Below are 57671 nucleotides of genomic sequence, written 5' to 3'. Positions count from 1 at the left end.
GATGTCTGTCTATTAACTGAACAGGTCATTTAGCGCGTTTAACTCTTCATCAGTAAGCAAAGAAGGCTTCTCTGTTTCAAGGTTGCCGTCGATCTCACCCTGAAGTGCTTTTAATTGTTGTGGGCTAAGAAGCTGTATTTGCTGCTTAAATGCTTCAAATTGCTGTGTATTCATATTGTGACCTTAGTTCAAATACATATGCTCTATTGAGCATAGCCTACTGATACAGGAAATCAAACAAGATTAAGTAAATATTAAATGAGGTTTGAAGTTTCCTGAAACTAAGACAACTATAAATTTCTGTGGTCGTTTTTTGTCCGAGAAATGTTAGGCAAAGTTAAGGCTTGGTCAATCAAAGTCAGAAAATTCCTACAATGTAAAAACGCCTGAAACCCTTGTGGCACAGGGGTAGGTAAGTAATTGCTCTACTCAATTAGGGGTATGGGTAAAGCAATATATAAATATTTGTGATGATCAAAAGATGAGCAATTGGCGTTATCTTTTTGTTTTTACAGTATTTTGTTTGTTGCTCAAGAAGCTTCCGTTTCAAACGGCTTGTCGATCTTAACCTTAACGGCAAACTTGGTCGCTAAGGTATGCAGTTCTGGAAGCATTCGATAGATCAAATGGAGCTGTTGTAGAACCATTTTGACAGAATTCTCATCTTCTTCCCGCCATTCACTCAAACGTTTATCCAACTCAGGGTCATAAGCGTTTTTCACTTCACAATGCTCTTTATGAGAATAGAGTTGATCATTTAGAGCGTCGAGATGCTGGTGGATTACTCTGTGCGCATCTAGCACCAGTTTGTGTGTCGCTTCATCATCAATACGCGTTCTGTGAGCACCCAGAGCCGAGATATAGCTAAGTAGAGCATGATTGAGTGTTAAGAATCGGAAGCTCTCATCTTCAGAGGTACGGTACTTACCCGGTTCAACCAACATGCTACTGATGGCGGCAGTCAGGTTTGCATCATTATTATGCGCACTACGTCGAGCGATACGATAGTTAAGGCTATCTTTCTTACCAACACGGTATTGGCCGATGATCTGAGCGAGATAGTTCTTATTGGAATCGAGCGCATCCGCCATCACTTTGTGCAGTCGCTTCGATTGCCAATCAGGCAACACATAAATGACAGCAAGCACGGCGAGGGCACAACCAATAAAGGTATCCGCTAACCTTGGCAATACTACCGCGTAGCCTTCACCTAATTGGTTAAAGCAGAAGAGCACAAGCAGAGTGATAAAGCCGGTCGCAAACCCATAGTTATTGATTCGAAACGCAAAGAACATCACGCCACTGATCACAATGAACACCAATTGGCTCTCTTGTGACGGGAAGAAGGTCAGTAACGGAACTCCGATCAATAAGCCTGCGACCGTGCCAATGACACGCGCCGTCAGTTTTTGACGTGTTGCACTGTAGTTCGGCTGACACACAAACAGTGTCGTCAGTAGAATCCAATAACCTCGTTCGATATCAAAACCTTGGATAATCCCGTAGCCTAGCGTCAAAGTGATCGCCATGCGAATCGCGTGGCGGAATAGCATTGAATCGGTGTGCAAGTTAGCTTTGATCTTGTGCCACATTGCCGTCAAAGTATGAGGATTGGTATCGTCCAATACACCTTCTTCAATCTTCTCTGCATCTGGGTTGCTGATATTCGAAAGCTGTTTTTCAACGGTTGCTAGGTTATTGAATAAGTAATCCAACTGGTTCAGCAGTGATTTCCACTCTGGGTTGTTCTGTTGGTGCAGATGATTAAGCGAAGACATCAGCTCATCGAGTGCCAGTACAGACTTGTCACCATGCTGGTATTCAGCGCCAACTTTCAATGAGCTCGCCACTTCTTTACAAGCTGTTGCCTGCGCTTCCAGTAGATACTTAAATCGAAACAACACGTCAGAGCGTTCAAAGTGTTTTGCTAGCTCTTGATAACGATAGTGGCTAGAGCTTACGCGTTCATGAATATCTTGTGCGATGAAGTAGGTGTTAAGAAATCGGTCACTAGGGCCGTCAATGTGTCCGCGCTTAGAGCGGTTGAGTAGTGTTGCTTTGCACATGTTGAGTGCGTTAACGGTACTCGCATTGAGTTTGGCTTCAATGATTCGGTGTGGTTGGGGAATCAAGTCTGAAACGGGGTAGAAGAGTTCCGCTTTTGAATCGATGTAATTACCGATTTGATCGAATACCGTGGCTAAGTTTTGCTGCACGGGTTGCATTGGCCACACTATCTGCCAAATCATCGACATGAAGTAGTACCAAGCGGCGCCAGTTAACAGTAGAAGCGGTTGAAACCAAAGGTTGGTGCTCTCGTGTGCACCAAGCATGGTATAGATGGCAACCAAGAGAGAACCAAACGCGATACTCGCGTATTTAGGGCCAATTGCCCCGAGAATGATAAAAGAGAAGGTTGAAACAAAAAGCCCGATCGCGAACAGCCAAGGCGTATCGAAGAGAAGTTCAATAGAGAAAGCCGCAACGGCGAAACAGATAAAGGTCAGCGTGAGTGCTTTCAAGCGTCCGGTAAAGCTGTCATCACTTTCCGCAAGAGCCGCAGCAATAACGCCTAAGATCAAAGGCGTGATCAGTGTGTTTTGTCCATAATACCAAGCAGGCACCACCACACCGAGCAGAGTGATGAGAATTAATATGCTGTAATTTATGGTTTTATTCGCCCAATAGAGGCGTAATTTGGCTGAGAAGTCCACAGTCGCTCACTTGACACACTAAAAACCATAATCCTAACAGAAATCAAGCACAAGAATTTGATACTTATCCATAATTGCCCGTAGGTGGTCATGAAAGCGTCGATAAGATATGAGATATTATTAATTCTCATTGCATCATGATATAAATTCAATATTCCCAATTAAGAGCACACTCCAATGCAGCTAAGCGCTAACAAGACTGCACAGTTTTTTATTCAAAATGAATATCATCAGGTTGAACTTGATGGTCCACGCTTGCTGTTATCTTCAGTAGGCAGTGAAGAGCGTATCCCATTTACTATTTGGAGTGGCAAGATCGCGATAAAGCGCGGATTGTTTTGGGGATCGCTACAATTTTTTGCTAATCAACAAGATGGAACACAGCGCAGTTGGTTAGTACAAGGCTTACCTTGGGAGCAATGTCGTCAATTTGCACGCGCCTCAGTTACCGCTTATCAGAAGTGGCACGACACTCAATGTGAACAATTGGCTGAACACGTACCTCAATGGGAAGCTGAATTAACACGTCTTGAGCAACTCCCTGCTTTTCTACCGCATTCTAAGGTCAATACTTGGGTTGATATGGTCAACACAGGCCTAGAGAGTATGACGATGACGCTAGAAGAGGCCGCGCAGCGCATGCCAAATCGCATCGCAAGAATGCAGCCATGGTTATCTGAAACGGAGATCAAGCAAGCTGAAAGAAACCAGCAATGGCTAGAAACCGAGCGAAAAAACTGGGAAGTGTTGTTTGCGCAATGTGAGTCGTCACCACTGAACTTATCGCAGCAATATGCGGTGTTGATGAATGATGATCACAACCTTATTTTAGCGGGTGCAGGCTCGGGTAAAACCAGCGTTCTAACGGCTCATGTCGCGTATTTACTGCAAAGCCATCAAGCTCAAGCTGAAGAGTTGTTATTGCTTGCCTTTGGTCGAGAAGCGGCGGAAGAGATGAAGCAACGTCTCGACAGCAAAATTGGTTTATCAGCAGAGAAGGTGCAAGTCAGCACTTTCCACCAGTTGGGTTTAAAGATACTGAATCAAGTTGAACCCGAACGTGTGGTTATTTCTCCTTTAGCGCTCGATGACAACCAACGCCAAGCATGGTGCATTGATTGGTTGAAGAAGCACTGGATGACACCGACCAACTTTAAACGTTGGCAAAAGCATTTGTCTAAATGGCCAATCGCTTATTTAACCGGTGACGATGAGCTTGGTAGCCATGTTTCAAACCTCAAATTGATCGGTTGGCTTGAAAAGCAGCTTGAACAGTTGAATGCGTCGGGTTTAACGAAAAAAGAAGTACAGCAACAGCTGATTGATCATCGAGACTATACGCGCCTCAACAGCGAACTGTCACTGTGTTGGCCATGTGTAACCGCGTGGCAAAAGGAATTGAAAGAACAAAATCATATCGACTTCTCAATCATGATCAGCCGAGCGACTCAGTATGTCGAGAAGGGCAAGTTTATCTCGCCTTGGAAGTTCATCATGATCGATGAGTATCAAGACATCTCGCCAGATCGTCTTGCTTTGGTTGAAGCACTTTGTAATCAGTCTAAAGCCGAGCATCAAGCCTCTATTTTTGCAGTAGGTGATGACTGGCAGTCGATTTACCAGTTTGCGGGTGCGGATGTGGATTTGACCACGGGCTTTAAGGATCGCTTTGAAAGCTCGACCATTCATCACCTAGATACGACTTACCGTTTTAACAATCAGTTAGGTGCGGTGGCTAATCGCTTTGTACAAGAAAACCCAATTCAGATTCCGAAAGAACTGAACAGCTTCAAGCAACAGAAGCAGAAGGCGGTGTACAGTGCGCCAAGCAAAGAAGTTGAGAAGATCCTCGACCAATTGAACCGCCAATCTAAAGGCAAAACCAATAAATCGGTGCTGCTACTTGGACGTAATCATTACCACAAGCCAGAGTTGTTGGAAGACTGGAAGAAGATCTTCAATTCCATTGATATCAAGTTCATGACTTGCCACGGAAGTAAAGGTAAAGAGGCGGACTTTGTCATTATTCTTTGTGTTGACGAAGGACAGTTCCCGACCAAGAAGAAACAGCTGCATATTGATGGCGCATTGACTGAATCATCAGACGCGTTCCCTTATGCAGAAGAGCGTCGTTTGTTCTATGTAGCAATGACGCGAGCAAAAGAGAAAGTATGGATCACGCACAGTGGTGACGGGTCTGGTTTTGTGCAAGAGCTGCATGGTTCTGATTACCCCGTTGTTCGTAAAAAGTGATGTTACTTGACGTGATTGTCTAAGATTAGATCTTCAAGCCCTGCCTTAATATCACAAGGCAGACGCATAAAGCATAAGGAGTTTGCTATGGAACACGGCTCTATTAACTACATTGAATTTGCTGCGAAAGACATCGCTGCAACTAAGGCGTTTTTCAGCCAAGTGTTTGGTTGGAGCTTTGAAGACTATGGCCCTGAGTATTCTGCTTTTGAAGGCAAAGGCTTAATGGGTGGCTTCTATTTGGCGGATCTGGCGTCGGATACGGATAACGGCGCGGCGCTGATGGTTTTTTATAGCCAAGATCTTGAGCAAACCGAGCGCGATGTAATTGATGCTGGTGGTCAGATAAACCGTGAGATCTTTAGCTTTCCCGGCGGCAGACGTTTCCATTTCAGAGAGCCAAGTGGCAACGAGATGGCAGTGTGGAGTGACAAGTAGAGAGACTCACTGCACTGTTTTAGGATTGAACTGTTTAACGCCTGAAAACTAGACATAAAAAAGCCTGCGATAAAATGCAGGCTTTTTAGTCTGTTCAGTAGAGAACACATATAACGTGCGATTACGTGCGCTCTGCTAGATACGCTTCGTAGTCTGGGATTTCGATGATTACTTCTTCTTCAAGCAGTGAAGAGTTAAACAGGAAGTTAGCGGTAGCGCGGTTAGTTGCCACAGGAATGTTCCAAACACTTGCGATACGAAGCAGTGCTTTTACGTCTGGGTCGTGTGGTACAGCATTAAGTGGATCCCAGAAGAAAATCAGCATATCGATTTTGCCTTCAGAGATAAGCGCGCCAAGTTGTTGGTCACCGCCCATTGGGCCGCTGATCATGCTCTTGATTGCTAGGCCTGTCTCTTTACTTAGTAGAGAACCAGTCGTGCCCGTTGCGTAAAGGAAGTGCTTTTGTAGTTTTTCTTTGTTCTCTTTGACCCATCTTAGTAGCTCAGGTTTGAAGTGGTCATGAGCGACCAAAGCGATATGCTTGTGTGTTGGCATAGTGCGCGTTGTTTTTTGCATGAATGTTCCCTAAATAGTTGTTTCGTTTTTATTGTTTTGAGTTCTTCAGCCAATATAGCACTAAGGATTCACACTGAATACCGGACGAAACTCAGAAGGTGACAATGAGTCGGCGATAATTTGATCTTTGAGTGTTGCTGGTGTCAGCGCTTCGATAATCGGTGCGCTGTGTTGCTCGTAAGGTTGACCGCGTAAGTAACTCGTGGCTTGTTTTACCGACAAGCGACCTTGCTCAACCATTTTATCTGTTGGCGCAAAAAGTACCTTGTTGCGAAGTAAACCACGGTAGGTTCCGTGACTTAGGTAACTTGAAATTAACCCAATCTCTTCGGTTTTATCGGCCGCTCGTAGCTCACTGATCGCTGCTTCAATCGCGACGGCACTTCCGACTATATATTGGATATCAGGTTCTTCTATCACCTGTTGTACTAGATTTCTTTGCAGTTCTTTATCGTTATCTGCCCAATAGCTGATCGCTATTTTGATATCACTCGACTTGATCGCATCATAAAACCCCAGTGCTACAGGCTTAGTGCCGCCACTCGCTTGCGGGCCAAGTAACAGGGCGATAGGTGTTTCGCCTGATCCTTTCGGGTGTCGTTTCGACAAAAACTCTCCGACTTGGTAGCCCATTTGATACCAGTCGACACCGACTGTGCCTTTCAGTACCTTCTGTTGTTCTTCATTGACGGTTAACTCATTCACCGTAGCAAATACAGGCGTCGAGCCAACCCAGTCGCTGAGATTGTCATGGTACGCATCGGGTGAAACGGTACCTAAAATAATCGCATCGGCTCCCCATTGTGTGCAAAGCACCAGTTGCGAGGCTTGTTTGGCTACGTTGGGGTAACCGCCAGCTTCCAAAACTCTTAGCTCCACTTGCTGCTTTTCTGCTTCAGAGATCATTCCATAGTTTACTGACAACCAATAAGAGTCTTTGAGGTGTGGATAAATGGCACAAATTTTCTCTTTTTGCGATGTGGCATCGGCGGGTTTTATTGGGCTCAAAGGCTCGCTAGCACCTGCGACAGTAGTCACTGAGGCCAGTAGTGAGAGAAGAATTATTGAAGCGAAAGGTCTAGATAGCATGAATTGCCGTTTTATTGGTTTTAGATAAGAAACACTGCAAAATATAGCGTATTCTGCATGGGTAAAGAAGAACGTTTTAAGGTTTAGAGTTTATGTTGTTAGCTTCAGCGAGTATTGGACGCAAGCTGCTGGCCTCATTCTTAGTGATGGCACTGTTGGTTCTATTGTCTGCATTGATTGGTGTTTCTGGTTTTAGCTTTGTAGCAAAAACGGAAAGAAACGTCGTTGATTCGGCGCTTCCTGCCATGATCGAAGCTCGTCAGGTTTCTGAGTTGAGTAACCGTATTATTTCGTCAGTACAAACGCTTTCTAATGCGAGAAACGAGGCCGAACGAAAAGAAGCTGGCACCGTACTGTTTGACCAACTTGAGTCGCTTCTTCAACATATCAAAGATCTTGGCGTCGACAGTTTCGATTCCCAGCTTCTCAATAAACTCGAAAACAATGTTCAAAGCGTTATTAACACACTGGCTGAGCTGGGTGTGTCGGTTGAGCGTAAGCTTTGGTTAAGCAAAGAGTTGTCGTCTCGTGTCGAAGAAATGCGCCTATTGGCCGAAGAGCTAGAACAGCTGACGCGAACCCAAGTTTTGAACACGGCTACCATTGCGGTTGCTAACGTCACGCATATCTATGACCTGCTAGAAACCAAAGAAACGGATAAAGCCTACCAAGCCCTAGATGCGCTTGTTGAGGTTGATCTTGATTTGTCTGAGCGCCTACACGAATTGCATTTGCTGGCGTTCAAAATGCTTAACCAAATTGAAGAAACGCAAACTGTTACCAACGTAGAGCGTATTCATCAAATCCAATCTGAATTTGAATCCAACCTAAGAATCATGGCGCGCCGCGTTAAAGCGGTCGAAGATCCTACTCGTTCAGCGCAGATGTCTCAGCTTCTAGAAGAGCTCAGAAAACGCCAAGTCGTGTTCGATATTTCATTAGAACAATATGAGAACACCAAAAAGTCAGAGTTTCTGATGCAAAATACGTTGGAGCTGTTCTCTCAGCTGAATACAACGGTTAACCAACTGGTTGATGATTCAAACCGAAGCACCAAAAAAGCGGTTGATGAGCTGACCAGCACGTTGAATTTGGCTCAATGGTCGCTGTCTGTGATTTCGGTTATTGGTTTGGTTATCGTCGCATTTATCGTGTGGCGAGTGGTGTATATCTCGGTCGTGAAACGTCTTACTGAATACTCATCGGCCTTGATGTCTATCGCACAAGGTCGCCTGAATATTGATATATCAGTAAAGGGTAATGATGAGCTGGCTCATATGGGCGAGGCGATCATCACTGCCAGAAACACCGCGCAGGCGCTACAAGTGGTCGCGGTGGGTGAAGCAAAGGCGAAACGCGAACTTGAAGAGCACAAGGAGCACTTAGAAGAGTTGGTCACAGACCGAACCTATCAGCTGCAAAAGACCAATGAAAAGCTGAACATCGAGGTAGGGAACCACGCTAAGGCTCGTAACGCCGCAGAACAGGCAAGCCGAGCGAAATCCGCTTTTCTTGCGACGATGAGTCATGAAATACGAACGCCGATGAACGGTGTGTTAGGTACCGCAAGATTGCTCAAAGATACCGGGCTAGACCCGCTGCAATCCGGCTATGCAGACATCATTAACCGCAGCGGTAAGAATCTACTCGCGATTTTGAATGACGTGTTGGATTACTCAAAGATTGAAGCGGGGCATCTGGAAATCCGCACAGCTTCGTTTGATCTTCATCAGATGGTTCAAGATACCTACCAATTGATGGAAGGGCGCGCCGCTGAGAAGAAGCTCAATTTTGATTTCCATATTGAAAGTGATGTGCAACGCTATTGGCGTGGTGACGTAACGCGAATCAGCCAAATCTTGAATAACTTGGTCGGCAACGCGATTAAGTTTACGGAAAGTGGCTCGGTCGATATCTTTATCAGTTTAGATATCGAAGATGAAAATCGAGTGATGTTTGAAGTGTCAGATACCGGTGTCGGCATTGACGCTAGCGAACAAGCTTGCCTGTTTGATGCCTTTACCCAAACCGATAGCGGTCGCAACAAAACCGGCGGCACAGGGCTTGGATTAGCGATCAGTAAAAGCATCATGTTGGCAATGAACGGGGACATTGGCGTTCATTCTGAAGAAGGCGAGGGTAGTCAGTTCTGGTTCTCACTGCCACTTGAAGCCGGTGAGAAGATTGAAACGAAAGTACCGGTCATTGAAGCGTGTATTCGAGCTAAAGTACTTCTGATTGAAGATAACCCCGTAAACTGCATCGTTGCTGAAGGCTTTTTGCATAACCTAGGACACGAGGTTGTGATCGCGACAACCGGACAAGAAGCGAGAGCCATATTCAGTGAGCAAGAGTTTGATATTGCGCTGGTGGACATTAACTTACCGGACTGCGATGGCGTCGAGTTAATTCAACAACTCAAAGACGATGCGCTTCAGTATGAAAGTGAAGAAGACGTAATTCGAAAAGTACCTCCAATGATCGCAGTATCGGCTCATGTGTTTAACGAAGAAGTGGAAAGCTACTTGTCGTCTGGCTTTGATGGCTTCTTACCTAAGCCGTTAGAGAAAGAGGCACTTGCTCAACTCATTGTGACCCAGCTTGATGGCAAGACTTTGCTACTGCCACAACCTGATCCTAACGATTCTATATGCAGTCAAAACAGCAAGCCTCAACGTAATAAAGGCAACGAGTTGTACTCATCTCAGATGGCGAGCGTCGTCTCTGAACTAGCCATCAAAGCTTCGCAAACTGAAGACGAAGGAGAGACTCCTGTGAAATTGATTGATTCCAATGTCATCAAAGGTGACTTGTCCATTCTTGGCTTAGAAAAGATGAAGCAGATTGTGGGACTATTTGAAGAGAGTAGCCGCGTCACTTTAAGCGAAATGGTCGAAGCGAGTGATTCGAACAATGGACGTGAGGTAAAATCTCTCGCTCATAAACTGAAAGGTTCCGCGGGCAGTTTAGGTTTGTTGCAACTTTTCAATGCTTGCCAAGTTATAGAGGCGAGCAGCGATCCATTAGGTGAATACCGAGGCAAAGATAGCGAGTTGTCGAAGTTGGTTCAAGAGTCACTTGAGGCGTTGCAAGAGGAGTTATAAAAACAAGCCTTAGGTTGCGACAGAAACGTATCGTGAGCTAGAAACCAAAAGTAACAACATAAAAAGCAGCCAATTTCTTCATTTTTTATGAAAAAATTGGCTGCTTTTTAGTTATAGGACTTGGTTAAATACAATTTTCGTTGATTCACTTTAAATCATCTTGATATGCCCTGCAGCTTTGATCTTAACGTGAACCATATTGCCCTGTAGGTAGCTTAATGGAACCTCGCTTCGTTCAATGATCGCGACATTATCGCTGCATGCGCCAGCTTCAATCGCCAGTTGCTTTGATTGCGCTTCCAAGCCCTTTAAGGTCTCTTCACGTGATGCTGGATCAATCGGTACGATCTTATCGAACTGGCCTGATATTTCTCCCAGCGCAACACCAATGGCATTCGCTACTTCAAAGTGCTCAGGGCGAACCACTTGGCTTACTCCTTCAAAATGATCTGGGAATAGGGCACTGCCGCCACCAACCATGATTACGGGCACACTCGCTGCAGAGGTCTTCATTTTATCGATGCCTTCTTCAACATCCGTGACCATTTGTTGATAAACCTTGCTTGCTTGTTCGGCTGAAACACCAATCTCATCACTCAGTTGATGTTCTGCCTGCCACTGCATTTGCCCTGTTTTGAGTGCAATATCGGTGAGCGTAAGTTCATCTCCACCAAAGCTACGCGCCGTTTGCGTTAAGGTATGACCAACACTTTCTGGACCTAGCTCTATACGCTGTTGTTCAAAGCGAACCTTGGTACCACCACCAATGGCTAACGCCAAAATATCAGGCATACGGAAGTTGGTTCTCACTTCGCCGATTTCTACGGCGAGGCTCGATTCTCTTGGGTAACCGTGAGTCAGCACACCGATATCAGACGTAGTACCGCCCACATCGACCACAATCGCGTCTTTTAACTTCGTTAAGTGACTCGCTCCACGAATTGAGTTCGTTGGCCCACAAGCCACGGTGAGAATCGGGTACATCAATGCGAATTGTTGCGACATCAGTGTGCCGTCGTTCTGACCGAAATAAGGTGTGGTGTGGATGTCATGATTGATGAGTGCATTACAAAAGCCGTCAACGAATCGTTTTGCTGTACCTTGCAGAGCCGCATTGAGGATGGTGGCGTTCTCACGCTCTAAAAGCCCTAAGCTGCCCACTTTATGGGATAACGATAGGTTCACGCCCGGAAGCTCTTGTTGAATCCATTCTGCTGCTTGAAGCTCCTGGTCGCCATTGACGGGAGAGAACACTCCGCAGATAGCTATCGAATCGACGTGACCTTTCATTTTCTGGCAAAGCTCGCGGATCTCAGACTCTTGAATATCGGCAATCAACTGGCCGTCATATTCATAGCCGCCGTGTGCTTGGTAGAAGTGCTCCCCAAGCAGAGTTTGCCAAGCTTTGCTCCAACCACAAAGGGGCGGAACACTATCACCACTTGGAAGCGCTAAGCGAATCATCCCGACTCTGTCTAAGCCTTTTCGTTCAACGATTGCGTTGGTGCATTGAGTCGTGCCAAGCATCGCGTGTTTCACTTGCTGACCATCAATGCTTGCTTGGTTTAATAGCGCAGAAATCGCGTTGTCGATCCCTGTTGAAATATCATGTGTGGTTGCGGTTTTTACTTTGGCAATCACATTCAAGTCTGCGTCGAGCAGCACACCGTCGGTATTGGTGCCACCTACGTCAATGCCAAGGCGGCAGTAATCAAGCGTAATGTTTGTCATGCGACTACCTCTTCAATGCAGACTTTAGTTGTTCAATGGTTTGATACTCGACTGTGTAGCCAAAGTAACCCGGACCCGCGACTTCGATGCCTTTGTCAGTCAGCCATTTTGGGTCGCAAGGGTAGGCGATAAGGTCAATGCGCTGCCCGTAACGAAGTTGTTCGGTTGTGATTGGCTTACCCGTTTCATGATCCAAGATCGAAATAAGATCCGGTGTTGATGCCAGTAAGTTATCTTGGCTCATGTCGGCGCGGCTTGTGCCTTTGTGCGCGAGAAGTAATTCGTTTTGGAACTGCACAAACACGTTATCGACGCCGGTATCCTCAAACTGAGCCAGCTTTTCAATTACGACACCACCTGTTGCAAAGCCACCATCGGTTTCACGTTGAATATCAACAATCTTGCCACTGATGATGGTATGGCCGCCGACAATGTCTAACACGGCCTGTGTGCCACTCTGATTGTTGTCGTTCGCCAGTCTAATCGCTTCACCAATCTTCATTGCTTGAGTTAGTGTTGCAGGCAGTGCGCTGCGTTTTAGGTTCTTACCGTTCATTGGGTAATCGCACATTGCTGCAGAGCCGCCCATCTGCTCGGTAATTGGCCTCGCAAACTTTTCAGACCAAATACCGTCAATTGGGTAAAGCGTGACGACATTGCCACGCTCATCGGCCAATGTGTTCGGTGCGGAAGGGAGACCATCAAGAAAGAAGGTCACCATCTGAGCTTCTGGGAACGCACGTCCCATCGCATCACAATCGATCACAGGGATGTTCTTTTGTGCTGCAACGAGAATTGGAATCAGCGAATTAAAACCGCCCACTTCGATAGGAAACGTTGCCGCCACTTCAGTGCCGAGCGCTTTTTCCATCGCTTCGAAAGCAATCAACATTTGATCTTTCGAATTAAGTTTCTCTACTGCGACGGTTGGTGCGCCAATCATTGAAGAGGGCACTGTCATCCAATCGTCTTGCACGTCTTCTAAAGGAATCATGCGTACAGGGTGCTTTGCCGTTGCAATGGCTACTTTCGCCATCAAGGCACCGCTGTATGGGTCACCGCCGCCGCCAGTACCTAATACCGTCGCACCAAGCGCGATATCATCAATCATTTGTTCAGTAATAATCACAATTACTATTCCTTATCACTTGAAGGAGAAAGCTTCATTAGGGCGAGGTAAATCACACCAGCGGCAAGAATGCCGTCTAACGCCGAGATGCTGGTGAACGAAAACAGGTTGAAAAACTCTGGTGCGGTACAAGCGCTGAATGCAGTACCAAATGCCCAAGAAGCCAAGCCTTTAAACATCCAAGCAGGAACTTGTTGGATGTTCTCAAAGCTCATTTTTGTCGAATCTAAAAAATAATATTGAACGATGTAGACACCCGCAGCAGGCGCAATGGTTACGCTAAGTAGCATTAAGAAGTCGGTAAACTTGTTCACCATGCCGAGTTGAGCAATGCCAATACCGACGATGGTCATGATCACAACCAGAACAGGGCGCGGAATCTTCGGTAGAACCATCGACATGCATAAGCCGCCAGAGGTCAGGTTGCTACTGTTGGTGGTCCATTGAGCAAACACCAGCACGATGATAGCTGCCATGCCTAAACCTAAGGTGAAGAAGACCTCAACTAGGTCGTCGGTGCCGGTCATTTTGGTTAGGATCAACGCGATAAGAATGATGGCACTGTTGCCGACTAGGAAACCGATACCCGCTCCTAGAATCGCATCACGACGTGTTTTGGCGTAGCGAGCAATATCAGGCGCGGCAACCGCAGCCAAAATCCAGATAGACATAACAAAAGAGATGGCTTGGCCAAGCGTCAAAGGATTTTCAATCGATGGCGCTGCGCCACCTTGATAATCAGCAGCCATAAACAAACCTATGGTAATCAGCGTCACCATTAATGGAACAGAATAGGTACTGAGTTTGCCTAAAGCACGAACGCCATAGATAGCCGTCATCATCATTAACACACTGCCGCCAATAAGAGCGGTGAGGTGAGAAATTATGATGTCGTATTTCGCCAGTGCATCGACCATGATGAAAGCGAAGAAATCAGCCTGGAATGCGAACCAGCCAACTAATGAGATGCCGTTGATGAAGCCAAGGATTTTACCGCCGTTACGACCAAATACCGCGCTGCTCACCAGCGGAGTAGAGACGCCGGCTTGAAAGCCAATGTTGGCACACAGCATAGCGATGATCGCCAATAAGCCTGAACCAATAAACGTGGCAAGCAGTGCGTCTTCAAAACCAATACCGCTGCTTAGAATCGAGCCGAGAAACAATCCCGAAATATCGATGCCGATAGCCAACCAAATAAGGCTGATAACCCACCAAGATCGTTTGGCCTTCTCGGGTACGGGTTCCAATTCGAAGTCATCTATCTTTTTGTGGCTGTGTGTTGCTTCGGGTTTATTCACGTAAGCTTCTGCCGCCATAGTGCCATCCATGCATTGTTATTCCATAAGTGTGAATAAAGCATACTGATGTATTTATTGTTAATAAATGAATATAATCAGATGTAAACATAACAAAAAACAAATGTGAGTGGCAAAGTGAATTCAAACAATAAGTTAGATAAAAGAGACCTGCGAAGATTAGAGCTTTTTTGTGAAATTGTTGAGCAAGGAGGCATCAATCAGGCGGTCGCAAGCACCGGGATTAGCCAACCTGTGCTCAGCAATCAGCTTATTGCCTTGGAAAAAAGCTTAGAATTAACATTATGCCAACGTGGAAGAAGGGGTTTTAAGCTGACTCACGAAGGTGAGCAAGTGTATAAATATGCGAACCAATTGAAATCAACCTTAACCGACTTCGCTTATAAGTTACGAGGTGTACAGACAGAACTCTCTGGGCATGTGCGAATTGGATGTTTGGATAACACCGTCACTTTGCCCTATAACCCACTTCCCAAAGCGATCGAGACGTTTTACCAACGCAGTAACAGTGTTGAGGTGAGTGTTGATGTTGGCGATTTCACCCAGTTGAATGAGAAGCTAGCAAAGAACCAGATTGATATGATGATAGTGGTTCTAGGGTCACATCAAAAATCAGCGTTTCAACATAAATACCCACTGTTTGAAGAGCACAGTTATCTGTATGCGCGTAAGGATCTGGCAGAGAAGATCATGGACAAGGATTTCTCATTGGATGGCTGTCGCATCAACATGGGCGGCTATGCTAAAGATGAGATGTTCCGATTGCTGAATATTGAGCAGTACGATTCCGTAAAGCCTTTTGATGGTTGGCATGTTGAGTCGGGTGTGATTCTAACCTTGGCGGGTACACACCTGAGTTTTTTGCCTTCTCACTTAATCGACCGTGGCCATTATGACCAAGCTTTGATTCCGCTTCAGCCCGAAAAGTGGAGTCTTAAAAGCCAGTTTTACGTGGTGCTTAAGCAGCCTGTGGATTCCCTTTCCCCCGCCGCGCGAGCGTTTTTTGATGAGCTACACCAACCGGAAGCATCGGATTCAATATAGAGAACTCGTCGCTTCTCAATAGCACTTAAGATACTTTCCCATATACAAAAAAATCCTCTGCCAAGACAGAGGATTTTTGCTTTTATGCTTTATGAGTGAAAACTAACGGTTCTCGAAGCGGTTGTAATCCAACAAGCCAAACTCGATCGGTTGGTCTTGTTGATACCAACGATGCACGCGATCACTGAATGGCCAGAATTCGCTAGAACTGCGTCGTACTGCAAACTTGTCTAGCAGCGCCACGTAGTCCTCTTCTGTGTTTAAGTTTTGCAGCGTTTTCACTAGCGCAGGAATTTCGTTCTCGGTTAATGATAGGTAAGCCGCAGGGTAGCTACCGACAACGCCTCTTACGAGGGTTAGGTCATCATTGGCGTAATCGCGGTTACCTTCTTCATTAAACAAGCTAGAAATGTTGCTGTGCGCGTTATTGTGAATCATGGTGAACAGCTGCTCTTCGCCGTTTTCGCCTTCAATCATGATCATCACTAATTGAGGTACATGACGCAGGCCTTCTCCCTTAATCAAATTCACTTGATTAAGCAGTGCTTCATTCTTTCTACCAAAACCTGTTTCAACAATCTCAAAACGATTATCGAGAACAGGTGCGAGCTTATCTTTGATCATATTAAGCAGTTCACGCTTCGGATCGGCCGTTTTGTAAACCACGCTGGTCGGCTGATCAAAAGGTGCTATGTTTCGCTGCAAGTAGTCACTCAGTTGTGCGCTTTGGTTCTGGTACCAGCTAGAGTGTTCAATGTGGCGGACGTCTTTAGGAAGAAGGGTTAAGAAGTTACTCTCACCTTCAAGACGCAAGAAGTCCATGAACATGCGTGTAATCAGCTGGTGGCCAAAGTTACCGTAAACATCGAAGCCTGCAACGAGAAGATAATGAATACGCTCTAGAAGAGCATAATCAAGAATCCACGCAGTCTTAGGTTGCGTGCCAACTAACCCTTGTACAACAGAGGCGCTATCGAAGTGCCTAAAGACGGTGAGAGCAGCATTCGGGTTGGTGCCATCGCCATCCCAAATGATGCCAGTGTCTAGGTTTACGCCACTCTCGAACCATTGGTTGGTGAAGTCTGATTTCGCGTTTAGGTATCGCGCTTGTTGCTTCGCGTATCTTACCCAGTTGGTCACAGGTACGGTGTTACTTTTTAGCTCGCTAGGCAGCTTTAAGTTTTTCTTTTGGCTCGCATAGAAGGCGTTAATTTCCGGAACATCGGCTTTCTCTGGGTCGATGAAGAAAACCCAAAAACGGTCGTTAATAACGTTCAAGGCAAGTTGACCACGACACACAGGTCCTTTGATATAGGCCATGATGGTGTTTTGCGCGTTATCCAACATGAAGTTGAAGCGCGAGTTTACTGGCAGCGCTTCAAATGATGTCATTGGGTTTGCAGAAACATCAATATCGTAACTAGGAAGTTGTTTTACGGTGTAATTAACGTCGACAAACCAGGTATTCCACTTTTGTAGACGCTCTTTATTAAGTGCGAAAGGCATGTGCGTTTTGTCGACGATGGTGCCTTGCTCTGGAATCAGACGGTAGTAAACACGGTCTACTTTTGGATCGTCATAAGGGCGACGAGTCGTGATGCGTTGTACCGCTTCACCTGGTGGTGTTGCAGAGCGAACAACAGTGAAGAAACGCGTTGGTTGCGCTAAATCAGAAAAATAGACGTGAGATAAAAACAGGTGCTCGTAGATGTAACGTGCTGAAAGTTGGCTCTTATTGTCACTCTTGTTTAAAAAGCTTTCGTAGACATTAACGAGCTCTTGTTCTGCATCATTCAGCGGAATGTGGTCGTTCATTAACGCGCCATTTTCCAACCAACTCATTAAAGTCGCATATTCGGTTTTATCTAAGTTCGGCATCCCATAAGGCATCCCCCAGGTTGGGTAATCTCTCTCGTATTGAGCATACTCTTCAATCGTTGGGCACTGTTGGTCGCGATCGATTGAAAAGTCGAAACCTTCAAGCTGGGTTTGATCGGGCAGAGGGTGATTTTCTTTCTGGATCAACATACGAGAAACAAGACCAGCATCGAGGTTAGCTGTTGAGTTCTGCATACGCTCATTGAGGACAGGATGAAAATCCGCATCGCGCCACTCTTGTGTGGTTAACGCATCTTCAAACAAGCGAGTAGGGGCTGATGCGGTTAAGCGGGTGCCTTGATAAACGAGTGCCTTGCTCGCGCCTCGGTCTATACCTTCCACTGAAGACATTTTGAGTTGGCAAGGGGCATCATAACAAGCGTGACAAACCACACATCGGTTATCAATGATGGGCTTTACTTCGTCAATGAAGTGCTGTGCTTGAGCCGAAAGAATAGGTGCTTGGCGATCGCGTACTTGTTGTTCACCAAACAGTTCGTCGAAGTTTAAACCCGCGTAGACGGCACAACCTGAGAAGACGCTAACAAAAGCTAAAATGAAGAGTTTTTTCAAATTCATACGTATTTAAATATTAGGCATTTTCTATAATTATATCGAAAATGATTGAAAATGCTCATGTTCTAACAATTTTGTAGACAAGATCTTGATGGGACGAGTAACTTGTCGATGCGCGTCACTCGCTCGTGATCAGAAATTGGAGTTTAGACCTAGCTAGATTTAAGCCCCAAGAGCTAAGATTCACTGATTGACGTAACAAACAGAGAAGGGGACAGACAATCGCTCGAACTCTTTGATCCAGCGCCACTGGTTGTCTTGCAGTTTATCGCCAGGGCCTTTGACTTCAATCCAGTGAAAATCATCGCCCTTGAATGCAATCAAATCCGGCATCCCAGTTCTAAATAGCTTTAAATCACTCAATATCACTTTGAAGAGATCGATAACTAAAGCATTTGGAATCGAAGCCAAGCTGTGTTCGATGAGTGCTTTAGGGAAATGATTCCAATGAACAAAGGGGTTCGCGATACCTTGCTTTTCATCGTAAGTATTGAGCAAATGGTTCAGCCCATGTTTGGATATCGTCTGAAACACGGCTTCAACCTGTTCGGCTCGCTTGTCTACGAAATCTGAATGGTACAGATCCAATGGTCGATGTTGGTATCGATTGATAAAGGCGCCTTCAACGTCTGCGAAAATGACATCCCAGAAAGCCAAACCAAACAAGCCACACAGAAAACTGTTTTCAGAAAAGTAGACATCCCAACCTTGGTTCTCATAATGCTGCTTCACCGCAAGCTCGACTCGTGTTTGGCTGAGGTCTAATTCCAGTTTTAACTCTTTGCAACTCGGCTTTATGGTTCGTGAAACTTTGTGCCCCTGTTTCCGCAGTAGCCGGTCTTCAAGCTTAATCGCGACTTCCAACTCTGACACATCCGATGTAGCAGCTTTCATTTGCGTGACAATGTCACACATTAAGTCTAGCGTACCTTGTTTATCATAGATGCGCGCAAGTCGCTCTCTGCTCGGAGGAAGTGTCGATTGCCTGAACCAAAAGATAGCTTGGTCGTTTAGGTTTAACCTTTCTAGATCGCGAGCAATATCATTGATCAAACGCGATCGTTTTCTGGCAATGCTTCTGTGTTCTGATTCTTCAGGAATCGAATTTAAAAGCAGTTCCAGAAACTCGCCATCTTTGCGGTCACCTTCTGAATACAAGCGTTGAATATCGCGCATCTGGAGTAATTGATTGAGTTGATCTCTAGAAGTGAAGAAGCGGCGCTGCTTGCTTAATGGGTAGTTCTCAAAGGTATTGAGCCCAAGGTCGCTTAACACGAACTGGCTTAAGTCTTGATACGTGTTAGCAAAGAACAGTAACAGCAATACATCGATAACTTGAGCTTCGACGACGTAAATACAGTCAAAAGTTAGGTTTTGAAATTGAGCAAAAGGTTGCTGATCAAGTCGTAACAACAGCTCGTCTTTCTTGGCAGTTCTGTGGCTCTTAAGGGCGGGGAATACATTCAACAGCTCTGGTTTGGTGAGCAAGTGCAACCCGAGCTCGACCTCACTAATGGCGAGGTCATGCTGTTCTTCGGGATGACTCAACCCAATGAAGCCTGAGGTGCTTAGCTCTTGTAGTGCGGTATTCAAATCATGGATTTCAATATAGTTGAGTTTATCGCTGCGAAACCAACGGCCTTTACGAGAAAGCAAACGAACCATTAAGCATTGGCTTGAAACAGAAAGACGTTTGTATGCGGACAACCAACGATATTCATCATCACTCAGAAGATCGGGGTAGAGCGTTTGAGCGTGTTCAACCAGTCGATTGAAGTTGTCGAGATAATAAATAGGGGAGAGCTGAAGAGTGGTTTCGGTCGTCAATGGAGAAGTCGCTTGATACAAAAAGAGCCTAACCCTAAGGTTAAGCTCTTCAGTAACAAATTCAATCTTTTCTGTTGATTAAGCTTGTGATGCTTTTAGTTCAGCAACTTTAGCTTCAGAGATTGGCTTAGTGATGATTGCAAGAACAATACACACTGCCATCATAACGGCAGATATTGTGTAAGCTAGGCCGTAACCTTCGCCGTTTGACATTGAGAAGCCAACAACTGCTGCACCGATAGCGCCGCCGATACCCCATGCCGTGTAAAGCACGCCGTAGTTAGTACCGTAGTTTTTCAGGCCGTAGAACTCAGCAGTTAGTGTTGGGAATACTGCTAGAAGCGTACCGTAACCAACAGCTGCGATAGCCGTACCAATGATTAGCGTGAATTCAGAGTTGAACGTAGCGAATAGAGCCATGTTCGCGCCTTGAAGGATGAACGCTAGAAGTAGAGTACGTACACCACCGATTTTATCTGCAAGCATACCCGCAGCAACACGGCCGCCTGAGTTGAATACTGCAAGGATAGACGCTAGGTAAACTGCGTTTGGCAGGTTAGCTTGAACGCTAGCAATCGTAGTGATGTTACCGATGATCATTAGACCAACAGATGCAGCGAATGCGTACATGATCCATAGAGAGTAGAACTGAGGAGTCTTCAGCATTACTTTCCAAGTTAGGTCTTCAGTCTTCTTAACCGCTTTAGGAGCTTGGCCTGCTTTTACTTTAGGCTCAGCTGGCGTGTAATCCGCTGGTGGGTTGTTGATTGTTGCTGCTAGAGGTACTGCGATTGCAAGTACACCAACACCAAGAATCATAAAGCTAGTTTGGATACCCATGCTGTCGATTAGCGCAGAAGTTACTGGTGCTAGGTAGATAGCCGCAAGACCGAAGCCTGCTGCAATAAGACCGTTAACCATACCTTTCTTAGAAGAATGGAACCATTTCATTGCTGATGGAGAAAGACATGCGTAACCGAAGCCGATACCAGCACCTGTCATAATACCGAACGTGATGTTCAGCATCATAGGCGTTGTAGCGAAACCAGAAGCAATCATGCCTAGACCTGTAAGCGCTGTACCTAGGATAAGGATCTTACGTGGACCCATACGGTCTTGTAGGATGCCCGCAACAAGAAGACAAACAGAGAATGTGATAGTTGCAATAGCGTAAGGAGAAGATGCTTCAGCAGCACTCCAACCAGCTTCAGTTACTAGCGCTTTGTTAAATACACTCCAAGCATACAGGATGCCAAGACAAAGGTTGATACAGAAGCCTGCTAGCAGGATACGTGTTGCTTTATCAATCTTGCTCATTTTTATTCTCAGTTTTGTCATCGGTTAGTGGAGAGCCACTTAACTAAAGACGGGTTATTGTGATTGTTTCTTCAAAATTAGTTTGCGTTTATCAACAGATAGCGCAAAAGAGCGCGGATTATAACCAATAAAAATGTGATTGGAATCTCTTTTTCCATTTTCGGTAAATTAAATTCAGTTTGTTAATGAGTTGTTTTTTATTGGTTTTTAAAATGTATTCAACACCTTTCTGTTTTGTTCTTTTTCGCTCTGTTTTCTTATTATTTCAGGGATTTTGAGGTGATGGTTTTTGAATAGACACGTATTCCGTGCGGATATCACAGAGTTACAAATAATTTTAATTAATTTCCAAGGTTAAATTTGTGTAACAAAATAAATCGAAATAGCGCTTTGTTCATATGAGACAAGGAGTAACGGAGTTTTATCAAAAACAGTATGTTACGCAATTGTTAAGGGTGCTTTTTGTTAGCACCTTTGCTTACATTTTGTTCGATTGGAGGGGTTGTGTTGTCCGTAAAAAGTGGGAAAATAGTACGCAAACTGAGATTCCAAATTTGAAAGGATGCGTTTCCAACTTATGGTGAGGCGAGTATTATGAAACTGTTTTTAATTTTATTGATGTCAATTTCTGGTGGTGTAGCGGCAGCTGACCATATTCACTCTTTCCTATTCGGCTTCTATGTTGCGGCTCTAGCAGTTGGTAGTTGCTACTGGCTTGCATTCCGCAGTACGCGTTTCCCACAGTTGGCATTAGTGCTATTGATGTGTGGCTTTTTTGCGAAAATTGCAGTGACTGTTATCGGTGTTTCTTGGGGTATCTCGAACGATATCATTCAATCGCCGTTCATTTTCTCATTGTCATACCTGTTCTTCTTAGTGGTTGTGTCTTACGTTTGGTTTGCATACCGCGATAAATTGACGCTAAAACAACGCGCTAAGAAGGTAGAAGAGTCTCGCAAACAAGCGGCAGCGTAATTCGATTTGATTCTTAAAAAGCCTTCTTCGGAAGGCTTTTTTGATCCTGCCTACCTGAACCCTATTAATTGGTTATGACGGCAGATAAAAGAACCCCCAGCATGGTGACATGCTGGGGGTTCTTGTTATTTATCTATTATCTAGCAGTTACCATCTACTAAAGGCAACTCTGAAGCTGTGTTACTTCTTCATCATCTTAGCGAGATCGGCGAACGGGTTGTGTGTCGCTGACTGATGATCATCTAAACTCGCTTTTGCATCCACACCATAACGCTCATGGTCAGTGTATTTTGAATGCTCATGATCGTGACAGTACAGGCACAGTAGCTCCCAGTTGCTCCCATCTTCAGGGTTGTTTGTATGGTCGTGATCCACGTGGTGAACGGTAAGCTCTCGGAGGTTTGAGTAAACAAATTCACGCGCACATTTACCACAAACCCAAGGGTACAGTTTTAGTGCTTTTTCGCGGTAGCCTTTCTCTTGGCGAGCATACGCTGCACTCGAACCTGTGAAATCAGAAGACATTGCCAAATCCTTATCAATTGTAATATCCCGATTTTATCACAGCTTTCTTGAAGCTGTCGGTATGTCGTTCGTAAAATCATTGCTAAATGATGCAGTGGACTTATCGATATTAGATTGAAGTTTGAATACAGACTTACCTTCTACACACCAACGCTTAAGCGGGTTATGTCTTTCTGGAATAAGCCATGCTTAACAGTTTGAAAATAAATCGTATTCAGGGGTTTTAACCGCTGGCATGTGACCTAATATCAGTTTGTGAGACCCTATATTAATAAGGAAATATCATGTCAGAACAATACACTCCGCCAAAAGTTTGGGTTAACGATACTGCTGGTGGTAACAAGTGGGCAAACATCAATAGTCCTGAATCTGGAGCTCGCTTTGATAAAGAGCTTCCTGTTGGTGACCATGCTTTTCAATTGTATTCTCTTGGCACACCTAACGGTCAAAAAGTCACTATTTTGCTGGAAGAGTTGTTAGCGGCGGGTGTCAAAGAAGCTGAATATGATGCGTACTTGATCAACATCGGTGAGGCTGATCAGTTCTCTTCTGGCTTTGTTGGAGTGAATCCAAACTCCAAAATACCAGCACTTGTCGACAAGTCTGGTGACGAAGACGTTAATGTTTTCGAATCGGCATCTATCTTGATGCACTTAGCTGAAAAATTTGGTCACTTCTTACCAAAAGAGGGGGCAGCAAGAACACAAACCATTAACTGGTTGTTCTGGGCACAAGGTTCTGCGCCATTCCTAGGTGGTGGTTTTGGTCATTTCTACGCTTACGCGGATGAAAAGCAAGAGTACCCAATTAACCGCTTTGCGATGGAAGCTAAGCGTCAGCTAGATGTGTTAGACAAACAGTTAGCAAATAATGAATTTGTGGCGGGTGAGGAGCTAAGCATCGCTGATATCGCGATTTGGCCGTGGTATGGCAACCTTGTGCTAGGCAAAATTTACGATGCAGCCGAGTTCCTACAAGTTGAGTCTTACACCAACGTTGTGCGCTGGGCGAAGCAACTAGAAGCGCGCGAAGGCTTCCAACGCGGCCGAGTGGTTAACCGTTCATTTGGCGAAGAGTGGGAGCAAGTACCAGAGCGCCATTCTGCAGAAGACATTGACCGAGTTTTAAAGCTTAAGCCTTAGAATATTCTTCTTAAATCATCTAATTCGAAACAAAAAATGCCATACTCAATTAAGTATGGCATTTTTTATTGATGTCATTTAACTGATTAGTTAATCCTGAAAACCAATGGAATTAACTTTCAAAGCATATTGAATAACCACGAAATTAGTATGTAGCATCTGAAGCTGCCATTGATTAATGTTAGTTGTGTTAATAATTAGCCCGATAATGTTGCGCAAAGTCACGTAGAATTTTATTTTTTTGCATTTTTTAAGATACAATTTGTCAGCTTAAAGTAAAAATAACACTATAAAATCAAGGCTTGGTTCAATTTTTAATTGAATTAATGGATGCATCAATTAGGGACTTGGAATTATGTCAGTTGCAGAAATGGAAGCGCCACGTACTGTCCGTGAACTTCAAATGATTTTTAAAAATGGCTATGAAAAGAAAGTTACTTCAGAAAATCGTATATCTGAATGTAATAAGGGGTTTAGAAAGATAAAAGATAACAGCAAGTCATCTGTTAACCATGTTCAGGCACTTCAATCTACCGCACTGCGCGATCAAATCAATGATATTGAAGGGGTTGCTCAACGTCCTCAAACTTTAGATGACCCCAAGTTGATTGAGCTTAAAGAGTCACTGAATACGTTATTTTATCAATACGATGACCTTGAATTAAGCTCGTTGAAAGTATCAAACTTAGAATCACTTCCTAAATACCCTAAAAACATTTTACTCAATGATGAGCAATTTTTGTCTTTGTCCAAGGAAGACGACCAAGTTGTAGAATACTTCAAAGAAACAGCAGGGCCATTAAAATCGGCACATAGACAACGAGTCATACTTGGCGAAGAAATCGAGAAAGAGACCTTAAGAGTTGTTAGAAAACGCCGATTTATTCGTAATTCATTTATTATGTTAATTGTTAGTGTGGGTGGTGGATTATTTGCACTACGAGAAAGTAATCCACAAATGTTTGAACATTACTTAAACCTTGTCAAAGGCTTGCTTAACTAACCTAGGTATACATAGAAAAACATGAATAAATTAATCCAAAAATTGACAAGAAATAAGATAAAGTACACTTTTGAGCAAGCTGAGCTGTACTCAAAAATCGAATTCAATATTAATGCGCACGCAAAAGTAAATGACCAACTGTTACAGCGCGCTGAATCGGTACTCTCTGACGAAGTGATGTTACAGCGTCAACAACTAGAAGATGCTAAAGCAACGATTAAACAAGCGGCTTCCTGGTTATCGCCGGTTGACCAACCAGATCTTACTAAACATCCGTGGCAAGCTTTCCCGTTTAATACACAATACATTCCTAATGAACTGGTTATTGGTTATCAAACGTTAGAAATTGATAACGAACAGGTTCAAGTTCCTGTAACTGTTCCTTTCATGTCCGGTGATGACGCCTATTATTTTGAATCTAAGACAGAGACTTTAGATAAAACACAAGCAGCATTGCATAACATTATTATGCGTCTGAGTGTTATGCTGCCTTATGGTGCTCAGTTTTGCTTGCTTGATCCTGCAAAGATGGGTGAAAACTTCCCATACATTAAACAATTGCCTTTTAAGCGCCCACTTAGTAACGATGTTGCTCGTACTTTGGAAGATGTGCTTGATGATATTAAACGTATCAAACAAAACTACTTGGACAACCGTACACGTAGGTTGATCGATGTTGATGTAGAAATCCGCGGCAGCGAGAAGTTTGAATTTGTAGTAGCGTCTAACTTCCCTAAAGGGTACGACCGTCGATCTATAGAGTTGTTAGCTCAAATTGCTAATACTGGTGCTGTTGCCGGTAAATACGTCATTCTCCAATGTAACAAGGATATCGAATTACCTAATGGAGCATCGATGGACTTGTTCGAGTCACTGAAAAACATTGAATTGAACGATCACCATATTAAAGCTATCCCGCATTTAAAAACACATATCGTGGGTTCTGACTCTATCAATGATGATGTTATCAATATAATTCTAGATGGTGTTGCAAAAGCTAAACCAAAAGAAAATAAGCTTGAATTTACCGATGTAACAGACATTGACCCGAGTCAATGGTGGCAAGGTGAAGCTGGGCATGAAATTAGAGTGGCTATTGGGGGCACGGGCGCGAAAAAAGATGACCTAGAGTTATGGTTTGGTGAAAGTAACGGTCGTCAGATTTGTGCTCATGGTATGTTAGGTGCAATGACGGGGGCTGGTAAATCTAATCTTTATCATGCATTCATTATGGGCTTGGCTTGTCGTTACAGCCCTGAAGAACTGCAACTGTACCTGATTGATGGTAAGCAAGGGGTTGAGTTCAAATGTTACCCTACTTTACCTCATGCGAAAGTTGTTTCTCTTAATACTTCTCCAGACCTTTCTCGCAGCGTTTTGAGTGAACTTGTTGATGAGATGGTGCGCCGAAATGAACTGTTTAAACGCTTAGGTTTTGAAAATCTACGAGATTATCGTCGTAGCAACTCACCTGAAGGAAAGTTACCAAGATTGCTTCTTGTTGTTGATGAGTACCAGACTCTTTTTGAAGACGACAGAGATGGCCTAGGTTCAGACCTCATGGAGAAACTTGCGACTCAAGGACGTAGTGCAGGCATTCATATGCTAGTCGGCTCCCAGCGTTTTGGTGCATCAGGCATGCAAAATCAACAAAGCATCTTCGGTAATATTCACCTTCGAATTGGTATGCAAATGAGTGAGGCCGATGTTACGGCATTGCAAGAATTCGGCCCTAACGGTAAGCGTTTGCTTAGAGCTTGTAAAGAAGCGGGACAAGTCGTTATTAACGACTCTGCAGCGAATGATGAGAAAAACCGTGCTGGTCGCGTAACCTATCTATCAGATGAATTACGAGTTCAGTTAATCGATCAGCTGTCTGAAAAGTGGCAAAACCAGAATGGCTTAGTTAATCCTCACCATGCCATCTTACTTGACGGTTCAGGTCAGCCAAGTTTAAGCGAAAACCCTCAATTTGAAACTCTGTTTAATGAATATCATCAACGTCCAACGGCTTCCGAGTGGGCTGAATTTGCTAATCGCCCAGAGTATATGCAAGGGATTGGTGAAAGTGAGTGGTATTCAGTAGAGAAACCTGCTTGTTTCTGGTTAGGGCGTGAAATGAACATTCACGGTCAGGCTAATATTATCATTCGTCGACGAACAAATGAGCATTTGCTGTTTGTAGGTGAATCAAACGAGGCTCGTTCCGGAATGTTGAGTTACTGGATGGGGCAGTTACCTATAAATCATTCAGAAAACGATTTTAAATTGTACCTGTTAGAGCGGGCTATCAAAGGGTCCCCTTGGCATGGAATTATGAACCGCGCTCTTGACGTTTGTGGTGAAGACAATGTCCACTACCGTGAAAACGTGCCAGATTTTGCAGTAGACCTTGAACAAATTAAAGCTGAATTTGAAGAACGTAAGTCGATGGATGAAGAGCAAATGCTTGCACAACCATCTATCTATATCGTCGTGAATGAGGCACAGCGTGCGACTGAGCTACAGAAGCAATCAGGTCGTTATGGTGTCAAAGAACATGGTGATTTAGGTGCAATCGTAGCGGAACTGCTTGAGCAGGGCTCGGAGTATGGCATCCATATTGTAATGAGTTTCGACAATGTACGCGCCGTAACAAAAGTATTCGATCGCCGTGATATAGCCTTATTCAAGCATAAGATTGCGTTGCAAATGTCAGAAGATGATAGCTTCGCCGTTATAAAATCACGTCATGCCGCATTGTTGCAACAGGCTTCGAAAGTGCCTGTTTACGCTTTGTACGCCAATGCATCTCAAAACTATCCAGTGAAATTCAAGCCGTATTGCTACCGCGACGTAGATGACCATGTAAGTGAGTTGTCATTGCTAAATAACTATCTGAATCAATGGAAGTAATCACGTGTCACTGAGCGATTTAGAACAGAATTTACAACAGTTTGTGATGCAATTGGACAACTTCTCAGAAACTGTCCGGAGATGTGGGCAAGAACTAGCTGATCCAATGGAAGAGGCAACGTCACAGTTGCCTCCGGATAAGGCTAATTCCTATCGTTCTCTATCTGCAGAGCTTGATGTTGTTACGAATAACCTCACTCATACGTTAATCCCAGGCCTGAAATCAGGTTTGGAGTATCGCATGCATGTATTGAGGACATACCTTCATGAATAGTCCGTCACTTGCAGTCCTAGAAACCTTAGATACGCGTTCTCAACGCAGCCTAAAAAACTTGGAGCAAGCTTATCATGAGCTGCGAACGAGCTGGACAGTGTTGCAAGAGAGTTATCAAGGCCAAGGTGCTGAAGAAGCTGATATGCAGTTTCAAATACTTGCAGGTCAAGTTTTAGAATACCAACAGGTATTGGAGAAATTGATGATGCAATGTTCGAGAGACACTTCTGAATTAAAAGAGAGAGGAGATGCGCATGCAACCTAAGTGGTTAATTGCACAGCTAGAAGAGTATGCGTTTCTATCCCAATCTCTCGGTTCGTTAACGGATGAAGTTCGTAAAGTTCTTATGATCACAGAGGCTTACGGTCTTGAACACAGTAATCGTTTGGACAATGACGTCCATCGTTTCGGAACGCTCTATGAACAACTGATGAATGATCATAGAGAACGTTGGGATGATCACCATCGCCGCTATCGTTCAACTCTATCTACGTTAGGTGAGCGAGAAGAAGAGCTAGCTCAAGCTGAAACGTCGCTAAGCCAATCTCAAACGCATCAATCTTATTGGCAGAATCAACTTGCTTTGGCTAACGCATGGGAAGACCGAGCTATATCACGCGTTAGGTCTGCCGAAGCAGAACTTCAAAATGCTGAACAAGAAGTCGCTTGGGCGGAGAGCGACTATTCATCGGCTAGATCAGCTTATGATATCGCTCGAGCACAGAGAATACGTGTTCACGTGGGCAGAGACTCTAAAGGCAATGATGTTTATGAATATCGTCAAAACCCAGCTCATGCCGAACGGGCGGCTATGGATAGAGCTTATAGCAGGTTGCAATCTGCTAGAGCTGCAGAAGCCAGTGCGAGGCGAGAACTACAAAGCGCGAGATTGGAATTACAGAAAGCTCAACGACAAGTTACAGGAAGTCAGCACGCTGTTTCTGACATGAATGTAGCCGTTCGACATTCTTTTTCTTCACTATCAAATGCTGAAGATTCCAAATCCAATACGCTCAATGCCAAATACGTACTTGAACGTGAGAGGCTGATATTGGAGCAAATGGATGAAGTACTTAAAGCTATCGAGGACTGTGTCTATAGTCAGTTAAGCTGTCAAAGAGAGTTACAGCAATGTAGCAATGTAGCCTTAATGACTCTGAGAAACAATGAGCAAGTTCAGGATGAGTTGGCTTATGAATTCTATAAGGTTCGATACGCGTTATATAACAAAATAAACCTGTTGACGGTGTTCGATGCACCAGTCTTTTTGGGATAACTATGCAGCCTACATTTGATACTGCGTTTTACCAACGCACACACATGGATTTAGAAGACGAATTGTTAAAGCTTGCTTTATCTGTCCAGTATTTTAACGAGCAAACACAAGAGCTTTCAGCAATATGGTCGGATGATGCGGGTCGTAGAATAAGGCAGATCCATATGCTACCAATGCTTGAACAGGCTAAACAATTTGAATGCATATCGACTCAGTACCTAGAAACAAGTGAAGAGAGGCTACGTCATTTCAATGAGATGAAAAAGCTCATTGGAGAATATGCTGGTTACCATTCTCGTTTGGAAGATAAGAGAGAGGAGTGCTTAGAGGATAAGGAAGAATATCAGAGGGTCACTTCTATTAGTGAACGCCAACGCGATAAGAGTTTGGAGTTTGCATCTAAGTGTAACAGCTCTCGCCGGAGAGCGGATAGCCATATATCACCATTGTAGTGGTTAATAGAATATGTCAAAAAGCTTATTAAACTCAGGTTGGAAGTTAGGAAAACTAAATGGATAAAAGGACAAAAACCCTAAGTTTAACAGTTTGCGTATCCATGGCTTTAGGGACTTCAGGCTGTGCAAGTACAACGAATACTGTTTTAGGGTGCGCTTGGGGAGCTGCGGTAGGTACTGTCGGTGGGCTTATCGCCGGAAAGGGCGATCTTAAATATGCAGCAGTCGGTGCCGCAGCTGGTTTGATCGTAGGTTGTGGCGTTGGTTACTACATGGATCAACGTGAGGAAGAGCTAGCTAAACAAGCGGAGGCAAACGGTTTTAAACCTGAGTTCGAGCGCCTGCAAATGAGTGACGGTAAGCCAACCTTTAGTGTTGATGCAGAAGAAGACGTGATTGCTTCACAAGTCGCGTTAACGACAGATAAGCCGATGTTTCGATCTGGAGCTTCACAAATCTCTGATCCGAAGATTCGCACGCAGCTTGATTCTTTCTTAGCGCAATATGTGAAGACGCTGGACCGTAAATCAAAAGTATACGTTGTAGGTCATACCGATAGCTCTGGCTCTGCATCGATGAACCAACGTTTGTCTGAAAAGCGAGCTTACTATATTGCCCAACGTTTGAATCAATTAGGGTTGGAGAAAAATCGTATTTTCTATGAAGGGGTGGGTGAAAACCAACCAATAGCACCCAACGAATCAGCAGAAGGTCGTTCGAAAAACCGTCGCTTTGAGCTCGTGGATGTATTTGTTGATGATGTAGCGAAAAGTGCTGCGTCTTTGGAGCAAGTTTTACAGGTTTCGAAAAGTAAAAAACAGCGTATTGAAAATGTAATGACGCCAGAAGCGCTTGCATATAAAGCTAAACAAAAAGAAATTGCTGTGGCTAAAGATAAGGCGGAAAAAGAGGGAACAAATGTCCCTAAGCCAAAGCCAGTAGTGGCTAATAAAACAAAACAAAGCATTGCAAAAGCACCGGTTAAAAAAACCAATGTTAAAGATCAAAATGCGTTGAACCTTTATGGGCAGCCTCTTGATGGAGGGGCTTCGGGTAGGCTGATTTCATCACGTCTCGGTAATTATATTGACGATTCTTTGAGCTTATTTCCTAAAGCTTATGCGGCTGATAATTCCATGATTCAGTCTTGTGGTTTTTCCGAACCTAAAGCGGAGTCTACGATAAAGTCGTTAGGTAATGTTAACTACCAACCTGCAATTGGAGAAGGTTTACCGACATTGTTTGGTAATTATTGGTATGGCAAAGCGACATCGCCGACTGGCGCCAATGAGACCATGGTGGTTCTTGGTCCGGTCTTTATTGCGAAAGAGACCTTTGAAGCGGCCAAGCACCCTGAAATTATGTTCACTAAGGACTATAAGTCTAGCTCTCAAAAGCCTAACTATAGCTACCAGAATACCGTAGAAACTTATCGAGGTGACGATACGGTGCTTTATCGTATCTATCCGACATCGAGTAAAGCGAAGTTTGAATGTGCTGACGTGATATTTAATTCGAAAGGCAGTTTAAATACCGAGCATGCAGAAATAATTTATAACTCGAAGGGAACAACATTCTCTCGTGTAATGGAACTCAAAACGATCATTTAGTGGATACAGAACAAATGGATATGACTCAGTTTTTCATGGCTAATTGGAAATTCCTACTCAGCTTAACAATCTCAACCTTTATGGTTGCACTAGTATGGAACAAATATAGATACGAAATAGGCTTATTTTGGATTGGGTTTCGTCAGCGCTTCCCACTTCTTGGTAAGGTTGCAAGGCTTTCAAAAAGCGATCGTATTGCTGACTCAGTTTGGTTTCATTCTGAAAAGCAAATTTGTCAAGATTGGAAAAGTATTTACTCAAAAAGCGATAAAAACAAAGGTTATTATCGTAAGTGTAAAGAGTACTTAGAGATGGTTGGAGAGTCAGATCGTAAGCCCTTAACAGTGTTTATGATGGTTCTTCTATTCAGTGTGTTGGTAATCGAAGCATTTGGTTTTGCTTATACGTTATCTGGTTTTCTAGATATGTCAGCGAGTGAAAATGTTCGTAAATATATGGCCTACGGTGTGTCAATTATGTTTGCGGTACTATTGGAACTGTTCACTCACCAAATGGGGCATCAGATTTACCGTAATAAGGTTATCGATAGTATTCGTCAACAGTGGCAAGATGATAAGCGCTCTAAGTCATTAGTTGTTCGTCGTGATGTGGGTGTAGGTTCAGTCGAAGATCCATCAGACTTAAAAGAGCCGGGTTATATCAAGCAATTAAATCGCCTTAAAATCGGCAAAGCACATAAACAGTACCATTGGGTGATTGCTACCGTTGCTTTGATCGCAATTATTGCTATGTCGATTTCTTATGTTCGTTATCAGTCTCAAATTGTTGCTACAACAGATTCTACTTTGTGCTCTCCGGCTGGCTCAGGTTCTGATATGCCACAGTTTGGTGCAAGCAATGTTGATGCGCTATACGACGATGTACCGCAAATTGTTACTCAAAAGAATACTGAAGCGGTTAATCAAGGTAAAAGTGAAATTTGTCAGGCAACTGAAGATGGCTCAATCATGACCATCTGGACGTTAGGCGTGATGTTCTGTGGCCTACAAGTATTCGCAACGTGGGCTGCAATTACGCGAGGTTTTGTTGGTGGGCATTCAGAAGATTGTTACCACGTTATTAAAGATTTCCAAACGGAAGATGATTACTTAGATTACCTTGCTTCAAAACGCGAAGCGGTGGATGTACAAGCACAAAAGTCACTTACTAAACTTCAGCAAATTATGGCACATCGTATGAATGAAATAAGTCATACCGATGAAGTGAACACATTGCTTGAAAATTCCGGTCAACGTACTTTCCTAGCGTATATTCAGCTTGAGTATTTAATAGAAAAGCGTAATGAGATCAACAAGGAACAGATAGATCGCGATGTGGAACTAGACCAAGCTAAATCTAATGCTGATCAAGAGAAGTTGTTGAGTGATGTAGAAGCTCTTAAACAAGAAAACGAATTGAGTGCTCAGATTAAGCAAACAGAAATTAAACAAAAGTCGAACCAAGCGATGTTAGATAGACTTGCGAAGTTTGACGCGCTGCGTGCTGCTGAGGCTGCACAGAGTGAGACGCCTGAAGAGTATGCAGAGCGCAAAATTAAAGAGCTTGAAGCTGAACATGGCTCTCAGTTTGATGATGCACAACGTCAGTTCCTTCGAGAGGATTACATGCAGGAGGCACTTGGCAATGCGTAAGCTCTTAAGGTTCCTAATCGTTATAATAAGCGTAAGTACTGTATGTAGTGCTATGGCGTACCAACGAAACGACATACCATCATGCTATGACTACGCGAAACTCACAGAATACAGTACGTCAGAGGTTGATAGAGAACTGTTTGTTATCGTCGATCAGACCGTGCATCTTGACACCAACATGAAGAAAAATGTTGCTTCGCAGTTGGCGAATTTCGGCCACCCAGGAGATAAAGTAACCATTGTGACTTTTAGTGCAATGGCGGTTGGTGAATATACAAACGTTCCCTTTACCGGTCGCTTTGAAAAACTCCCATTATCGAACGTTCAAGATGATATGAATGCGATGGGTTTGCGAAAGCTGAAACGATGCTTGAAAAGCCAAGCGGGTGCAATGGGTCAAGCTCAGCAAACACTTAAGAATTCATTCAATGACGGGGATCAAGGGTATCCAGCGACTGAGCTTGTAGGCACAGTCCTCACTATTGGTAATGATCTAATTTCGCGCTCTACCGCTGAACGAAAGATCGTGTTACTCGTTTCAGACATGCTTGAAAACTCAGCGACATTATCGTTCTATAGTGGGGGCAGAGTGAAAGTCCCGGATGCTAAGCTTTCTTACTCTAAGTACAAGATTCAAGGGTTTGCAGGCAATTTTGAACAAGCTGAGTTTCATGTTATTGGTGCTGGTTTTATCCATGGAGGAAAGAACTATAACTCAACCAAGTCTATGATTGAGCTAGAGAAGTTCTGGAAAATGGTGCTTAACGATGCAAATGTCGATTTAAAGCAATTTGGTAAGCCGAACCTATTGGGTAGTATCCACTAGCTTTTGAAATGAATTAAATAAAATTGAACGCCATATCTAATAAATATGTGGCGTTTTTTATTGGCTCATCGCGGCTTTCCTGGGAAAGTCGCTATTGTCTTCAAGAAGAAGTAGTCTGTATCTCGATGCCGATATCCCATTCGCTTGATTAGCTTTATCTTGTTGTTTATATCTTCCAATGTGCAGGTGTTTAGCGGATAACTTGCCGATGCGATAATGCCGTGAAGATAAGGAGGCAGTTTTCGTGCGAGTTCTTTCAATGGCTTAATTACACACTCTTGTACTTGCTCATACCATGTGACTCATAGCCCATTGCATGCTCTTCTGATTCGCAATACCAAGGTTCTTTGAGTTGTGCTTCGAGTATATAAGTGGTCTTTAAGTCCATATTAACGTTACAATATTAAGGGTCACAGGCGTTTGTTTTAACGGTCAACGTTAACTCAAACTCTATTTTCAGTGTCATCTAATCAACCTATTCTTTCCTTTTTATATCAGCCTTTCGATAAATACCGTTACGACTCTCCTTCACACTATCATTCGCATTGCTAATTATTATATTTTTTATACCGTTGATTGTTAAGGGTTTTTATTCTTCTTTCTGCCTTGCTACTAAAGTGACTTCATATTTTGTTACATCTCAAATATTAACTATTTATTGAAACGTTATAACGTAACAATAAGTTAATTGGTGATGTATCTTAGAAAGGAAAAAGTTGTGAATAAAAAATTGGTTTCTCTAGCGGTTGGTAGCATTCTCGTTTCCCCTGTTTTTGCCGACACGTTGTCAAACCCTCAAATTGGCGTTGTTCTTGATGGTTATTATCAAGACGGTCAACGTAATAACTCGGAGCGTGATGAAGGCTTTGGTCTTGGTCATACAGAGCTGAACATGTCTGCGAATATTGATGACAAGTTTTATGGCTCTTTGACTACGGTTATTGAAACTCACGATGATGAGACTGAATTACTGCTCGAAGAAGCTTTCATTGAAACACTGACGATGCCTTACGGTTTAAGCATTCGAGGTGGTCGTTTTCTATCAGACTTTGGTTACCTGAATAACCAACATATGCATACTGATAGCTTTGTTGAACGTCCTGCCGCTTACCGCACATTCTTAGGCTCTCATTATTACGATGATGGTGTTCGAGCAAACATCGTTCTTCCTACAGATCTGTATGTGAAGTTCGGCGTTGAAGCGTTAAGTGGTAGCAAGATGTCGTCTGTTGATGATGGCTCTGACGTTGGTGTTTACACTACAATTCTTAAGCTGGGTGACGACTTTTCAGAGTCATCAAGCTGGCAGTTTGGTTTGAGCTACTTACGAAATGAAAACGGTAAAGTTCGTGAGTTTGGAGACCATGATCACGGGCATGACCACGATCATAGCCACGGTGCGGCGGTTACGGGCTCAAACTTATACGATGCTGATTTTTGTATGGAAGTGGGCTCCGAACGGTAACTACAAATACCAAAACTTCACGCTTGCAGCTGAGTACATGCTGTTAGATGGCATCTTCGCCTGCGATGGCGTTGAATATTTTCGTTTGTGAGCCTGAATGGCAAGCTCTTGTTCATAGTCACGCTCCTGATGCCAACATCTATTCGGCGACTACGGCTAAGCAAGACCCGCACTATGTTCAAGCAAGACCATCACTTATTGCCAAAATGCGTCAAGCAGATATGGCAATGTGTTCAGGGTCTGAATTAGAAGTAGGCTGGTTACCAATGCTGCAAGTACGCAGTGGTAATCCTGCGGTTCAAGATAGCGCGCCCACCATGTTATACGCGAGTGATATGGTAGGTATGCTTGATACCCATGATCATGTCGATCGAAGCATGGGAGACATCCATGCTCACGGAAACCCACATGTTCAGTTTGCTGCTGAATATATGATTCCTATATCGAGAGAAGTCACCAAGCGTTTACAACTGCTTGATCCTGACAATGCACATATCTACATGCGAAATGGCATGAAGTTTCGTGCCAACTGGCGTAATAAATTGGCAGAGTGGGAAACAAAAGCAAAGCCGTTACAAGGTAAAAAAGTAGTCGGGTGTCATGCTACATATCGTTACCTCTTTGACTGGTTAGATATGGCGCAAATTGCTGATTTAGAACCTAAGCCAGGGATATCACCGACTACGTCACATTTACAATCATTGACCAAGTTGGATCCTGCTTCGTTTGATGCGATTGTATATTCATCACACCAAGACCAGCGTCCTGCTAATTGGCTTAACCAGCAAATCAACAAGCCTACGATACAGCTACCATTGACGGTTGAAGAAGGTCAGAGCCTTGATCAAATGTACGATCAAGTCATTGATGAGTTGCTGAGAACGCTCGTTAACCCAGACACATCAACGAGATCGTAATGTTGAATGAGTATGGCTGGCACCTGCAGTATTGTGTGGATTAATAGCATTAGTTGGCAACATCGTGCTTGGGGAGCAGGTCCTCAAGCGCCAGATCATCTTTATTGATCTCGCTGTCGCGCAAGTGGCAGCCCTTGGCGCCGCTTTGAGCCAGTATTGGCTGAGCCGATATGCACTGTTTAGCGGATCTTGGTTTGCAGAGATGATTGGCCCGTGGGTCATGTCATTGTTGCTGTGCGGATTAATTGCGTTAATGGAAAAGCGTTACAAACAACACTTAGAACCAATGATAGGAAGTTTGTTTGTGGTATCGGCTTCACTAGCGATTCTATTGGTCAGCAAAGATCCTCATGGCGCCGATTTTATTCAAGGCATTCTCAACGGGCAGCTGTTGTGGTCTACCTGGGATGACGTTTGGCCATTGGCAATAATCACAACCGCGATGTTGGTGTTGATTAGCGTAAAGCCTGAATTTATGCAGGGTAGTGGTTTTTATCTTATCTTCGCTATATTGATGCCGATCACCGTAAAGCTGACTGGGATATATTTGGAGTTTGCGTTACTGGTGATACCTGCGTTATGTGCAGCTGCGTATAAAGGCGTTCGCTTCTTTATCGCGAGTATTGGGGGTGGCACTGTCGGTATTTTATCGGGCTTAGCGGTGTCGGCTTATTACGACTTGCCAAGTGGCGCCAGCATTGTCATCACGCTGTTTTTGGTGGGGGTGATGTTTAATATAGTGATGAAGTTGATTAGAAGCACTTGTACTGATAGTTCGACACGAGCTTGTGGTTAGGAAAAGGCCTCTAAGGTTTAACTTGGAGGCAACGAACCTGACGTTAACAAGACCATGGCGCTTTCTCTGTTTAGAACCGATAGCGCTGGCATATTATATTTAGACTTAGCTATTAAAGGCGGTTTAGGTATAAAATCGCGAAATCATAATTCTAAAGGATGGTGCCATGTACCACGGTCATATCTATTTCCCTCTGCGATTTGCAGAGCAGGCAGAAACACTGCGTCAGAAAATTTTATCGGAACGTAAAGATGTATTAGAGGTTTTCCCATTAATACAGCGTTTGGTTGGTCCACATAAGATGCCGATGTTTGAGATTCACTTTGCTAACAAAGAGTCGGGTATTGTTGAATGGCTTGAGCAAGAGCGCGGTGATATGTCGGTGTTGATTCACCCTGTGACTGGCGGTGAAGAAACGCTAGATCACACAGTACGTGCGACATGGCTTGGTCGTGAACTGGGTGTCTTTGAAGAAACACTAAGTAGCTAATTTAATTCGCGCCCGACAGTACGTGCCTAATCAACGTACTTAGTTAATATCGCTGCTGTCGGGTGTGCCAATACTCACTAACGTTTTGAACTATGTTCTTCCTTAAATAATTAGCTTCTCCAGCTATTCCCCAGTAACAGTGATACCGCTACCGACACACCCAGTGCGATTAAGATATTAGGTAAGTTAAATCCCCAAATCGCGACACAAACCGCCACGGTTACCACTGCCCACAATAGTGTTTCTAATATCCAAGTGCCCATAACATAACTCCTAACTAGATTGTGCGACTAGCATAACCAAGCCAAGGTAAACTTTTGGTCACCATCAATTAACCTTTCAGAAAATCGCAACAGTATGACTTTAACGATGAACTCATTGTTGTTGGTTTCATGAGTAAACTGCCAACCTTGGTTCAGACAAACGCGATCAATAAGCTCCAGGCCGATTCCAAATGAGGTTTGTTGATCAGAGTCGTTTGCTAGGTTTTCATCTTCCAAACGATTGGTTACCTCAAACTGGTTTGCTGCAAGCGTGATGCTGATATCTCCGCTACCGCCGTGTTGGAATGCATTTCGTACCAAGTTGGTGAGCACAACCTCGGTTAACTCGCGGGGAAGTGAGTACTCGCCTTGGTCGACCTTGGTGTGGATCTCTACTTCTTTGTTTTTGAGAAGGTAACGTTGGCTTTCGATGATGTTATCGAGCAAAGGTTCTAGCTTGATTTGTTCATAGTTGGTTTCTATCTCGCTATTGCGGCTCATCCACAGCAGCGTCGTTACCAAGGCTTTCATGCTGGTGGCTGAACGTTGGATTCGTGCTACCGCTCGTTGGCCGCTGTTGGGAATGCTTTCAGACAATCGAACCAGCATATCGCCACTGGCTGAAATGGTGGCAATCGGGGTTCTTAATTCGTGGCTGGCTGCTCTTAAAAAAAAGCTCTCACGTTCATTGGCTTGGCGTTCACCTTGTACGCTTTTAACCAGTTGCGAAGCCAACTGATCGATCTCTTTATACCGAAACTGAGTCAGTCCTTGAGTGTTGTTCACATCCAGAGATTCAGACCATTTTGATAAGGTAATAATCGGTTTGGTGACTCGGTGTATCAGTAGGCGAATGATCAAAAATACCAAGAGTAAAAGGGCACCGATAGCGATGAAGGCGTTGTTAATTTGGTTCACGGAATCAGGCGGGTTTAATTCGAATAGATTCAAGTAGATGGCTTCATCGTATTCCGAAATGATGTATAGCGCTTCTTCGCTACCTGATATCGGATGCTTGGCTGCGTAGAGGTACTGACCTGACTCGCTGTTCGATGAAAGCTCGTAGTGTTCATAAATTGCATCGTTATCAAATGCTTTCCAATCAAAAGTTTGTTGGAATTTAGTGGGCAGTTCTGAATAGCTTAGAAAGGCTTGGAACGTCGGGTTTTGGTAGTCTGGCAGTTGCCCTGTTTCGATGTATTGTTGCTCTGCGACTTCCAACTCATACAAGAATCCATATTTTGCCGATTCATTGAGACCGATGTGATAGCTCTGAGACACCATCAAACTGTAGATGGCTGTGAGTAATACGACGATGCCAAACAGGTAGAGGTAGATGTCGCGCTTGATACTGACTCGATTCATGGTCACTTGTTTCATGATGGCTCCTTATGTAAGACAACACCAATGCCATGAACCGTGTGGATAAGCTTTGAATCAAAGGGCGCATCAACCACTTGTCGAAGCTTAAACAAATGTGCTTTCATGCTATCAGAGCTTGGCATTTCATCTTCCCAGGCCTCTTCAAGCTTGGCTTTGCTCACCACATTAGGGCTGTTTCTTACTAACATCACGAGCATTCGCCAACATACAGGGGAGAGCTTCAATAACTTGCCGTCTCTAATGGCTTGGTGTTTATCCAAGTCCAGTTTGAGGTCTGCCACAGACAACGACGTCACAGAACCTTGAGCACGACGTACTAACGCCATCAACCGTACTTTGAGTTCTTCCATCGCAAAAGGCTTCACTAGATAGTCATCCGAACCTACCTCGAACCCGGCGATTTTGTCTTGTAGCGTGTCTCTTGCCGTTAACATGAGAATAGGAGTGGTCACGCCTTGTTGGCGAAGAGATTGGCAGACATCGAGCCCGTCCATCTTGGGCATGTTGATGTCCGTTAAGATGATGTCATAACGCCCCTCTAAAGCGAGGTTGAGACCCGCACTGCCATTGTAAGCAAAATCGAATTCGAAACCGTCGAGTTCCATATAGTCTGCAATGGCTTCTGCTAAGTCGCTGTCGTCTTCAATCAACAGGGCGTTAATGCTCATAAGTGTCCTTACTTTGTTTCTCGTTCTCTTTTCCAAGCCCAGATAGGCGGCTGGATAAGAAGTTGTAATCGGTAGTTCCAATTCGGCGCATGCCATAACTGTTGGCACAGTTTAACGTAGCCGTGGAAATATACCTTAAATGGGTTCACAGAGTTGATTCTAGGGAACACGCCGTATCTGACTTCTTCCTCTTCTTTCGCGAAGGTACCGAACATCTTGTCCCAAATAATGAAGATGCCAGCATAGTTCTTATCAAGGTATTGCTTATTGGTCGCATGATGCACTCTGTGGTGTGAAGGCGTATTAAACACGGCTTCAACAGGGCGGGGCAGTCGTTTAACGGTTTCAGTGTGCAGCAGTGTCTGAAACAGTTGAACAAAAGTTTCACACATCAGAACCACAAACGGGTTAAAGCCGAGCAGAATCAACGGCAAGTGAAAGAAGAACGGAAAGAACCAATCTAAAGGCCCAAACCTGTAAGCAACCGAGATATTAAAGTAAGGCGAGCTATGGTGAACTGAGTGTGTTCCCCATGCTAAGCCATTACTGTGCAAGAATCGGTGCTCCCAGTAGTACGCAAGATCGGCCAAGATCAAGCAACCAAGAATTGTCCAGCCGGATATTGGCAGTTGAGTTAGGCTGAAATTCTCGTAGGCGTAAACAAAAGCACCAACATAGGCTAACCCGACAAAGAAGACAGTAACCAATAAGAAGAACAAGGTGACTAAATTGGTCGCGCTGTCACCCAACATATTCCAGCTGAGCTTTTTCTTAAAGGCATAGCGGATAAGCTCAAAGATAAACAGAGCCAAAGCAAGCAGTAGAAAATTATCATCTACCCAAGTCTCGGTAAGGATGATGCTTGTTTCTGTGAATGTTTGAGAGAGAAAGTTCCCAATGCTATCCATAGTGAAATCCATAACTTAATCCTTTACTGACCATTCTTATAATAGACGTATAACTCGCTAGAATCTGGCAACCCATGCTGATTCAGTTGGTGGTGCTCTATGACTATGTCCACTTCTTTTAATATCGCGATACCTTCCCAAGCTTGTGCGAGTTCCTGTTCAGTATGTTCACCTTTGCGTAGCAGACGCGAGCCTTGGGCTTTGCTCGGAATATTAATTAAGGGTTTGTTTTTATTTGATGTTGATTGCTTGGTCGGGAAACCAATGGTGATCGTTGCTTCGCTGAAATCAGAGCTGATCTCTTGATAGACGACGATGACTTTCTGCTGCTGTCCGATCTCCTCATCATTTGCTTCTAGGTTTTGATAGAAATCGACCCACAGCTCTGGCACATCCTCTAAAGGGATAGTCTTGCTCAAACCTTGCAGGTAAGTTGTATTTGCAGTCGCCTGTTGTTTTACCTCTACGGACTTATCTATGGATGGCGTACTTATTGACGACTTATTTGTTGACGACTTGCTTACTGATGACTGAGCTATTGGTTGCTCAGTCGAGGCATCCGCAATCGCAGGCTGAATATGGAGTGTCCCCCAGACAGCGCCAGTAATACCGACTGTTGTGAGTAGTGAAGCGAGTAATTTCATGCTCATTCCTTGTGTGTCATTTTCTTATCAGCGACAGTAAAGGAGTCGAGGTAAACAAAAGGTAACCGTGGGGGATTGTTTTAGTCAGAGAGTATTGGTGATTCATTAAAAAAGGCTCCTCAATTGAGGAGCCTTTGTTTTATTTGTTGCATTGAAATTATCAATGCATCAGGAGCGCTCTAAATTAAAGAGCTTGGGGGATTAAGCCTCTGCAGTTGCCTTAGAGTCGCTCATCTTTTTAAGAGCTGCATAACCAAAGCCTGTTACTGCTGTACCTGCTGCAATCGCCACAAGGTACATAAGAACTGGAGAGATAGCACCAGGAATTAGTAGTACGAATAAGCCGCCGTGTGGAGCCATTAGCTGAGCACCAAACATCATTGATAGAGCGCCAGTTAGTGCGCCACCTGCCATACAAGCTGGGATAACACGCATTGGATCTTTCGCTGCGAATGGAATCGCGCCCTCAGAGATGAAACATAGGCCAAGAACGAATGATGCTTTACCCGCTTCACGCTCGCCCGCTTCAAACTTGTCTTTCACTAGGAAAGTCGCAAGGCCCATACCTAGAGCTGGAACCATACCAGCTGCCATGATAGCCGCCATTGGTGCGTAAGTTTGCGAAGCCAATAGACCAACACCAAATGTGTAAGCTGCTTTGTTTACTGGACCACCAAGGTCGAAACACATCATTGCGCCTAGAATCACACCCAGAAGAATCGCGTTAGACGTTCCCATGTTGTTTAGGAAAGTTGTCATTGCGCTCATCACGCCAGAAACAGGGCCACCCACGATGTAAACCATCACAAGACCAGTGAACAAACTCGCGATAAACGGAATGATCAGGATTGGCTTGAGGGCTTCCATGGATTGTGGAAGTTGAACCTTATCGGCAATGAATTTCGCTGCGTAACCGGCAATGAAACCTGCTGCGATACCACCTAGGAAACCTGCACCCGTTGAGCTAGCCAGCATACCGCCGATTAGACCAGGAGCCAGACCCGGACGGTCAGCAATTGAGAACGCAATGAAACCAGCAAGAACAGGAATCATCAGTGCGAATGCAGAACCACCACCGATAGTCATCAGTGCTGCTGCCAGTGTGCCTTCTTCTTTAAACGCTTCGATACCGAATACGAAAGAGAGTGCGATGATCAAACCACCCGCAACAACCACAGGAAGCATGTGAGAAACACCTGTCATTAGGTGCTTGTACACGCCTTTCTTCTCGTCAGCAGGTGCTGAATTTGAAGAAGCTGTGTGTTGGTATGGTTTAGCTTCGGCGAATGCTTTTTCCATCTCTTGCTTTGTTTTCTTTAAAGCAGGGCTTGTTGTTGTTTTGTATAGCGCTTTGCCGTTAAAACGATCCAGTGGAACGTCGATATCTGCTGCGATGATAACCAGATCAGCGTCTGCGATTTCTTGGTCTGTCAGTTGGTTTTTCGCACCTACAGAGCCGCGAGTTTCCACTTTGATTTGGTGACCTAGGCGTTTGCCTTCTGCTTCAAGCGCTTCAGCTGCCATAAAGGTGTGTGCAACACCAGTTGGGCAAGCGGTAATCGCTACGATTTTTTTGCTACCTGTAGCAGGTGACGTACCGGTCACTTCAACAGTGCTTTCAGCTTGAGAAGCGTCTAATACCGTTGCTTCTGCTACCGCTTTCTCTAGAAACGCTTTTGCATCTGCAGTGCATTCAGAGATAGCCGCTTGGTACACTTTCTTGCCGACAAAGCGCGCTTTATCAACGTTGGTGTTGGCTGCGATAACCACAACATCGCTGCTGTCGATAGCGTCTTGCGATACGGTTGAGTCAGGTAACACGCTTGATTGACATTCAATAGCGGCGTTCCAACCCAGTGCTTTTGTCGCTTGCTCTAACAAGCCTGCTGCGATGATGCTGTTTGCTACGCCACTAGGGCAAGCTGTGATAATGGTAATATTCATAATAAACCTTTTGTCCTATTTGCTTGTGCCTAACTGGCTAGTTGGAGCACTAAGCGACTGTAATTGGATATTTTGTAGTACTGAATCCAGCTCTTGTTGGCTGGTGATGCCCACGCCTACCTGTGAAACTGCTAGAGCAGATAGGGCGGTTGCGAATTTAATAAGTTCTGGTTTTGGCATCTGTTGCATGTGACCCCAACATAGGCCAGCAACCAATGTGTCACCTGCACCTACCGTGCTGACTACTTGCATGCGCGGTGGTTGAGCATGTAACCATTCACCTTGGTTTAGCCACATCACGCCTTCTGCGCCAAGTGACACCACGATGTTTTCAATGCCTTTTTCACTTAGGGCTTGGCCCGCGTGTTGGCATTGGTCACGAGTTGTCAGCTCTGCATTGAACAGCTGAGACAGCTCTTCATCGTTTGGTTTGATCAACCATGGTTGTGCATTGATACCGGCTTTAAGTGCGTCACGGCTGCTATCAAATAGCACCTTCTTACCTAAATCGTGTAAGCGTTGCACCCAAGAAGCGCAAAGCTCTGGCGATACGCCTTGTGGCAAGCTGCCTGCAATGACGAAGTAATCGTGTGTTTCAGCAAGTTCTAATAGGGTTTCTTCGAACGCTTTAATCGCGTCAGCATCAACAGGAACACCTGGGAAGTTGATGTCGCTTACTTGGCTTGAGTTCTCAACCAGTTTTACGTTGATACGAGTTGCGCCATCAACACGGATAAAGCGGTCAGTTGCGCCCATTTGTTCGAACAGTTGGCAGAACGCTTCTTCGTTATTGCGACCAAGGAAACCTGTTACGGTCACTTTCGCGCCAAGCTCTGAAAGTACTTTTGCTACGTTTACGCCTTTGCCCGCTGCGTGCAAAGAGCCTTTGTTTACTAGGCTCACTGAACCAACGTTAAGTGCGTCGATAGCGCCTGTCAGGTCTAGAGCAGGGTTAAGCGTTACAGTAACGGCTTTGATTTGTTTATCAGACATATCGACTCCTTAACCTTCGCCAAGGCCTGAAGCGATAGCTTTGCCAATCGATTCAAGTGCTTGTGCTGCGTCATCACCTTCAGCAACAAACTGAAGCTGGTGGCCGTGTTTAACGCCAAGAGCGATCACTTTCATCAAGCTCTTCGCGTTCACTTCTTTTCCGTCGCCATCTAGGTTTGACACGCGGATTGTTGATTCAAACTTCTTCGCTTCAGCGACTAGCATTGCGCCCGGACGAGCGTGCAGGCCGTGTGCGTTTTTGATTTTGAATACTGCGCAGTTGTCATCGTCTTGAGAAGCTGTAGAAACCGCTTCACCTTTCAGAAGACCAATTACTTGCGCTGCGTCAGCGGTTAACAGTTGTTGCTGTTTACCTTCGAAAACCATCTTGCTTAGGTTTGCCAGAATAGATTGGTGCGCGCTGTTACAAGCGGCGAATGCGACCAATGCTTTAACTGGTGTGCCTTCGTATTCACAATGGTTCGCTGTTGAAACGAAAGATACGCCAGTGCGAGTTACACCTTTATCGCTGCCCAATAACCACAGGCCTTGGCCTAGGTGAGTCGGTGTTTTTGTTACTAGGTCAGCAACGAATGCGTTGTCTGTGCAACCTGTGTTCTTAAGTAGGCCGCCTGCAACTGCAGACATTTGAACCATGTCGCTTGCAGGGAACAGTAGCTGAACTAAAGAAGCGTCTAGGTCTGCTTCTAACTGAACTTCGCCGTTCAGTAGGGCGATGATTTCGTCTTCTGATTTCGCTTGCTTTAATTTCTCTTCAACACCGTCAGCTGCTAGCACTTTCGTTAGCTGCTTAAGAATGCCTAAGTGCTCGTCAGATTTAGCTGCAATACCAATCGCAACGTAAACACGGTTGCCGTCTGCCCAATCAATACCTTCAGGGAAGTGGTGTACCGCAACGCCTGTCTCTTTTACTAGGCCACGAGTATCCGTCGTTCCGTGAGGGATCGCGATGCCGTTACCTAGGAACGTAGAGTTCTGGTTTTCACGGTTCAGCATTCCTTCAACGTAACCAGAGTCAACTAAACCTTTAGCTGTCAGGTCGCCAGCAATGTTTTGGATTGCTTTGAATTTGTCTTCGGCAGTTTGGCCTAGAGTGATGTCAGATTTTGATAATTTAAGCATGGTGCCTCTTTAGCGTATCGCTTGAGAATTTGTGTATCGCTACGATTCAGTCTAGAGCAAGATTTATGGAGCTTAACTCGTTGCTTAACTCTTTGTTTTATATTGGCTGAATCGGTTCAGCATTCAGTGTAAAAAAATTCAGCAAAGCCGATTTTGGTTTTCAAAATAGTTTTGCTGCGTGTCGTATTTCCAGTTTCGTTAACAACAAGAAGCTGAATCACGACAAATGACGCTCAATCCATTCAAAAGGATGATTGAAGTCACTTTTCAGATTTTGCTGAATCCTTTCAGCTTTTATACTGAATCGATTCAGCATATAATTCAACTAATCCAAGGATCAGAAGATTGGTTATATGATCCTACGCACAAAATACAGGTCACCCATATGACACTAGATGAGATTGCCAAACTAGCCGGTGTGTCGAAAACGACAGCTAGCTATGTGATTAATGGCAAGGCGCAGAAATACAGAATCAGTGAAAAGACACAGCAGAAAGTCATGGCAGTGGTGGAAGAGTATAACTACCGACCAGACCATGCTGCTTCGTCATTGCGCGCTGGTAATAGCCGTTCATTTGGTTTGATTATTCCTGATCTGGAAAACAGCAGTTACGCGCGTTTAGCAAAATTGATAGAGCAGAACTCACGTAAAGTGGGCTATCAGATTTTGATTGGTTGCTCAGATGATGACGCTGAAACTGAACGTAAAGTTGCGGAAGCGCTTGTTAGCCGTCGTATCGATGCCTTGCTGGTGGCGAGCTCAATGCCAGACGCCAATGAGTTCTACTTGAAACTACAAAACTCAGGCACGCCAGTCATCGCGATAGACCGTCCTTTAGATGATGAGCACTTTGCCTGTGTGATCAGTGAAGATTTCGAAGCTGCATTTGAACTGACCCATTCGATTCTCGATGACAGTATTCATAGTGTTGGTTTAATTGGCGCATTACCTGATCTAAACATTTCACGAGAACGTCAGTTGGGTTTTGAAGCGGCGAATAAAGCACATACTCAACAAACACGGCTAACAGAAAACAAGCCGATGGTTGTCGGTTATGGTGAGCACTTTGACAGAGAATCAGGGCGCGAGATTTTTGAGGGTTGGATTGCTAAAGGCACCGTGCCCGATGCGATTGTCACTATGTCTTACACCTTGTTAGAAGGTGTGTTGGATGTGATGGTCGAAAAGCCAGAACTGATCAACCAAGTAAAGCTGGCAACCTTTGGTGATAACCGTTTATTGGATTTCTTACCTTTTAAAGTCCATTCACTGCCACAGCAATTCGAAGTGATTGCAGACAGCGCCTTTGCACTTGCTTTGAACGCGTCTGCTAAACGTTACCAAGCTGGTATTGAACTAGTGCCAAGAAGCTTAGTAAAACGAGGCTAATTCCAGTTAGTTTACACAAGCTAGGTTAGACTTGGACACTTAGCTCGAACTTGGTTTTAACTCGAACCTGTAATTAACTAGAACTCAGCAATAAGCCCATTTCTACAATGGCAACAATGCCGAGCAACAAAGCCAACACTTTCCAAAACTGGATCGGGTTTCGGTTTATCAAAGGTTGCTTGGCTTTGCTTTTCACCAAGCTTTGGTTTGGTGTGTAAAGGTCTGCCACAAAATCCCCTAACACTTGATGACGTTCGCTTGGCGATTCCGCGCAGGCTTTTTGTAACACCAAATCTACCCAACTGGGTAAGTCAGCTCGTTTCTGAGTGATGGGTTGGTATTCCCATTGATGGTGGCGAGATTGCTTAAGCGATTGTGCGGTCATTTCAGAGTAGGGAAGTTCGCCGGTTAGCATTTCATAGCCGATCACAGCGATAGAGAACAGATCTGAGCTTGTGGTTGCCGTGTTGTGCTTGATGGTCTCGGGTGCAATGTAATTGACCGCGCCTAATGGTGTGTCGTCTTTGTCGGTGAGCTCTCCTTCTTCAAGGCCTCTCACTAACACCGCACCAAGGTCGATGATTTTAACCTCACCATCACGTTGAATCATGATGTTTTCCGGCTTTAAGTCTCGGTGCACCATGTCTGCACGTTGTAATACTCGAATGCCTTGAGTGATCTTTTCTAGTATGTCGCGCACTTCATTGAGTGACGGTTTTGGGTTGTCGTACATCCATTGTCTTAGGGTGATGCCTTCTACCCATTCGCAGATTTGGTATAAGAATTGCGAGTTCTCTGGCGTCGGGTAAACCTTCATTACTCTCTTGTTTTTTAACAAGATCCCCGCCCATTGTTCATTAAAGAAAGCTCTGAGTTGCGAAGGGCTATCGTGATATTGAACGGAAGGGACTTTCAGCACGAACTCGGTTTGTGTCTCTTTCTGCATCACACGATACACATGGCTTCTAGAGCCTGCATACAACACCTCAAGCACCATGAAGTTGTCGATACTTTGCCCGAGCTTCAACGCAGGTGGGATGGCACGTTTAGCCAGCTTTTCATGGAACTCAATCAGCGAAGGCTTAGGCAGATGGCTGACTTGCACAATCAAGCAGCTCACGTTGTCTGAACTATTGTGGCTTAAAGCGGTATTACAGATAGTTTGTGCAGCGTATTCGAAATCCGCTCCGGGTTTGTCGATGTGTTCCTTGAAGGTGTTGGGAGAGACAAACTCGTGCACGCCATCCGATGTCAGGATAAAGCAGTCGTTTTTCTTGATAGGCAGGGTTTGATAGTCAACGTTGAGTTGGTTGTCCATGCCTAAGGCGCGTGTTAGATAATGCTTCTGCCCCACATTTTTACGGGTGTGATCGCGTGTTAGCTGGCGTAATTCTCCATCTCTTAATAAGTAGATACGGCTGTCGCCAACGTGGAATATATGCGCGGTGTTTGATTTGAGTATCACGCTGCTGAACGTCGAAACAAGGGCGTTGTGGTTCACTTGTTGTGCGGGATGGATATTAGAAACAGACGTGTTGAAGAGCCAAGAATTGAGGGACGTTAAGACCTTTTGCGCCGAACGTTGAATGCTCCAGCTTTGGGGAGTCGCGTAATAGTCGTCGATAAACTGCATCACGCTGGTGTGACTGGCTTTCTGGCCGTGTTCACTGCAACTTGCGCCGTCTGCTATGCAGGCAACACTGCCTTTCAACTCTTGCTCTGCGCGAGTTTTAGGGTGTTTTACAATGATGGCATCTTGGTTTTCATCACGCACGCCTTGATTCGAATAACCACCAAACTTAAGCGTTAACTGGTTGTTGGATTCTGGCGCGATGACTTGCCCTTGGCTGAATGAAATTGTCATAACTGGTCTTCTTCTTAACTGCTCTTCTTCCCGCTTCCTTGACAGAACATCCTAGGAAGAACAAAAGCCCTAGTGAACTTAGAGCCTTTGAACGAAGCACCTTGCATTGATGTATCCGCTAAGGTGCTTCTCCCGATTCAATAATATCAATGCTTCCTAGTTTGAAACATTAATCAGCGTGACACTGCCATCGTCGTTTACTTCGGCGATTTGACCGTTAGGCTCTTCCATGAACAGGAGAGTCACAAAGCCAAGTACCGCTGTTGCAGCAATCACTAAGAAGAACGTTTGGTAGCTCACGAATGACAACACAGTCAGGTAAACTACCGCACCGACGTTACCGTAAGCACCCGTCATACCTGCAATTTGACCTGTCATACGGCGCTTGATTAGAGGAACCGTTGCGAATACTGCACCTTCACCCGCTTGCACGAAGAAAGAACACGCCATCGCCGCAACAACCGCTAGCCATACAGGCCATGTGCTGTCGACCTGGCCCATTGCGAAGTAACCCACAGCAAGACCAATCGTTAGAATAAGCAGTGTTGGTTTACGACCGAATTTATCTGAAATCCAACCACCACCTGGGCGAGACATTAGGTTCATAAAGGCATAAGCCGATGCAACCATACCTGCAAGAACCGGTGTTAATTCAAAGGTTTCAGAGAAGAACAGTGGCAGCATAGAAACCACAGCCAGTTCAGAACCAAATGTCGCGAAGTACAATACGTTCAGTACCGCAACTTGCTTGAATTTGTACTGGTGAATCTCTGGTACTTCTTCTTTAAATACGTTCTTGTTTACTTTCCAAACTTGCGACACTTCGTACACGTAAAGCGCAGCCAAACCGGCATACACAGAGTAAACCGCCATGTCAGACAACATGTTGATGTTGGTTGGTGATAGCTTCCAAGTCAGTAGCGCTAAAGCGGCATACATAGGGATCTTCATAATAAGTAGGAAGAAAAAGTCACCCTTTGATGTCACTTCCATTGCTGTTACTTGAGCCGGTTTGAAGTAAGTCGAACCTTTTGGTGTATCTGACACGTTTTTGTAGAAGATAAACGAGAACGCTAAGCTCATTACTCCAGTAATACCAACCGCATAACGCCAGCCGTCTTCACCACCAAACGCTAGAGCGAGAGTTGGAAGTGTGAACGCTGCTGCTGCTGAACCGAAGTTACCCCAACCGCCGTAAATACCTTCTGCAGTACCCAGCTCATTGTGTGGGAACCATTCAGACACAAGACGAATACCGACAACGAAACCTGCACCAATGAAGCCCAGTAGGAAACGAGCGATTGCTGCTTGAATGAAAGAGTCTGCCAGAGCAAACATGAAACAAGGGATAGAACAGACCGCGAGTAGCGAAGAGTAGACCAACCTCGGGCCATATCTATCGGTTAGCATACCTATTGCGACACGGGCCGGAATGGTCAATGCAACGTTGAGAATCAGGAGGGTTTTGATCTCTTCAGTAGAAAGACCAAGTGTGGCTTTTACCATTTGCAGTAGTGGGGCAAAGTTGAACCACACAACAAAGGTAATGAAAAAGGCCATCCAGCTTAGGTGTAAGACCTTCATCTTACCCGTAAATGAAAGCAGCGAAAATTTAGTGTTATCCATGGTTTAAATCCTTTAAATCTGGAAAATTACCCGGTTTGTGCATCTGCGTTACTTCCGAACTTCGAACGCTTTTAATGTGCATAAACCCTGTGCCGAAATTGCGCACGCCAATAAGCGTTTGCATCATGGTGTCGGCGGTTTAGTTAACTGGCGATAGCAAGAGGTGTGAGAACTTGAACTTGTTCTCCTTGCTTGCGAACTTCAAATTTCACGAGCTTGAGCTCAGGCTGTTCAAGACATTCGCCAGTTTCTAAGTGGTAATGCTGCTTGTATAAGGGTGAGGCCACATAAGGTTCTCCGCTTAATGAACCAATTATACCACGTGACATCACATTCGCCTTGCCGATAGGGTCGTAATTAGAGAGCCCATAAAGCGTGTCGCTGCGCTTGCAGTAAAAAATAGCCACTTGGTTATCGTCTACTTTGGCGCAAATTCCCCCGTTTGGGGTTAGGTCGCTTGTGCTGCATACGGTTGTCCAATTTTCCATGACTTTCTCCTAGTCTAAAATTGAGTTTCTATTTTTTTATTGATGAACCTGATGAACCTGATGAACCTGATGAACCTGATGAAATTTATGAAACCTCAGTCACTTCGATTTGGTCTGCTTTAGCGAGCTTTTCATCGCGTTTTGAATTCGAAGCATCACTCAAGCTCGGCTTAGGAAAACGTTGCTCTCGCTCTTTGATGAAAGAGAGGCTAGTGTCCATTTCTTCACTGTTGATGTAGTGCTGGAAGCGCTTCATCTTCTCAGGGTTTTCAATGGTGGTTTTCCATTCACACTGGTACTTCTCGATGTTGAGTGCGATGTCCGCTTCGAGTTCTTCAGCTACGTTGAGCTTGTCTCCAATCACGACTTGCTTGAGGTATTCAATGCCGCCTTCGAGGTTCTCCATCCATACCGATGTACGCTGTAAGCGGTCTGCAGTACGTGTGTAGAACATCAAAACGCGGTCGATGTATTTAAGGAGTGTGGTTTCGTCTAAATCAGTGGCGAATAGGTCGGCATGGCGAGGGCGCATACCGCCGTTACCACAGATGTAAAGGTTCCAACCTTTGTCGGTGGCGATAACACCAATGTCTTTCGATTGGGCTTCTGCACATTCACGAGTACAGCCTGAAACCGCAAACTTGATCTTGTGTGGTGAACGCAGGCCTTTGTAGCGGTTCTCAAGTCGAATCGCTAAACCAACACTGTCGTCGACACCGTATCGACACCAAGTGCTACCGACACACGATTTCACGGTACGAACCGATTTACCGTAGGCGTGGCCCGTTTCAAAACCTGCATCAATCAGCTTTTTCCAGATGATTGGCAGTTCGTTAAGTTGTGCGCCAAACAAGTCGACACGCTGACCGCCCGTGATTTTGGTGTAGAGGTCGAACTCTTTAGCGACTTCACCAAGCACGATCAATTTATCGGGTGTAATTTCACCGCCAGCGATACGCGGAACCACCGAGTAAGTGCCGTCTTTTTGCATGTTGCCAAGGTAGATGTCATTGGTGTCTTGCAGCTCGATGTGTTGATCTTCAAGGATGTAATCGTTCCAGTACGAAGCCAGAATCGAACCGACAGCCGGTTTACACACAGTACAGCCTAATCCGTTGCCGTGAGAATCTAACAGCTCGTCGAAGGTCTTGATTTTGTTGACACGGATGATGTCGGTAAGCTCTTGGCGAGAATAAGCAAAGTGCTCACAGATATCGTTAGAGACTTCTACACCTAGGTTACTTAGCTCGCTATCGAGAACCTGTTTAGCAAGGGCAGAACAACCGCCACAACCTGTTGAAGCATTAGTGGTTTCTTTCAGTGCAGCCATCGTGGTGCAGCCAGCAGAAACCGCCTCTTTAATGTCGCCTTTGGTTACATCAAAACATGAACAGATCACTGCGCTGTCTGGCAGAGCTTCAACACCCATTGCCGAGCCAGAATCATCGGCCACGTTAGGTAAAATCAATACCGATGGGTTTTCAGGAAGGGGCATATCATTTTGCTTGATTTGCAGCAGCGAACCGTAGGCTTCTGCATCACCGACCAATACGGCACCGACGATCTTTTTACCATCAGCAGAAACAATCAAACGCTTATAAACTTGTTCGATTTCATCGTTATAGGTATATGATTGAGCGCCTTCCGTCTTGCCGTGTACTTCACCAATACTGGCAACATCGACGCCAAGCAGTTTGAGCTTGGTGCTCATGTCTGCGCCCGTAAATGCAGCGTCGTCAGTACCGTCAGAGACAATATGCGAAGCCGCGATTTTTGCCATCGAATAACCGGGAGCGACTAAGCCGAAGATCTTGTTATCCCAAAGGGCACATTCACCAATCGCGTAGACGTTCTCGATATTAGTTTGGCAGTGATTGTTGATCACAATACCGCCGCGTTCGCCAATCTCGACATCAGAGCTTCTTGCCAGCTCATCTTGAGGGCGAATACCGGCAGAGAATACGATCATATCGGTTTCTAAGTGGGTGCCGTCTGCGAAGTTCATGCGGTAGCGAGCGTTTTCTCCGTCGACTATTTCAGAGGTCGCTTTCTCTGTATGAACTTGCACACCAAGGTCTTCAATCTTTCTGCGCAGTAGGGCACCGCCACCGTCATCTAACTGAACGGCCATTAGGCGAGGTGCGAATTCAACTACATGGGTTTCCAAACCAAGGTTTTTGACTGCGTTTGCGGCCTCTAAGCCAAGCAGACCACCACCAATCACCACGCCAGATTTGCTGCCTTTGCTTGAAAGTTCGATGGCGTCTAAGTCTTCGATGGTGCGATAAACGTGACAGTGTTCTTGGTCGTTACCGGGAATAGGGGGAACAAAAGGGAAAGAGCCCGTCGCCAAGATTAGCTTGTCGTAACTTTCAACATGGCCACTTTCAGTGATGACTTGTTGATTGGCGGTGTCTAGCTTGGCAACCTTCTGGTTCAACAAGTAGTTCACGCCGTTACTTTGGTAATACTCTTCACTGGTCAATGACAGGTCATCAGCGCTTTTACCATTAAAGTAAGCCGTCAGCTGAACACGGTCGTAGGCCAGCCTTGGCTCTTCACTAAAAGTAATCACATCAAACTCATCACTCTCTGATTGCAGGATGTTGTCGATAAATTTGTGTCCAACCATGCCGTTACCAACAACGACGATTTTCTTCTTGCTCATAATCCATTCCTTATTCTCGGCGTCACCATCACTAGCATCTAATTTCTAGTCGTTAGCAGATGAATACCGGGTTGAGATTCCACTCAATTCATAATCATCAAGAAAAACAAAAATGTTTTTTCTAAGTCTTGGTTTTTAGTAGAGCAAGGAGGATGCCAGATTACGTTTCGTTCATTTAAATAAAAATTAACTTATAATTTTCAGTGGTTTAAAAAATAGAGGTGGCACGCAATTACCCCTAAAGTGGTATGTAAATTTTTTGTTAGATTTATATAAATGAGCGTTTGTGGTGCAACTTTCCGCAAGATGGTGCAAAAATTAAGTTTCTATCTTGGTTAAGTTCTAATTGGTTCGTTGTTGATATTTGTTATTTTATTAAGTTATTGTTTTTAATTGAAAATATTTGCAATTCATCGGCTGCTATTAAGTGGCGCGTTATTTGCTTGGTTTCAGTTATTACAATTATGGATAATTGAGCGAGAAACGGATGACCGATTCAAACAGCGGCTGGATAAAATCAACCTGTGCTTATTGTGGTGTAGGGTGTGGAATAGAAGCGAGACCGACATCGTTAGGAAAGCTAGAAGTACGTGGTGATAAAGATCATCCATCAAACTATGGAAAGTTATGTACTAAAGGGATAGCGCTTGGTGATACTGTCACGCCTTTAGGACGCCTAACACAGCCTGCTCATATTCAGAATGAGCAAAAACAAGAGCTGGATTGGAACAGTGCTACTCAGTTGATCGCAGACAAATTCAATCAAACGATCGAAGAATTCGGGGCCGATTCGGTTGCGTTCTATGTGTCTGGTCAGCTGCTTACCGAAGACTATTACGTTGCCAATAAATTGATGAAAGGCTTCATCGGTAGTGGCAACATCGACAGTAACTCTCGCCTTTGCATGGCTTCAACTGTGGTCGGGCATAAGCGAGCATTTGGCGCAGACACCGTACCTGTCTGTTATGAAGACCTCGAGCAAGCCGATCTAGTCGTGATTACTGGCTCAAACCTCGCTTGGTGTCACCCTGTGCTATTCCAAAGGTTAAGAGCCGCCAAACAAGCCAACCCTGCATTAAAAGTGATAGTCATTGACCCGCGTTATACCGATACCTGTGAAATTGCCGACATGCACTTGGCGCTGGAATCCGGCTCAGACGTGGCGCTGTTTAACGGTTTGTTGGGTTACCTCGACGATAACGATAAGCTAGATGCAGACTACGTAGAAAACCATACCCAAGGTTTTACTGAAGCCATTCGATCCGCAACTCATTACCGTTACACCGAGTCTGGCTGGGGCGATAAAAGCGTCCCCGATCTAACAGGGCTTACCGAGCAGCAACTCGAACAGTTCTACAAGTTGTTTGCTTCTAATGAGAAAGTGCTCACCATCTATTCACAAGGCGTAAACCAATCCACACAAGGGTGTGACAAGGTGAATGCCATTATTAACTGCCATTTAGCCACCGGAAAAATCGGTAAACCGGGCATGGGGCCATTCTCTGTAACAGGCCAGCCAAACGCAATGGGTGGGCGAGAAGTGGGCGGGCTAGCCAATACCTTAGCGGCGCACTTTGAATTTGGTGATCCGCGATCACACCAAACGGTGAGTGAGTTCTGGCAAACCGACAGCTTAGCCACACATGCGGGTTTAAAAGCAATTGACCTGTTCGATGCCATGAATGAAGGCAAAATCAAAGCGGTGTGGATCATGGCAACCAACCCAGTCGTGAGCCTGCCTGACAGCGAAAAAATCAAAACCGCATTAGAGAAGTGCCCGTTTGTGGTGGTGTCTGATTGTATTGCCGATACGGAAACCACTCGCTTGGCTGATGTAGTGCTGCCCGCACAAGGGTGGAGCGAAAAGTCGGGCACTGTGACCAACTCTGAGCGCCGAATCTCACGCCAGCGCCGTGTTTTACCAAGCCCTGGGGAAGCCAAACCCGATTGGTGGATATTAAAAGAAGTCGCACAAAAAATGGGATTCAAAGAGCAATTCGAGTTCCGCCACGAAGGTGAGATCTTCAAAGAGTATTGCGAGATGACAGCGCTCGGCAATGAAACAGGTAAAGCGCGTGACTTGTGCTTAATTGGACTCACGCAACTGGATGAAAAGGGCTATGGCGAACTCACTCCACAGCAATGGCCAGTGCTTGAGTATCAACCTGAGATCATTGAGCAGCGCATGTTCACCGATGGCGAGTTCTTTACTGAATCTGGCAAAGCGCAGTTTATTGCAGTCGAACACGACAAACCGATTGCCGATACCAGCCTTGAATTCCCGCTTATCATGAACACAGGTCGAATCCGAGATCAATGGCACACCATGAGCCGCACAGGCTTGGCGGCAGGCTTAGGCGAACACACCCCAGAACCCTTTGTTGCCATGCACCCAGATACCGTTTCAGAACTGAACTTGGATGAATTTGGGCTAGATGCCTTCAACCACGCCACTATTAATCCAGTGGTGAAAGTGCGCAGCGCACAAGGGGAATGCCAAGCACGATTAGTGGTGACCAAAGAGATGCGCCGTGAACAAGTCTTCATGCCGATTCACTGGAACGCACCGACCGCCAAAGACAGCAAACCATGTGACTTGATCTTGCCTCATACCGATGCGGCATCTGGTCAGCCAGAGTTCAAACACACCCCAGTGGTGGTTGAACCGTGTGGCTATCGTAGCGAAGCCGCACTGGTCAGCGACAAGGTGATGGATTGCAGCGGCTTTGATTACTGGGTTCGCCAAAGAGTGGAGGGCGGTTTTCTGTATCGCATCTCATCATCTAAGAACCCTATGGAGCTAGTGATTCAGCTAGCCAACACACTCGATGCATTACCAGAACCTAACGCGGAGGCGATCAAATCACTCCATTACCACGGCAATAAATCATTCAAGAACTACGGCTCTGCCAAGCTGGGTAAGTCTGGTGTAAAGCAAGCCTTTGTGGTGAACAGTAAGCTAGACCATCAAAGCATCGATTGGCTGGTGGAATGCCTAACTCGAGAAGCCGATGAAGAGTTCGAAGCCGAGTTTTTGAGTACCATGGCGAAGTAGTAACTATCTTTCCCTTATCCATACCTATAGCGTAAACGCCGACAATCATGTCGGCGTTTTTGTTTGAGAATACGACTCTTAAGTTATGACAACTCATAGATTGAATTACGGCTCACTCACATATTGGGGAGTTTTCTGCATTTTGCCGAAACTATATGGAAAATTTCTGCTTTCCGTCATGTTTGATGTGAAGATAAGTAGGTAAGATGATGTTATTAAATGAGTTATTAGACTAAGTGTAGTGTGTCTGGAAACTAGGCAGAATTGTTTCAGGGAAAAAATGCAGAATTATTCTGTCTAATATAGCTGTTAGGCAATTGTCCTATACTATTTTACATAGTGTTGGATAGGAGTCTTATTGCATGAAATATTTACTATCACTACTTGTACTATTCGTTCCTATGATTGTACTTGCTTCTGACAAATCAATGTATGTCGTCGCTAGTGAGTTAAACGTACGACTAGAGCCTAACAGTAAAGGTAAAATTACTAACGTCCTATATCATGGACAGAAAGTAGAGGTTTTCGAGTTTCGGTCTGGCTGGGCTAGAATTTCTAAATATTATGACGGCAATATAGAAGGTGTATCTGGAAATGTAGCGCGGTGGGTTTCATCTAAGTACTTAAATGATAATAAGCCAGCTCTAAAAACTCAAAAAGGTAAGGGTACAACTCGCCTCGAGAGGGCTCTTTTGTATTCTGATGATTACTCAACCTACAAATCAATCTTTATAGATAAATCTCAAGTTTTAATAAACATGGGACGGTGTAGTTTGGCTGACTTTGAAGAGTTTGGTGGCTGGGTGCGTTCAACAAATTATAAGCCTAAGAAAGTGTATTTTACCTACTGTGGTGAAGCGCATATATCTAACCGTATTTATTTAGATATAAGTAGTCATAAGCTGTTTCAGTAATTGCCTAACAAAGCGTTAAAGACAGATTCGCAACGCTCGGCATTTTCGGTTTGGTTGAGTTTTGGTGTTTACGGTGACAAGGTTAAGTTCAGTGGTGGCGTTGCTCACTACTTAACGCGGCGTTATAACTATATGGTGATTCATGTATCAACAAAAAGAAAAAAACATAGCGAGAGCTGCTGTGATTGGAGCGGCAATAAGCTCACTTTGTAGTGAACGGGAAGGCAGTACTCTGGCAAGTAGAGATCATATGAGGAAGGTTCGCAATGAATTAATTTCTCGCGGAGATCGAGATCAATATTCTGCGCAGCATTTAACCAATGCAACGGCGTTGTTGCCTAAATCAGTTGAACCTTTTCCAAGTCCCGTGATCTGAACCTTTGTGATAGTTAGAACGGTGGTGACATGGGTAAAGCGAAAAA

At 44.7% G+C, this 57671-nt stretch carries 43 protein-coding genes and 2 pseudogenes; 21 read left to right on the top strand and 24 right to left on the bottom strand.

Annotation, left to right across the window (positions count from 1 at the left end):
* Positions 1–12: 12 nt before the first annotated feature.
* Positions 13–174: a hypothetical protein gene (locus tag IQQ51_RS21100; protein WP_017060892.1), complete on the bottom strand. Its 162-nt coding sequence runs from the start codon at positions 172–174 to the stop codon at positions 13–15.
* 356 nt (positions 175–530) lie between these two features.
* Entirely contained in the window at positions 531–2714 is a 2184-nt protein-coding gene (gene yccS / locus IQQ51_RS21095; protein WP_193842048.1) for a YccS family putative transporter, read from the bottom strand.
* A gap of 177 nt (positions 2715–2891) precedes the next feature.
* Here yccS and helD point away from each other — a divergent pair, with 177 nt between their 5' ends.
* Both helD and IQQ51_RS21085 read left to right on the top strand, forming a co-directional pair.
* A complete protein-coding gene (gene helD, locus IQQ51_RS21090) occupies positions 2892–4967 on the top strand; it encodes a DNA helicase IV (RefSeq protein ID WP_193842047.1) in 2076 nt (691 codons plus the stop codon).
* An 87-nt stretch (positions 4968–5054) separates the two neighbouring features.
* Positions 5055–5405, top strand: coding sequence for a VOC family protein (locus IQQ51_RS21085; RefSeq protein WP_193842046.1), 351 nt, complete (start codon positions 5055–5057; stop codon positions 5403–5405).
* A 121-nt stretch (positions 5406–5526) separates the two neighbouring features.
* Here the strand turns inward: IQQ51_RS21085 and IQQ51_RS21080 are convergent, their stop codons facing one another.
* Entirely contained in the window at positions 5527–5982 is a 456-nt protein-coding gene (locus IQQ51_RS21080) for a methylglyoxal synthase (RefSeq protein ID WP_017064778.1), read from the bottom strand.
* A 60-nt stretch (positions 5983–6042) separates the two neighbouring features.
* Complete coding sequence (gene torT / locus IQQ51_RS21075) at positions 6043–7071, bottom strand: TMAO reductase system periplasmic protein TorT (protein ID WP_193842045.1); 1029 nt, start codon at positions 7069–7071, stop codon at positions 6043–6045.
* A gap of 92 nt (positions 7072–7163) precedes the next feature.
* On the opposite strand from torT, the gene torS reads away from it, so the two are divergent.
* Positions 7164–10175: a TMAO reductase system sensor histidine kinase/response regulator TorS gene (torS, locus tag IQQ51_RS21070; protein ID WP_193842044.1), complete on the top strand. Its 3012-nt coding sequence runs from the start codon at positions 7164–7166 to the stop codon at positions 10173–10175.
* A gap of 150 nt (positions 10176–10325) precedes the next feature.
* On the opposite strand, the gene IQQ51_RS21065 is transcribed toward torS, so the two are convergent.
* The 3 genes from IQQ51_RS21065 to IQQ51_RS21055 are packed head-to-tail and all read right to left on the bottom strand — an operon-like array spanning position 10326 to position 14366.
* Positions 10326–11906, bottom strand: coding sequence for a hydantoinase/oxoprolinase N-terminal domain-containing protein (locus tag IQQ51_RS21065; protein ID WP_193842043.1), 1581 nt, complete (start codon positions 11904–11906; stop codon positions 10326–10328).
* A gap of 4 nt (positions 11907–11910) precedes the next feature.
* A complete protein-coding gene (locus tag IQQ51_RS21060; RefSeq protein WP_193842042.1) occupies positions 11911–13035 on the bottom strand; it encodes a DUF917 domain-containing protein in 1125 nt (374 codons plus the stop codon).
* 5 nt (positions 13036–13040) lie between these two features.
* Entirely contained in the window at positions 13041–14366 is a 1326-nt protein-coding gene (locus tag IQQ51_RS21055; protein ID WP_193842041.1) for a cytosine permease, read from the bottom strand.
* A gap of 93 nt (positions 14367–14459) precedes the next feature.
* Here IQQ51_RS21055 and IQQ51_RS21050 point away from each other — a divergent pair, with 93 nt between their 5' ends.
* Entirely contained in the window at positions 14460–15398 is a 939-nt protein-coding gene (locus IQQ51_RS21050) for a LysR family transcriptional regulator (protein ID WP_102446759.1), read from the top strand.
* Positions 15399–15500: 102 nt separating this feature from the next.
* Here IQQ51_RS21050 and IQQ51_RS21045 read toward each other — a convergent pair whose 3' ends face one another.
* The 3 genes from IQQ51_RS21045 to IQQ51_RS21035 all read right to left on the bottom strand — a co-directional run bounded on the left by IQQ51_RS21045 (position 15501) and on the right by IQQ51_RS21035 (position 20996).
* On the bottom strand, positions 15501–17855 hold the full coding sequence (locus tag IQQ51_RS21045) for a fatty acid cis/trans isomerase (protein ID WP_193842040.1): 2355 nt from the start codon (positions 17853–17855) through the stop codon (positions 15501–15503).
* A gap of 180 nt (positions 17856–18035) precedes the next feature.
* Entirely contained in the window at positions 18036–19700 is a 1665-nt protein-coding gene (locus IQQ51_RS21040) for a VRR-NUC domain-containing protein (RefSeq protein WP_193842039.1), read from the bottom strand.
* A gap of 57 nt (positions 19701–19757) precedes the next feature.
* Positions 19758–20996, bottom strand: coding sequence for an OFA family MFS transporter (locus tag IQQ51_RS21035; RefSeq protein ID WP_019825796.1), 1239 nt, complete (start codon positions 20994–20996; stop codon positions 19758–19760).
* A gap of 594 nt (positions 20997–21590) precedes the next feature.
* Between IQQ51_RS21035 and IQQ51_RS21030 the strand changes: the two genes are divergently transcribed.
* Complete coding sequence (locus IQQ51_RS21030; RefSeq protein WP_017064770.1) at positions 21591–21971, top strand: hypothetical protein; 381 nt, start codon at positions 21591–21593, stop codon at positions 21969–21971.
* A 180-nt stretch (positions 21972–22151) separates the two neighbouring features.
* On the opposite strand, the gene IQQ51_RS21025 is transcribed toward IQQ51_RS21030, so the two are convergent.
* Entirely contained in the window at positions 22152–22496 is a 345-nt protein-coding gene (locus IQQ51_RS21025; protein WP_017060876.1) for a YajD family HNH nuclease, read from the bottom strand.
* A 284-nt stretch (positions 22497–22780) separates the two neighbouring features.
* Between IQQ51_RS21025 and yghU the strand changes: the two genes are divergently transcribed.
* From yghU to IQQ51_RS20980, 9 genes are all read left to right on the top strand, one after another.
* Positions 22781–23638: a glutathione-dependent disulfide-bond oxidoreductase gene (yghU, locus tag IQQ51_RS21020; protein ID WP_193842038.1), complete on the top strand. Its 858-nt coding sequence runs from the start codon at positions 22781–22783 to the stop codon at positions 23636–23638.
* A 355-nt stretch (positions 23639–23993) separates the two neighbouring features.
* Positions 23994–24641, top strand: coding sequence for a hypothetical protein (locus IQQ51_RS21015; protein WP_193842037.1), 648 nt, complete (start codon positions 23994–23996; stop codon positions 24639–24641).
* A 21-nt stretch (positions 24642–24662) separates the two neighbouring features.
* Complete coding sequence (locus tag IQQ51_RS21010; protein ID WP_193842036.1) at positions 24663–27536, top strand: FtsK/SpoIIIE domain-containing protein; 2874 nt, start codon at positions 24663–24665, stop codon at positions 27534–27536.
* A gap of 266 nt (positions 27537–27802) precedes the next feature.
* Complete coding sequence (locus IQQ51_RS21005; RefSeq protein ID WP_193842035.1) at positions 27803–28075, top strand: hypothetical protein; 273 nt, start codon at positions 27803–27805, stop codon at positions 28073–28075.
* Positions 28065–29087 (top strand): hypothetical protein, encoded by a 1023-nt coding sequence (locus tag IQQ51_RS21000; RefSeq protein WP_193842034.1) that lies wholly within the window; start codon positions 28065–28067, stop codon positions 29085–29087. The genes IQQ51_RS21005 and IQQ51_RS21000 overlap by 11 nt, the downstream gene beginning before the upstream one ends.
* A gap of 44 nt (positions 29088–29131) precedes the next feature.
* Complete coding sequence (locus tag IQQ51_RS20995; protein WP_193842033.1) at positions 29132–29539, top strand: hypothetical protein; 408 nt, start codon at positions 29132–29134, stop codon at positions 29537–29539.
* A 59-nt stretch (positions 29540–29598) separates the two neighbouring features.
* A complete protein-coding gene (locus IQQ51_RS20990) occupies positions 29599–31152 on the top strand; it encodes an OmpA family protein (RefSeq protein ID WP_193842032.1) in 1554 nt (517 codons plus the stop codon).
* A complete protein-coding gene (locus tag IQQ51_RS20985) occupies positions 31152–32804 on the top strand; it encodes a hypothetical protein (RefSeq protein ID WP_193842031.1) in 1653 nt (550 codons plus the stop codon). Before IQQ51_RS20990 ends, IQQ51_RS20985 begins: the two co-directional genes overlap by 1 nt.
* 52 nt (positions 32805–32856) lie before the next feature.
* Positions 32857–33630: a hypothetical protein gene (locus IQQ51_RS20980; protein WP_193842030.1), complete on the top strand. Its 774-nt coding sequence runs from the start codon at positions 32857–32859 to the stop codon at positions 33628–33630.
* A gap of 65 nt (positions 33631–33695) precedes the next feature.
* On the opposite strand, the pseudogene IQQ51_RS27905 reads toward IQQ51_RS20980, so the two are convergent.
* A pseudogene (locus tag IQQ51_RS27905) lies at positions 33696–34027 on the bottom strand (transposase); the annotation flags it as partial.
* Positions 34028–34348: 321 nt separating this feature from the next.
* Between IQQ51_RS27905 and IQQ51_RS20970 the strand changes: the two are divergent.
* The 4 genes and pseudogenes from IQQ51_RS20970 to IQQ51_RS20955 form a co-directional block, all read left to right on the top strand.
* A pseudogene (locus IQQ51_RS20970) lies at positions 34349–35150 on the top strand (hypothetical protein); the annotation flags it as partial.
* A complete protein-coding gene (locus IQQ51_RS20965) occupies positions 35143–36012 on the top strand; it encodes a metal ABC transporter solute-binding protein, Zn/Mn family (RefSeq protein WP_193842029.1) in 870 nt (289 codons plus the stop codon). The pseudogene IQQ51_RS20970 and the gene IQQ51_RS20965, both read left to right, overlap by 8 nt.
* Before the next feature lie 31 nt (positions 36013–36043).
* Positions 36044–36808: a metal ABC transporter permease gene (locus IQQ51_RS20960; protein ID WP_265584332.1), complete on the top strand. Its 765-nt coding sequence runs from the start codon at positions 36044–36046 to the stop codon at positions 36806–36808.
* Between the two features lie 166 nt (positions 36809–36974).
* The gene (locus tag IQQ51_RS20955) at positions 36975–37298 is read left to right on the top strand and encodes a DOPA 4,5-dioxygenase family protein (RefSeq protein WP_017082518.1); all 324 of its coding nucleotides are present in this window, start codon (positions 36975–36977) and stop codon (positions 37296–37298) included.
* Positions 37299–37408: 110 nt separating this feature from the next.
* Here the strand turns inward: IQQ51_RS20955 and IQQ51_RS20950 are convergent, their stop codons facing one another.
* The 8 genes from IQQ51_RS20950 to fruB form a co-directional block, all read right to left on the bottom strand.
* Positions 37409–37561 carry a hypothetical protein gene (locus IQQ51_RS20950; protein ID WP_164091092.1) on the bottom strand — a complete coding sequence of 51 codons (153 nt, stop codon included), beginning with the start codon at positions 37559–37561 and terminating at the stop codon, positions 37409–37411.
* Positions 37562–37588: 27 nt separating this feature from the next.
* Positions 37589–38941, bottom strand: coding sequence for a sensor histidine kinase (locus tag IQQ51_RS20945; RefSeq protein WP_228013092.1), 1353 nt, complete (start codon positions 38939–38941; stop codon positions 37589–37591).
* On the bottom strand, positions 38938–39612 hold the full coding sequence (locus tag IQQ51_RS20940) for a response regulator transcription factor (RefSeq protein WP_193842028.1): 675 nt from the start codon (positions 39610–39612) through the stop codon (positions 38938–38940). Before IQQ51_RS20940 ends, IQQ51_RS20945 begins: the two co-directional genes overlap by 4 nt.
* 8 nt (positions 39613–39620) lie before the next feature.
* Entirely contained in the window at positions 39621–40532 is a 912-nt protein-coding gene (locus IQQ51_RS20935) for a sterol desaturase family protein (protein WP_086967786.1), read from the bottom strand.
* A gap of 11 nt (positions 40533–40543) precedes the next feature.
* Positions 40544–41164, bottom strand: coding sequence for a hypothetical protein (locus IQQ51_RS20930; RefSeq protein WP_193842027.1), 621 nt, complete (start codon positions 41162–41164; stop codon positions 40544–40546).
* Between the two features lie 201 nt (positions 41165–41365).
* Positions 41366–43108 (bottom strand): PTS fructose transporter subunit IIBC, encoded by a 1743-nt coding sequence (gene fruA, locus IQQ51_RS20925; protein ID WP_086967790.1) that lies wholly within the window; start codon positions 43106–43108, stop codon positions 41366–41368.
* 15 nt (positions 43109–43123) lie between these two features.
* Positions 43124–44101: a 1-phosphofructokinase gene (pfkB, locus tag IQQ51_RS20920; protein WP_193842026.1), complete on the bottom strand. Its 978-nt coding sequence runs from the start codon at positions 44099–44101 to the stop codon at positions 43124–43126.
* A gap of 9 nt (positions 44102–44110) precedes the next feature.
* Positions 44111–45244, bottom strand: a complete 1134-nt coding sequence (fruB, locus tag IQQ51_RS20915; protein ID WP_193842025.1) for a fused PTS fructose transporter subunit IIA/HPr protein — start codon at positions 45242–45244, stop codon at positions 44111–44113.
* Between the two features lie 385 nt (positions 45245–45629).
* Here fruB and cra point away from each other — a divergent pair, with 385 nt between their 5' ends.
* A complete protein-coding gene (cra, locus tag IQQ51_RS20910; protein WP_193842024.1) occupies positions 45630–46634 on the top strand; it encodes a catabolite repressor/activator in 1005 nt (334 codons plus the stop codon).
* Between the two features lie 73 nt (positions 46635–46707).
* Here the strand turns inward: cra and IQQ51_RS20905 are convergent, their stop codons facing one another.
* The 4 genes from IQQ51_RS20905 to nirB form a co-directional block, all read right to left on the bottom strand.
* Positions 46708–48498 (bottom strand): bifunctional protein-serine/threonine kinase/phosphatase, encoded by a 1791-nt coding sequence (locus IQQ51_RS20905; RefSeq protein ID WP_193842023.1) that lies wholly within the window; start codon positions 48496–48498, stop codon positions 46708–46710.
* Positions 48499–48654: 156 nt separating this feature from the next.
* Entirely contained in the window at positions 48655–50124 is a 1470-nt protein-coding gene (locus tag IQQ51_RS20900) for a NarK family nitrate/nitrite MFS transporter (RefSeq protein ID WP_193842022.1), read from the bottom strand.
* Positions 50125–50267: 143 nt separating this feature from the next.
* The gene (gene nirD, locus IQQ51_RS20895) at positions 50268–50612 is read right to left on the bottom strand and encodes a nitrite reductase small subunit NirD (RefSeq protein WP_017064759.1); all 345 of its coding nucleotides are present in this window, start codon (positions 50610–50612) and stop codon (positions 50268–50270) included.
* Between the two features lie 85 nt (positions 50613–50697).
* A complete protein-coding gene (gene nirB / locus IQQ51_RS20890; RefSeq protein ID WP_193842021.1) occupies positions 50698–53280 on the bottom strand; it encodes a nitrite reductase large subunit NirB in 2583 nt (860 codons plus the stop codon).
* A gap of 472 nt (positions 53281–53752) precedes the next feature.
* On the opposite strand from nirB, the gene IQQ51_RS20885 reads away from it, so the two are divergent.
* Complete coding sequence (locus IQQ51_RS20885; RefSeq protein WP_193842020.1) at positions 53753–56335, top strand: molybdopterin oxidoreductase family protein; 2583 nt, start codon at positions 53753–53755, stop codon at positions 56333–56335.
* Between the two features lie 362 nt (positions 56336–56697).
* Complete coding sequence (locus tag IQQ51_RS20880; RefSeq protein WP_122080792.1) at positions 56698–57249, top strand: SH3 domain-containing protein; 552 nt, start codon at positions 56698–56700, stop codon at positions 57247–57249.
* The last annotated feature ends 422 nt before the right edge of the window (positions 57250–57671 follow it).

Origin of the sequence: Vibrio sp. OPT18 (assembly GCF_015163615.1) — a bacterium.
Lineage (GTDB): Bacteria > Pseudomonadota > Gammaproteobacteria > Enterobacterales > Vibrionaceae > Vibrio > Vibrio coralliirubri.
The sequence above is the reverse complement of the archived record's forward strand: the minus strand, read 5'-3'. Positions and strand labels throughout refer to the sequence as shown.

Bases quoted from the DNA above. Each gene is read 5' to 3' on its own strand.
- IQQ51_RS21000 (WP_193842034.1), top strand. From the start codon at position 28,065: ATGCAACCTAAGTGGTTAATTGCACAGCTAGAAGAGTATGCGTTTCTA.
- IQQ51_RS20900 (WP_193842022.1), bottom strand. From the start codon at position 50,124: ATGGATAACACTAAATTTTCGCTGCTTTCATTTACGGGTAAGATGAAG.
- IQQ51_RS20905 (WP_193842023.1), bottom strand. From the start codon at position 48,498: ATGACAATTTCATTCAGCCAAGGGCAAGTCATCGCGCCAGAATCCAAC.
- nirD (WP_017064759.1), bottom strand. From the start codon at position 50,612: ATGGAAAATTGGACAACCGTATGCAGCACAAGCGACCTAACCCCAAAC.
- IQQ51_RS21065 (WP_193842043.1), bottom strand. From the start codon at position 11,906: ATGACAAACATTACGCTTGATTACTGCCGCCTTGGCATTGACGTAGGT.
- IQQ51_RS20880 (WP_122080792.1), top strand. From the start codon at position 56,698: ATGAAATATTTACTATCACTACTTGTACTATTCGTTCCTATGATTGTA.
- torS (WP_193842044.1), top strand. From the start codon at position 7,164: ATGTTGTTAGCTTCAGCGAGTATTGGACGCAAGCTGCTGGCCTCATTC.
- IQQ51_RS21045 (WP_193842040.1), bottom strand. From the start codon at position 17,855: ATGAATTTGAAAAAACTCTTCATTTTAGCTTTTGTTAGCGTCTTCTCA.
- IQQ51_RS21080 (WP_017064778.1), bottom strand. From the start codon at position 5,982: ATGCAAAAAACAACGCGCACTATGCCAACACACAAGCATATCGCTTTG.
- IQQ51_RS21085 (WP_193842046.1), top strand. From the start codon at position 5,055: ATGGAACACGGCTCTATTAACTACATTGAATTTGCTGCGAAAGACATC.
- IQQ51_RS21025 (WP_017060876.1), bottom strand. From the start codon at position 22,496: ATGTCTTCTGATTTCACAGGTTCGAGTGCAGCGTATGCTCGCCAAGAG.
- IQQ51_RS20950 (WP_164091092.1), bottom strand. From the start codon at position 37,561: ATGGGCACTTGGATATTAGAAACACTATTGTGGGCAGTGGTAACCGTG.
- IQQ51_RS20990 (WP_193842032.1), top strand. From the start codon at position 29,599: ATGGATAAAAGGACAAAAACCCTAAGTTTAACAGTTTGCGTATCCATG.
- fruA (WP_086967790.1), bottom strand. From the start codon at position 43,108: ATGAATATTACCATTATCACAGCTTGCCCTAGTGGCGTAGCAAACAGC.
- helD (WP_193842047.1), top strand. From the start codon at position 2,892: ATGCAGCTAAGCGCTAACAAGACTGCACAGTTTTTTATTCAAAATGAA.
- IQQ51_RS21015 (WP_193842037.1), top strand. From the start codon at position 23,994: ATGTCAGTTGCAGAAATGGAAGCGCCACGTACTGTCCGTGAACTTCAA.
- IQQ51_RS21005 (WP_193842035.1), top strand. From the start codon at position 27,803: ATGAATAGTCCGTCACTTGCAGTCCTAGAAACCTTAGATACGCGTTCT.
- yghU (WP_193842038.1), top strand. From the start codon at position 22,781: ATGTCAGAACAATACACTCCGCCAAAAGTTTGGGTTAACGATACTGCT.
- IQQ51_RS20980 (WP_193842030.1), top strand. From the start codon at position 32,857: ATGGCGTACCAACGAAACGACATACCATCATGCTATGACTACGCGAAA.
- IQQ51_RS21035 (WP_019825796.1), bottom strand. From the start codon at position 20,996: ATGAGCAAGATTGATAAAGCAACACGTATCCTGCTAGCAGGCTTCTGT.
- IQQ51_RS20945 (WP_228013092.1), bottom strand. From the start codon at position 38,941: ATGAAACAAGTGACCATGAATCGAGTCAGTATCAAGCGCGACATCTAC.
- fruB (WP_193842025.1), bottom strand. From the start codon at position 45,244: ATGCTTAAATTATCAAAATCTGACATCACTCTAGGCCAAACTGCCGAA.
- IQQ51_RS20965 (WP_193842029.1), top strand. From the start codon at position 35,143: ATGGCATCTTCGCCTGCGATGGCGTTGAATATTTTCGTTTGTGAGCCT.
- IQQ51_RS21030 (WP_017064770.1), top strand. From the start codon at position 21,591: ATGAAACTGTTTTTAATTTTATTGATGTCAATTTCTGGTGGTGTAGCG.
- IQQ51_RS20995 (WP_193842033.1), top strand. From the start codon at position 29,132: ATGGATTTAGAAGACGAATTGTTAAAGCTTGCTTTATCTGTCCAGTAT.
- IQQ51_RS20940 (WP_193842028.1), bottom strand. From the start codon at position 39,612: ATGAGCATTAACGCCCTGTTGATTGAAGACGACAGCGACTTAGCAGAA.
- IQQ51_RS21100 (WP_017060892.1), bottom strand. From the start codon at position 174: ATGAATACACAGCAATTTGAAGCATTTAAGCAGCAAATACAGCTTCTT.
- nirB (WP_193842021.1), bottom strand. From the start codon at position 53,280: ATGAGCAAGAAGAAAATCGTCGTTGTTGGTAACGGCATGGTTGGACAC.
- IQQ51_RS20955 (WP_017082518.1), top strand. From the start codon at position 36,975: ATGTACCACGGTCATATCTATTTCCCTCTGCGATTTGCAGAGCAGGCA.
- pfkB (WP_193842026.1), bottom strand. From the start codon at position 44,101: ATGTCTGATAAACAAATCAAAGCCGTTACTGTAACGCTTAACCCTGCT.
- torT (WP_193842045.1), bottom strand. From the start codon at position 7,071: ATGCTATCTAGACCTTTCGCTTCAATAATTCTTCTCTCACTACTGGCC.
- IQQ51_RS21010 (WP_193842036.1), top strand. From the start codon at position 24,663: ATGAATAAATTAATCCAAAAATTGACAAGAAATAAGATAAAGTACACT.
- IQQ51_RS21055 (WP_193842041.1), bottom strand. From the start codon at position 14,366: ATGGATGGCACTATGGCGGCAGAAGCTTACGTGAATAAACCCGAAGCA.
- IQQ51_RS20930 (WP_193842027.1), bottom strand. From the start codon at position 41,164: ATGAAATTACTCGCTTCACTACTCACAACAGTCGGTATTACTGGCGCT.
- cra (WP_193842024.1), top strand. From the start codon at position 45,630: ATGACACTAGATGAGATTGCCAAACTAGCCGGTGTGTCGAAAACGACA.
- IQQ51_RS20935 (WP_086967786.1), bottom strand. From the start codon at position 40,532: ATGGATTTCACTATGGATAGCATTGGGAACTTTCTCTCTCAAACATTC.